The organism is Cohnella sp. 56 (assembly GCF_037963805.1).
GTDB lineage: Bacteria > Bacillota > Bacilli > Paenibacillales > Paenibacillaceae > Cohnella.
The window spans coordinates 173,015-230,685 of record NZ_JAZDQE010000007.1 but is presented as its reverse complement, the minus strand read 5'-3'; the positions used below and the strand labels follow the sequence as shown (position 1 = coordinate 230,685).

At 61.7% G+C, this 57,671-nt stretch carries 43 protein-coding genes, 1 tRNA gene and 1 pseudogene (2 of these 45 running past the window's edge); 36 read left to right on the top strand and 9 right to left on the bottom strand.

Features of this window, described 5'->3' with window-relative positions; translation table 11 throughout:
- Both VQ071_RS14735 and VQ071_RS14730 read right to left on the bottom strand, forming a co-directional pair.
- A protein-coding gene (locus VQ071_RS14735; RefSeq protein ID WP_340514805.1) for a glycosyl hydrolase 53 family protein crosses the window boundary here: on the bottom strand, window positions 1-4,128 show its 5' portion. It extends 714 nt beyond the left edge of the window; only the first 4,128 of its 4,842 coding nucleotides appear in the window; it begins with the start codon at window positions 4,126-4,128; its stop codon lies off the left edge, out of view.
- A 212-nt stretch (window positions 4,129-4,340) separates the two neighbouring features.
- Window positions 4,341-6,413, bottom strand: coding sequence for a beta-galactosidase (locus VQ071_RS14730; RefSeq protein ID WP_340514804.1), 2,073 nt, complete (start codon window positions 6,411-6,413; stop codon window positions 4,341-4,343).
- Window positions 6,414-6,547: 134 nt separating this feature from the next.
- Here VQ071_RS14730 and VQ071_RS14725 point away from each other — a divergent pair, with 134 nt between their 5' ends.
- The 7 genes from VQ071_RS14725 (at window position 6,548) to VQ071_RS14695 (ending at window position 16,095) form a co-directional block, all read left to right on the top strand.
- Entirely contained in the window at window positions 6,548-7,423 is an 876-nt protein-coding gene (locus VQ071_RS14725; protein ID WP_340514803.1) for a helix-turn-helix transcriptional regulator, read from the top strand.
- Window positions 7,424-7,498: 75 nt separating this feature from the next.
- Complete coding sequence (locus VQ071_RS14720; protein ID WP_340514802.1) at window positions 7,499-8,914, top strand: MATE family efflux transporter; 1,416 nt, start codon at window positions 7,499-7,501, stop codon at window positions 8,912-8,914.
- Between the two features lie 167 nt (window positions 8,915-9,081).
- A complete protein-coding gene (locus VQ071_RS14715) occupies window positions 9,082-10,830 on the top strand; it encodes a sensor histidine kinase (protein WP_340514801.1) in 1,749 nt (582 codons plus the stop codon).
- On the top strand, window positions 10,830-12,410 hold the full coding sequence (locus VQ071_RS14710; protein WP_340514800.1) for a response regulator: 1,581 nt from the start codon (window positions 10,830-10,832) through the stop codon (window positions 12,408-12,410). Before VQ071_RS14715 ends, VQ071_RS14710 begins: the two co-directional genes overlap by 1 nt.
- A 162-nt stretch (window positions 12,411-12,572) precedes the next feature.
- Complete coding sequence (locus VQ071_RS14705; protein WP_340514799.1) at window positions 12,573-13,493, top strand: ABC transporter permease; 921 nt, start codon at window positions 12,573-12,575, stop codon at window positions 13,491-13,493.
- A 121-nt stretch (window positions 13,494-13,614) separates the two neighbouring features.
- Window positions 13,615-14,439: a carbohydrate ABC transporter permease gene (locus VQ071_RS14700; RefSeq protein WP_340514903.1), complete on the top strand. Its 825-nt coding sequence runs from the start codon at window positions 13,615-13,617 to the stop codon at window positions 14,437-14,439.
- Window positions 14,440-14,502: 63 nt separating this feature from the next.
- Window positions 14,503-16,095 (top strand): ABC transporter substrate-binding protein, encoded by a 1,593-nt coding sequence (locus VQ071_RS14695; RefSeq protein WP_340514798.1) that lies wholly within the window; start codon window positions 14,503-14,505, stop codon window positions 16,093-16,095.
- 71 nt (window positions 16,096-16,166) lie between these two features.
- Here the strand turns inward: VQ071_RS14695 and VQ071_RS14690 are convergent, their stop codons facing one another.
- Together VQ071_RS14690 and VQ071_RS14685 are read right to left on the bottom strand one after the other, a co-directional pair.
- Window positions 16,167-17,447 carry a sensor histidine kinase gene (locus VQ071_RS14690; protein WP_340514796.1) on the bottom strand — a complete coding sequence of 427 codons (1,281 nt, stop codon included), beginning with the start codon at window positions 17,445-17,447 and terminating at the stop codon, window positions 16,167-16,169.
- The gene (locus VQ071_RS14685) at window positions 17,447-18,127 is read right to left on the bottom strand and encodes a response regulator transcription factor (protein ID WP_340514795.1); all 681 of its coding nucleotides are present in this window, start codon (window positions 18,125-18,127) and stop codon (window positions 17,447-17,449) included. The genes VQ071_RS14690 and VQ071_RS14685 overlap by 1 nt, the downstream gene beginning before the upstream one ends.
- Before the next feature lie 203 nt (window positions 18,128-18,330).
- On the opposite strand from VQ071_RS14685, the pseudogene VQ071_RS14680 reads away from it, so the two are divergent.
- From VQ071_RS14680 to VQ071_RS14665, 4 genes and pseudogenes are all read left to right on the top strand, one after another.
- A pseudogene (locus VQ071_RS14680) lies at window positions 18,331-19,035 on the top strand (polyphosphate polymerase domain-containing protein); the annotation flags it as partial.
- Between the two features lie 236 nt (window positions 19,036-19,271).
- Complete coding sequence (locus tag VQ071_RS14675) at window positions 19,272-19,952, top strand: DUF4956 domain-containing protein (RefSeq protein WP_340514793.1); 681 nt, start codon at window positions 19,272-19,274, stop codon at window positions 19,950-19,952.
- A gap of 309 nt (window positions 19,953-20,261) precedes the next feature.
- Window positions 20,262-22,745, top strand: coding sequence for a carbohydrate-binding domain-containing protein (locus VQ071_RS14670; protein ID WP_340514792.1), 2,484 nt, complete (start codon window positions 20,262-20,264; stop codon window positions 22,743-22,745).
- Window positions 22,746-22,765: 20 nt separating this feature from the next.
- Complete coding sequence (locus tag VQ071_RS14665) at window positions 22,766-23,239, top strand: hypothetical protein (protein ID WP_340514791.1); 474 nt, start codon at window positions 22,766-22,768, stop codon at window positions 23,237-23,239.
- 37 nt (window positions 23,240-23,276) lie between these two features.
- Here the strand turns inward: VQ071_RS14665 and VQ071_RS14660 are convergent, their stop codons facing one another.
- Complete coding sequence (locus tag VQ071_RS14660) at window positions 23,277-24,047, bottom strand: ANT(4')-I family aminoglycoside nucleotidyltransferase (protein WP_340514790.1); 771 nt, start codon at window positions 24,045-24,047, stop codon at window positions 23,277-23,279.
- Window positions 24,048-24,316: 269 nt separating this feature from the next.
- On the opposite strand from VQ071_RS14660, the gene VQ071_RS14655 reads away from it, so the two are divergent.
- The 15 genes from VQ071_RS14655 to VQ071_RS14585 all read left to right on the top strand — a co-directional run bounded on the left by VQ071_RS14655 (window position 24,317) and on the right by VQ071_RS14585 (window position 43,071).
- The gene (locus tag VQ071_RS14655) at window positions 24,317-24,784 is read left to right on the top strand and encodes a phage tail protein (RefSeq protein WP_340514789.1); all 468 of its coding nucleotides are present in this window, start codon (window positions 24,317-24,319) and stop codon (window positions 24,782-24,784) included.
- A gap of 233 nt (window positions 24,785-25,017) precedes the next feature.
- Window positions 25,018-26,481 (top strand): glycoside hydrolase family 5 protein, encoded by a 1,464-nt coding sequence (locus VQ071_RS14650; RefSeq protein WP_340514788.1) that lies wholly within the window; start codon window positions 25,018-25,020, stop codon window positions 26,479-26,481.
- 79 nt (window positions 26,482-26,560) lie between these two features.
- Window positions 26,561-27,013, top strand: a complete 453-nt coding sequence (locus VQ071_RS14645; protein ID WP_340514787.1) for a MaoC family dehydratase — start codon at window positions 26,561-26,563, stop codon at window positions 27,011-27,013.
- A 20-nt stretch (window positions 27,014-27,033) separates the two neighbouring features.
- Entirely contained in the window at window positions 27,034-28,194 is a 1,161-nt protein-coding gene (locus VQ071_RS14640) for a CaiB/BaiF CoA transferase family protein (protein WP_340514786.1), read from the top strand.
- Between the two features lie 21 nt (window positions 28,195-28,215).
- The gene (locus VQ071_RS14635) at window positions 28,216-29,319 is read left to right on the top strand and encodes a CaiB/BaiF CoA transferase family protein (RefSeq protein WP_340514785.1); all 1,104 of its coding nucleotides are present in this window, start codon (window positions 28,216-28,218) and stop codon (window positions 29,317-29,319) included.
- Between the two features lie 91 nt (window positions 29,320-29,410).
- Complete coding sequence (locus tag VQ071_RS14630; RefSeq protein ID WP_340514783.1) at window positions 29,411-30,436, top strand: zinc-dependent alcohol dehydrogenase; 1,026 nt, start codon at window positions 29,411-29,413, stop codon at window positions 30,434-30,436.
- Window positions 30,433-31,287: an amidohydrolase family protein gene (locus VQ071_RS14625; protein ID WP_340514782.1), complete on the top strand. Its 855-nt coding sequence runs from the start codon at window positions 30,433-30,435 to the stop codon at window positions 31,285-31,287. Before VQ071_RS14630 ends, VQ071_RS14625 begins: the two co-directional genes overlap by 4 nt.
- Window positions 31,284-32,393: a Gfo/Idh/MocA family protein gene (locus VQ071_RS14620; RefSeq protein ID WP_340514781.1), complete on the top strand. Its 1,110-nt coding sequence runs from the start codon at window positions 31,284-31,286 to the stop codon at window positions 32,391-32,393. Before VQ071_RS14625 ends, VQ071_RS14620 begins: the two co-directional genes overlap by 4 nt.
- Window positions 32,380-33,540 (top strand): extracellular solute-binding protein, encoded by a 1,161-nt coding sequence (locus VQ071_RS14615; RefSeq protein WP_340514780.1) that lies wholly within the window; start codon window positions 32,380-32,382, stop codon window positions 33,538-33,540. Before VQ071_RS14620 ends, VQ071_RS14615 begins: the two co-directional genes overlap by 14 nt.
- A gap of 209 nt (window positions 33,541-33,749) precedes the next feature.
- Window positions 33,750-34,730, top strand: coding sequence for an ABC transporter permease (locus tag VQ071_RS14610; RefSeq protein ID WP_340514779.1), 981 nt, complete (start codon window positions 33,750-33,752; stop codon window positions 34,728-34,730).
- A gap of 30 nt (window positions 34,731-34,760) precedes the next feature.
- Entirely contained in the window at window positions 34,761-35,639 is an 879-nt protein-coding gene (locus VQ071_RS14605; protein WP_340514778.1) for a carbohydrate ABC transporter permease, read from the top strand.
- Between the two features lie 70 nt (window positions 35,640-35,709).
- Complete coding sequence (locus VQ071_RS14600) at window positions 35,710-37,302, top strand: hypothetical protein (protein WP_340514777.1); 1,593 nt, start codon at window positions 35,710-35,712, stop codon at window positions 37,300-37,302.
- Window positions 37,303-37,440: 138 nt separating this feature from the next.
- Entirely contained in the window at window positions 37,441-39,228 is a 1,788-nt protein-coding gene (locus VQ071_RS14595; protein ID WP_340514776.1) for a sensor histidine kinase, read from the top strand.
- Window positions 39,203-40,789: a response regulator gene (locus VQ071_RS14590; RefSeq protein WP_340514775.1), complete on the top strand. Its 1,587-nt coding sequence runs from the start codon at window positions 39,203-39,205 to the stop codon at window positions 40,787-40,789. The genes VQ071_RS14595 and VQ071_RS14590 overlap by 26 nt, the downstream gene beginning before the upstream one ends.
- A complete protein-coding gene (locus VQ071_RS14585; RefSeq protein ID WP_340514774.1) occupies window positions 40,786-43,071 on the top strand; it encodes a DUF5703 domain-containing protein in 2,286 nt (761 codons plus the stop codon). The genes VQ071_RS14590 and VQ071_RS14585 overlap by 4 nt, the downstream gene beginning before the upstream one ends.
- Before the next feature lie 150 nt (window positions 43,072-43,221).
- Here the strand turns inward: VQ071_RS14585 and VQ071_RS14580 are convergent, their stop codons facing one another.
- The 3 genes from VQ071_RS14580 to VQ071_RS14570 all read right to left on the bottom strand — a co-directional run bounded on the left by VQ071_RS14580 (window position 43,222) and on the right by VQ071_RS14570 (window position 46,526).
- Entirely contained in the window at window positions 43,222-45,255 is a 2,034-nt protein-coding gene (locus VQ071_RS14580; protein ID WP_340514773.1) for a Na+/H+ antiporter, read from the bottom strand.
- A gap of 638 nt (window positions 45,256-45,893) precedes the next feature.
- Window positions 45,894-46,325 carry a hypothetical protein gene (locus tag VQ071_RS14575; protein ID WP_340514772.1) on the bottom strand — a complete coding sequence of 144 codons (432 nt, stop codon included), beginning with the start codon at window positions 46,323-46,325 and terminating at the stop codon, window positions 45,894-45,896.
- 124 nt (window positions 46,326-46,449) lie between these two features.
- Window positions 46,450-46,526 (bottom strand) — tRNA-Met (locus VQ071_RS14570).
- 170 nt (window positions 46,527-46,696) lie between these two features.
- Here VQ071_RS14570 and VQ071_RS14565 point away from each other — a divergent pair.
- The 3 genes from VQ071_RS14565 to VQ071_RS14555 are packed head-to-tail and all read left to right on the top strand — an operon-like array spanning window position 46,697 to window position 48,113.
- A complete protein-coding gene (locus VQ071_RS14565) occupies window positions 46,697-47,203 on the top strand; it encodes a MerR family transcriptional regulator (RefSeq protein WP_340514771.1) in 507 nt (168 codons plus the stop codon).
- A gap of 3 nt (window positions 47,204-47,206) precedes the next feature.
- Complete coding sequence (locus VQ071_RS14560; protein ID WP_340514770.1) at window positions 47,207-47,650, top strand: SRPBCC family protein; 444 nt, start codon at window positions 47,207-47,209, stop codon at window positions 47,648-47,650.
- Between the two features lies 1 nt (window position 47,651).
- Window positions 47,652-48,113, top strand: coding sequence for an SRPBCC family protein (locus VQ071_RS14555; RefSeq protein ID WP_340514769.1), 462 nt, complete (start codon window positions 47,652-47,654; stop codon window positions 48,111-48,113).
- Between the two features lie 181 nt (window positions 48,114-48,294).
- Here the strand turns inward: VQ071_RS14555 and VQ071_RS14550 are convergent, their stop codons facing one another.
- Complete coding sequence (locus VQ071_RS14550; RefSeq protein WP_340514768.1) at window positions 48,295-49,560, bottom strand: MFS transporter; 1,266 nt, start codon at window positions 49,558-49,560, stop codon at window positions 48,295-48,297.
- A 143-nt stretch (window positions 49,561-49,703) separates the two neighbouring features.
- On the opposite strand from VQ071_RS14550, the gene VQ071_RS14545 reads away from it, so the two are divergent.
- The 7 genes from VQ071_RS14545 to VQ071_RS14515 all read left to right on the top strand — a co-directional run.
- Window positions 49,704-50,291, top strand: coding sequence for a TetR/AcrR family transcriptional regulator (locus tag VQ071_RS14545; RefSeq protein ID WP_340514767.1), 588 nt, complete (start codon window positions 49,704-49,706; stop codon window positions 50,289-50,291).
- A 167-nt stretch (window positions 50,292-50,458) separates the two neighbouring features.
- Window positions 50,459-50,965 (top strand): hypothetical protein, encoded by a 507-nt coding sequence (locus tag VQ071_RS14540; RefSeq protein WP_340514766.1) that lies wholly within the window; start codon window positions 50,459-50,461, stop codon window positions 50,963-50,965.
- 1,709 nt (window positions 50,966-52,674) lie between these two features.
- Complete coding sequence (locus tag VQ071_RS14535) at window positions 52,675-54,159, top strand: amidase family protein (RefSeq protein ID WP_340514765.1); 1,485 nt, start codon at window positions 52,675-52,677, stop codon at window positions 54,157-54,159.
- Window positions 54,160-54,228: 69 nt separating this feature from the next.
- A complete protein-coding gene (locus VQ071_RS14530) occupies window positions 54,229-55,353 on the top strand; it encodes an SGNH/GDSL hydrolase family protein (protein WP_340514764.1) in 1,125 nt (374 codons plus the stop codon).
- 34 nt (window positions 55,354-55,387) lie between these two features.
- Window positions 55,388-55,885 (top strand): SRPBCC family protein, encoded by a 498-nt coding sequence (locus VQ071_RS14525; RefSeq protein WP_340514763.1) that lies wholly within the window; start codon window positions 55,388-55,390, stop codon window positions 55,883-55,885.
- A gap of 210 nt (window positions 55,886-56,095) precedes the next feature.
- Window positions 56,096-56,575 (top strand): 23S rRNA (pseudouridine(1915)-N(3))-methyltransferase RlmH, encoded by a 480-nt coding sequence (gene rlmH, locus VQ071_RS14520; RefSeq protein WP_340514902.1) that lies wholly within the window; start codon window positions 56,096-56,098, stop codon window positions 56,573-56,575.
- A 161-nt stretch (window positions 56,576-56,736) separates the two neighbouring features.
- Window positions 56,737-57,671, top strand: partial view of an RNA-binding domain-containing protein gene (locus VQ071_RS14515; protein WP_340514762.1) — the 5' end (the start) only. Its footprint extends 1,360 nt past the window's final position; 935 of the gene's 2,295 nt are visible here — the first part of the coding sequence; its start codon is at window positions 56,737-56,739; its stop codon lies beyond the right edge, outside the window.

Below are 57,671 nucleotides of genomic sequence, written 5' to 3'. Positions count from 1 at the left end.
CGTATAAGGAACGGCAACGTGGACAACGCCGCCCTTGCCGAACTGCTCGACGTGCCGCCCGCCAACTTCAAGTTTGAAGTCGTAGACGGGATGTCCGGCCAGTTGATCGAGAGTCGCCTGCGGCAGCTTCGACGTATCCGCCTTGGCGACCGTCAGCGTGACAGTCTCGCCGGCTTTGGCCTGCGTCGCCAGCCACTGGGCGTCGATCGTCACCGGCGCCAGTCCGTTGTCGATGACGATCGACGACAGCTTGCCTGCGGTCGACGCCGCGAGCAAGGCGTCGCTCGGCAGCGTGACGCGCACACCGGAGGTCGCGGCGTCCGGCTTCACCGCGATGCGCAGCTCGGAGCCTGCCAGCGCCTTGATCGCGCTCTCGATATCCGCAGCGCCGAGCGTGACGCTCGCCAGACCGGAGGTATCCGCGCTCGCTTCGACCGTCAGTCCGCGGCTGTCGACGACCGGCTTGGACGGATCGATGACCGGCGTAGACGTAGAAGGCGGATTAGGAATGTAAGGCGCTGTCGGCGTTCCGTTGACGGTCACGGCTTCGGACTCATGCCCGGCCGCATCTACTGCCGTCAGGGTCACGCTGTAGCTGACGCCGTTCGTCAAGCCGTCCAGCTCGGCCCGGTGCACGCCTGCATCGACCTGGCGTCCGGCGATCGGCTGACCGCCCTCGGACTCGCCTGCGATGCGAATGTAGGCCAGATCCGCATCCGCCGGATCGTCCCAGGTCAAGATCAGCTTGCCGTCCGCAGCCGCGACGCTGACGGCCGACACCTTGCCCGGCGCCTCGTCATCGCCGTTGCCCGGATCAGTGCCCGGATCGGTCGCTTCCTTCACGACGAACCGGTACTCGGCCTTCGCGCCGCCGTCCCGCGCGGTCGCGGTCACGATACCGTCGCCTGCTCGCAGGCCGGTGATCTTGGCGCTCGTCGTGCCCTTCGCCGCGTCGTATACGACATCGCTCACCGATGCAATATTGTCATCCCCCGACGCGAAGACGACGGATTTGATCGTCGCATCTGCCGGGCTCAACGCCGCCGTCAGGCGGAACGATTCGCCGACCGCGATCGACGCTTCTGCTGCGTCGGACGTCAGCGTGATATCCGTGACGGCTGGCACGCCCTCAAGCACCAGGTCGGCAAGACGCGTCTCGGCACCCTTTTCCACTGCGACGTCTGCAATCGATGCGCCCGTATAGCCGGCCTGCGCCGCCCGTACCGTATACATCGCGCCCGTATTCGCGAGCACGCCGGAGATCGCATAGGCGCCGGTCTCGTCCGCGGTCGCCGTGCCGTACACCGCGTCGCCGACGCTGATCGTCACGCTCGCGCCGGGCACGCCCAGCCCGGCATTGTCGACGACGCGTCCGGCTACGGTCCCGGCGGCATAGTCGCCAGTGCGCTCGAGTACGACATGGTCCACATATCCCCAGTACCCCGCCGCTGCGGTGCCGCCGAAGGCGATCCCGAGCGTGCCGTCGGTTACGTTCAACCCGGCGATAGCCGTACCGCGCCATACGCTCCAGCCCTGATTAATTACGGCGGCGGCGCGCGATTCGGACTGCGTCCTGGCGCTCAGCGAGAGCGAGGCGACTGCGGTGTCCGCCGCATACCGGCCGTCTGTGCCGGTGAGCCGGTTCGACTGGCCCGAGCTGTAGGCGGTCAGCTTGTAGACGCCCGGCTGCAGGCCCGTCAGCTTCTTCGACAGCTTGAAGGCATAAGCGTCGGCCGCATAATAGTTGAACGCGCCCGCACCTGCAAAAGGTCCCGCAGCGTTCACATCGAAGGTCGAGCTGCTTAACTCGCCTTTTTCGGCTCCCTCCAACTCCCAGCCGTCCAGCTCACCGATCGTATCGAACTCGCCGTTCGCCAAGGACGAGGACGAGCCGCCCTGCGCATAGTCCGCCTTGAGCTCCAGCGACGCAATGTCGCTGGCCTCGTAGCCGGGCGCGACTGCGATTGCCTTCACCGTCGCATTGCCCGCCAGCGCGATCGGTCCGGCATAATATTGCGTCGTGCTCGAGCCGCTCGCATAGGCGGGCGTATCGCCGTCGGTCGTATAATAGATCCGCGCCCCCGGCGTGGCGCTCGTCAGGACGATCCCCGGCTGGCCGCCGGGCACGGCCGAGCCGCTCGCCAGCGCCTCTCCGCCCGTCCGGCTCGCGAGCACCGGCGCCGTCTTGGCCGACCCGTCCCCCTGGACGGCCGGCAATCCGAAGTACGCATCGTCGAAGTCTCCGTACAGCCCGCTCGCGCCCTGCACGCTGACGCCGATGGTGACTGTGCCCGACGTCACCGGCACCGCGACCGAGTACTGCTTCCACTGTCCCCAGGAGCCCGTCGCGACGGCTGCCTTGACCTGCTTGGCTGCGTCCGCGCTGTCATAGCCTTCGGCGTAGATGGAAATATCCGCGCTGGTCGTGCCGTAGGCTTCCGCCCAAATGCTGAAGGTGTACGTCCCGTTGGCAACGCCTGTCAGCGTCCGGTACGCCTTCTTCGCGGTCTGGCTGGCGCTGAAGTGAAGCGCATAGCTGCCGGCGTGCGCATCGCTCTTGTTGTTCTTGACGGCGAGCGGAGACTCGACCGTCCAGCCCGTCGCCGACGTGCCGCTCTCGAAGCCCGCGTTGGACGGGATCAAGTTCGCCGGCTGCGCCGGACCTACCGTGACGACGGCAGTCGCCTTCACATCGGTGCCGGCGATGGTGCCGTACGCCCTGTAGACGCCTTCCTTCGTCAGATCGACCGCGCTCGTGTCCCACGAGGCGACCGTCGCGGCGCGGTAGTAGCCGTCCGAATAACGTCCCGCCGCCGTCGTGCCCAGGCTCAGCGTGCCGCCAGCGACCGCCTTCGCGTAGATGGTGTCGGCATCGGTCAATACGGCCGCCGGCGGCGCGGCGGAATCGCGGACCCGGCTGAAGACGTCAAGCGAAGGCAGCGCCTTGCCCGTATAGTCGAACAGCGCCTGATTTTCCCAACCGCTGCCCTGCCCCGTGATCCAGCCGGTGTCGACGCCCGGCAGCCAGACGGCTCCCCAATAAAACACGCCGAGCCCTTTGTCGTCCGGCACGCCCGCGACATTGGCGATAATATCGCGCACCTCTGCCGCTTGTCCCTGCACGGTCGGCGTATAGCCGGAATCCGTCGCCTGGGCCTGGCTGAACGTATTGAGCTGCTCGTCACCCTCGTCGAGCGTCCACCCGTAGCTCGTCTCGGCTACGACGACTTGCTTGCCGTACTTGGCCGCGAGCGTCTGGAGAATCGTCTTGTTCTGCGCCATCGTGCCGTGCCAGAACGGGTAGTCGGAGATGCCGATAATATCGAAGTCGACCGCGGTCGTACCGCTCGTCCACGTATCGAAGCTGCCGGTGAAGCCGGAGGCGCTCCCGCCCGAATTGCCGGCCAGGTGGATCATGATCTTGATGCCCGCGTCCACGGCTCTTGTGGCGGCCGAAGCCTTCTGCAGAAAAGGCGCCGCCTTCGTCGCGGAGCCGCCGTCCGGATGCAGCATGCCGCTGTTGATCTCGTTGCCGATCTGCACCATATCGGGCAGCGCGCCCGCCTGCTTCATCGCCTGAAGCGAGTCGTACGTGAAGCTGTACACGTCCTGCTGCAGCGTCTCGCCGGTATGGTTCGTCCACGCCTTCGGCTTGACCTGTGTGCCCGGATCGGCCCAAAAGTCGCTGTAATGGAAGTCCAGCAGCACGCCCATCCCGAGCTGCTTGGCGGCCTTGGCCGTCGCGATCGCGCTTGCCAGATCGGTGTTGCCGCCGCCGACCGGATCGCCGAACGCGTCCGTCGGATCGTTCCACACCCGCAGCCGGATGTAGTTGACGCCATGCTTTTGCAGCACTTGCAGGGCGCTCATCTCGGTGCCGTCCGTGTCGTAAAACTTTTTGCCGGATTGCTCGATCGCGTACAGCTCGGACACGTCCGCCCCCATGATGAAGTCCGGCCGCTTGCCGTCCTGCAGCGCCGCCACGGGTGCGACGTTCACCGGCTGTACGCTCGGCGGCGCTGTATTGTCCGTCGCCGCGCCGACCGGCGCGGGCAGCAGGCCGAGCAGCAGCGCCCCGGTGAGCGCCAGACTCCATAACGGCTGCCGAATGCTTTTCTTGTTAGCCATGTTCATTCCTCCTTGTTATGTATGCGCATACATTTATAAATGCAGCCGCATGTCAAACGTTAGCTCCGCCCTGCCAATCCAGGCCGGCGCCGCGGCGCACCAACTTCGTTGTGCCGAGGGTCGACGACCGGGCCGGCATCGCCGGCCTTGTCATCCATACGATGGGGATCGGCCCTCGCGCGAGCGCCTGACCTGACATGTCCGGCGCTTTGCTACCGCGCCGAACGAACCAGCACCCGCACGCCGTTGCGCTCAAGCGCCAGCTCGTCTCCGGCGACCGCTGCCCCGGTCTCCCCGTCCCGGTATGCCCGGCCGTCCAGCTTGACGGTCCGGGCTTCGCCGCTGTAGTTCTCGACGAACACATAATCGGTCTCGCCGTCCGTGCGGACGTGGGCGGTCACGCCCTGCGGCAGGTCCGTCTCGAGCGCCCGCGGCAGCGACAGGTCGCCGGCCAGCCTGGCATACAGCCGGTCGAGCAAAGCCGTGTCCGCGCGCGTCGCCAGATAATACGCGCGTCCCGCGCCCAGGGCGTTGACCGTCAGCGCCGGACGGCCCGCATAAAAATCGTCGCGGTAGGTCGCCAGCGCCTCGGCGCCCTCCAGATGCACAAGCTCGCACAGGTCGCGCGACGCGTACGTCTCCGTCAGGCCAAGCGCATTGCCTTCGACCGGGACGAGCGCATTGCGCTCCTCGTCGTACAGCCCGTCGATCTCCTCCGACCAGATGCCGAGCGTCCGCCGCAGCGGGCCAGGGAAGCCGCCCAGGTGGCAGCGATCATACTCGTCGACGATACCGCTCCAATACGTGGCGACGAGCGTGCCCCCCGATTCGACGAAGCGCTCCAGACGCTCGCCCGCAGACGCGCGGCACAAGTACATCATCGGCGCGGCGATCAGGTCGTACCGCGACAGGTCCCTGTCCTCCTCGGAGCCGATGATGTCGACCTGGATGCCGAGCGACCAGAGCGCCCGATAGTGCTCCATCACGGTCTCCTCGTAATGAACGCCCGCATTGCGCGGGCCTTGCGAGTCCTTGACCGCCCAGCGGTTGTCCCAGTCGGTCAGAATCGCGGCGCGCGCGTTCACGCCGGTGCCCGCGACAGCGGCCAGCCGCCGCAGCGTCTCGCCGAGTTCAGCCACGTCGCCGAACACCCGCGTATGCTCGTGGCCGACGTGGTCGACGACCGCACCGTGCAGCTTTTCGCTGGAGCCGCGGCTCTTGCGCCATTGAAAGTACTGCACCGAATCGGAGCCGTGGGCGACGGCTTGCAGCGAAGACAGCTTGTGCATGCCCGGCTTCTTCAGCTTGCTGACCGGCTGCCAGTTGGTCAGACTCGGCGTGCTCTCCATGAGCAGAAACGGCTTGTCCTTGAGCGAGCGGAACAGATCGTGATTGAAGGCGAACCAGGCCGCCTCCGCGCTGTCGTCGCGCCGGCCGTGCCACTTGGGATAGGCATCCCACGAGACGACGTCGACGAGATCCGCGAACTTGCGGTAGTCGAGTCCCTCGAACCAGTCCATCAGGTTCGTCGTGACGGGCAGGTCCGGATTATACGGACGCACCGCCGCGATCTCGTGACGGCAGAACTCCGCCGTGCGGTCGGTCACGAACCGCCGCCAATCGAGATTCTGACCGTGCACCATGTTCTCGCCGCGCGGCGAAGGCGACTCGACCTGTGTCCAGCTCGTATACGTGTGCGCCCAGAAGGACGTCCACCAAGCCGCGTTCAGCGCTTCGAGCGAGCCGTACCGCGCCTTGAGCCATTCGCGGAACGCCTGCTGGCAATAATCGCAGTGGCATTCGCCGCCGTATTCGTTCGAGATATGCCAGCCGACGACGGCGGGATGATGCGCGTACCGTTCGGCCAGCTTGCCGTTCATGATCGCGACCTTCTCCCGGTAGACCGGCGAGCTGTAGCAGTGATTGTGACGATGGCCGTGCAGATTGCGGACGCGCTGCTCATTGACCCGCAGCACCTCCGGGTAACGCTCGGACATCCAGGCGGGGCGGGCGCCGCTCGGCGTGGCCAGCCAGGCGTAGATGCCGTTCGCCGCGAAGCGCTCAAGCACGCGGTCGAGCCACTCGAACCGGAACTCGCCTTCCTCGGGCTCGATCGCCGCCCAGGCGAAGATGCCGACCGCCATCACATTGCATCCGGCCAGCTTCATCAGCCGGATATCTTCCTCCAACACACGGGGATCATGCTGCCACTGATCCGGGTTATAATCCGCTCCGTGCATGAATCCCGATATTTTATCGCTTACGGGCGCATAGCGCTGTGCCATGTCATCTCTCCTCGCCGAGCTTTGCATTGCCAACGCTTACTATGTGGCCTATAGTCTGATTGTAGGAGATCCGCCCCGGAAGCGTTAGCACAATGCGCGTTGATTTAAGCACAAAATGAACATGGAGGCCCGCCATGCAACTGCCGTTCCGACTGTCGCCCTTCGGTCAGAGGGACTGTCTGCCTCTCAGCCTGTACTGCGTCGGCGCTCACGCCCAGCATCCCGTGGAGCGGCCCGTCGGCTTCCCCGTCATGCAGATTTTTGTCTGCTTCGGGGGCAAGGGCCGCTTCGAATTCCCGGACGGAAGCTGCGTCTATATGGAGGCCGGCCAGGCGCTCATGCTGTCTCCCGACGAGCCGCACCGCTACGAGCCGATGCCCAGACATCCGTGGCTGCTCGGCTACGTCGGCTTCGAGGGTCTGACCGCGCGGAGCATCGCGGACGCCTGCGGCCTGCCGCTCGGCCAAGCGTTCGACTTGAAGGACACGGCCGAGCCGGCTGCCGGGATCGAAGCGCTCTGGCAGCATGCCGACCGCGCCGACGCGGGGTCCGCGCGGCTGCTGTCTGCAAGACTCTACGACTACGTGCTGCTGCTGTCGTCGCTGCGGACGGGCCCGGCTTCGCCTTCCGCGCCGCTTCCCGCACGCCAGTCGGACGCTGCGCTCGCCCGCGCCGTCCATTTTTTGCACGAGCACTTCGCCGAGCCGCTCGTCATGTCCAACGTCGCGAGCGCCGTAGGCTATTCGGTCCAGCATTTCCAGCGCCTGTTCAGAGAGGCGTACGGCGAGCCGCCGCTTGCCTACTTGCGCCGCTTCCGGCTGCATCAGGCGGCCGTCTGGCTCGAGGAGAATCCGAACGCTTCCGTGTCGGAGACGGCGAGCAGGACGGGCATGGACCCCAATTACTTCATCCGCTCGTTCAAGCGGGCGTACGGCGTCGCCCCCGGCCGGTACCGCAACGGCAAAAAAAAGCAGCCTGCCCATAATGCCATACAGCGGCCGCCCATTTAAGCATAGACGTATCCGATCGCAAGCCCTAAACTGGGAAAATCGCAGCGAAAAAGGCATAATAGGAGCATTCGAAACGTGACAACGATCAATAGCACGAATAGCACGAATAGCACGCCATCTTGGAAAAAACTCAGTCTGTACGCGGTTACTTGGCCCATACTCATCGATTCGGTGCTGCGGATGATGCTCGGCACGGTGGACGTGCTCATGTTGAGCCGCATCTCGGACATGGCGACGGGGGCGGTGGGACTTGCCAACGAGATCGTATTTTTCTGCATTCTCATGTTCGGCTTCGTCGGCATCGGCACGAGCGTCGCCGTCTCTCAATACATCGGCGCGAGGAGGGAGCAGGAAGCGAGCCGCATCTCGGCGCTCGCCATCACGATTAACCTCATCTTCGGCATCCTGGTCAGCATCGCGCTCGTCGGGTTCGGAGAATCGCTCCTGCGGTTGATGAATCTCAGCCCCGCGCAGATCGCGATGGCCAGCCATTATCTGAAAATCATCGGCGGCTTCATCTGGATCGAAGCGCTGTCGTACGCGATATCGTCGATTATCCGCTCCACCGGACAGACGAAAAGCGTCATGTTCGTCACGCTGGGGGTTAACTTGATTCATATCGCGGGCAATTATTTGCTCATCTTCGGACACTTCGGCCTGCCGGCATGGGGCGTCACCGGCGCGGCCGTCTCGACGGTCGCGAGCCGCCTGCTCGGCATCGTCGTGCTGATCTTCCTCCTGTACCGGAGCATCCCTGCGCCGATCCGGATCAAGGATTATGTGGCCTGGAAGGGCGCGTACGTGAAGCAGATCATGAGCGTCGGCCTGCCCGCCGCGGGCGAACATCTCGCCTGGCAGTCGCAGTATCTGATGGTCGTCAGCTTCGTCAATATGATCGGCGTCACGGCGCTGAACACCCATGTGTACGTCATGAACGTGTCGAACTACTTCATGGCGCTGGCGACGGCGGTCGGCGCCGGCACGGAGATCATCGTCGGGCAGATGGTCGGCGCGGGGGAGATGAAGGCGGCTTACCGGAGATTGATGAAAAGCGTGCGGATCAGCTTTTTCCTGACGTTCGTCATCGTGGGGATCGCCTCGCTGTTCCGGCACGAGATTCTGGGCATGTTCACGCAGGATAAGACGATTATCGCGACGGGCGCGGGTATTCTGCTGCTCTCCGTCGTGCTCGAGCCGGGGCGGACCTTCAACATCGTCATCAACAACTCGCTGCGCGCGGCCGGGGATGCACGGTTCCCCGTCCTGATGGGCGTGCTGTCGATGTGGGGCATCTCGGTGCCGCTCGCGTATTATCTGGGCGTTCATTCGGGGTTCGGACTGCTGGGCGTATGGATCGCCTTCGCGATAGACGAATGGCTGCGCGGCATCATCATGCTGCTGCGCTGGCGCAGCCGGGCCTGGGAGAAAAAGGCGCTCGTGAAGCCGCTGACCGTGCCGGAGACGGCCGATGCGGCGCCTGCCGGCGCATAACCGTATACAGACATCCGAAAGAGCGCCTGCAGGCGCTCTTTTCTGTTCCTCTGCCGGGTTCGCCAGCCGTTCCCATGCGCCGACCGCTAGTAACCGCTCTCTTTTCAGTGTAAAATGATGCAAATTCCGCTAATCCGGATGGACATGATCGCAAAGGGGGCGCGCATATGGGGAGAGCCAGGTACGGCAAAACCTATATTCCGTTCACATACAAGACGATGCTGCCGTATCTCGCGCTCGTGCTGCTGACCGATATTCTGGTGGGCTATATCTCGTATACGATGCTCGTGCAGTCCCGCACCGAGATGGCGGAGACGAACATTCGGACCGCGATGCAGCAGACGAGGAACAACATCAAGTACCAGATGGACGAGATCACGCGCATGACCAACTCGCTGTTCCTCAATACGACCTTCCAGAATGCGCTGCAGTTCAGGGGCGATCCCCGGGAGAACATGCTGAAGATGCGGGACGACATCGTGCCGTATATGAAGGCGCCGCTCCAGCTGTACGGCAACAAGCTGCGGCTCGCGCTGTATACCGTCAACGAGACGATGCTCGACATTACCGGCGACGATATGTCTGCGCCGATCGGCCGGAGCGACTACTACGTGCTGCTCGCTGCGAGCGTCGAGGCGACGGATTGGTTCCGGTCGGTCCTCGCCTTGAACAAGGACAAGCTCTGGGTTCAGATGGACACCGACCGGGAGCTGGGGAACATCTCGTACTTCCGCAAGCTGTACGCCGCAGACGGCGCACAGTCGCTCATCGGCTACCTGCGCGTGACGGCGCGGTTCGACGAGCTGCTCGGCAACTTCGATACATTTCCGATCGAACAGGGCATTGCCCTCCGGCTCATGGACAAGGGCGCGGGGACGAAGCTGTACGAGCGCGGCAGCGTGAAGGAAGGCGCGCAGGCATCCTCCTATATGGTCATCACCGAAGACATTCCCGGCTCCGACTACGCGATCGAGGCATGGGTGCCCAACCGTTACTTGAACAAAGACGCGAGCAAGATGCGCAGGGTGATCGTCGCCGTCTGTCTCATCAGCTTCGTCGTGATGGCGTTGATCGGCTACCTCGTCGCCCGCCTGTCCGGCAAAAAGATGAAACGGATCGTCTCGCTCGTGCGCTCGTTCCAGGAGGGCAACTTCTACAAGCGGATCGGCTTCGCCGGCAACGACGAGTTTGTGTACATCGCCGACGCCTTCAACCAGATGGCCCAGAGCATTCAGGAGCTGATCCGGGACGTCTACGAGCAGGGCATTCAGAAAAAGCAGGCGGAGCTGGACGTGCTGCAGGCGCAGATCAGCCCGCATTTCCTGTACAACACGCTCTCGACGATCGGCAGCCTGGCGAATCTGGGCGAGGTCGAGAAGGTCACGCGCATGGTGCAGGGGCTGGCGAGGTTCTACAGGCTGACGTTAAACGAAGGACAGGTGTATATCCCGCTGGCGGAGGAAGTGGAGCAGGTGAAGGCGTACCTGGACATCCAGCGCGTCAAGTATGCGGATGCCTTCCAGGTGTATCTCGATATCGAGCCGGACATTCTGCACGTGCCGATCATCAAGCTCGTCCTGCAGCCGTTCGTCGAAAATATATTCAAGCACGCCTGGTTCGGGGAGTCGATCGCGATCCGGATCACGGGCAGGCGGCTCGGCGGCGATCGGATCGAGCTGAAGGTCATCGACAACGGGATCGGCATGCGGCCCGAGACGTTAAGGCAGATGCGCGCCAGCGCCTCCCCCTCCGACGGCTACGGCCTGAAGAACGTGGAGGAGCGCATCAAGCTCAGGTACGGCAGCGACTTCGGCATTCGCATCGGCAGCCACTACGGCGCGGGCACGGCGGTCGAGCTGATCCTGCCGGTCGACAATGCGGAGATACGGGAAGACAAGAAGGACGGTGAAGCCTGATGGAAAACGAGATCAATGTGCTGCTGGTGGACGACGAGGCGGTCGACCTGGAGTGGCTGAGACGGCGGGTGGCCGGCCACGAGCTGCTGTCGCGCGCGAGCGTGCAGACGGCATCGAGCGGGTTCGCCGCGCTTGATCTGATGCGGCGGCAGCGGATCGACATCATCCTGTCCGACATTCGCATGCCGATCATGTCGGGCACCGAGTTCGCGCGGCAGGCCAAGGAGATCCACCCGCAGGTGTCCATCGTGTTCATCAGCGGACATGAGGACTTCCAGTATGCCAAGCAGGCGATCCAGCTCAATGCGCACGGCTATCTGCTCAAGCCCGTCGAGGACGGCGAGCTGAATGCGACGTTGACGGCGCTCTGCCAGAGCATCGAGCGGGAGAGGCAGCGGCATACGTCGCTGACCGAGACGCTGTCGCTCGTCAACCAGGAGCTGCTGCTGCGCTGGTTCAACGAGGCCGCGCCGGGCGAGGCCGAGGCGCATATCCGCAGCTTCCTCGCGCCGATGCTCCAGGCCGGCACCGCGGTCGCGCTCGTCGAGATCGACGATATCGCATGGAAGACGCATCAGTCGACCGCCGAGGAGCGGCGCCAGTGGCTCGGCCAGGCGGCACAGTTTATCCGCAGCTTCGCCCTGGAACGCCATATGGGCATGGTCATCGATGCGTATGACGCCCGCTTTGTCGTGCTGGCCGCAGCCCCCGAGCCTTCCTTTGCCGCCTTGCTTGAGGAGCTGATATCTGCGTTTTATGCCGAGTTCGCCTTCTCCGTGACGATCGGGACGGGGATGTATACGACCGCATTCGACCGGCTGCACGATTCCTACCGGCAGGCGTTGGCCGCGCTCAGCATCAAGTGGATCGTCGGCAAAAACCGGCTGATCCAGGACGCTTCGCAATGGCGCCCCAAGGAGCGGATCGCCCCGAATCTGGAGGAGATCGTGGACCGGATGCTCGGCGCGATGCTGGAGTACGACCTGACGACGATCGACGACTGCCTGCTGGAGCTGTTCGACGGCGAGCATCCACTCTCCCAGAAAAACGAAATATACGATCTCATCATCCGGATCACGTCCAAGCTGCATGCGGATCTGCGCCAGATGAACGAGCATTTGTACGAGATTCTGGAATGGGATTCGCATCAGCCGTCTATCCTGTTCCAGCTTGAGACGGTGCACGATATCTTGTCGTGGCTCAGACGAAGGTTTTTTGAGCTGTCCGAGCGGCTCTACCTGAAGCGGCAGCGGCAGAAGCGCAAGCTGATCGACGACATCGCTGCGTACGTGAAGGAGCGGCTGGATCAGAAAATTACGTTAAACGAGGTGGCCGCGTTTTTCAACTTTTCCCCGAATTATTTGGGTCAGCTGTTCAAGGCCGAGACGAACAGTCTGTTCAGCGACTTCCTGAACGAGCTGCGCATGAAGCGCGTGTGCGAGCTGCTGCTCGAGCCGACGAGGAAGGTGTACGAGATCGCGGAGCAGGTCGGCTACAAGAACATCATCTACTTCAACCGCCAGTTCAAGCAGTACATGGGCATGACCCCCGGCGAGTACCGGAAAAAAAACAAAGTTTGAGTCGATTGTGCCTGTCGGAAGGCTCCGGTTCCACGTGGAACGGGGGTCTTTCTTTTTTTTACGAGATCGTTGAATTCGTATTAGGTTTAGTTGTTCTGCTGAATGCTGCGTCTTGGCGCGGCCTCCTATAATGGATTTACAGAGGAGAGAGGGGGAGCGGACATGAATCGAAGCGGCTTCTGGCACGATCTGAAAAAATACAAAATCTTTTTATTGATGCTCGCCCCTGCGGTGATCTTCTACCTGCTGTTTGCCTATATCCCGATGGCGGGCATCATTATCGCCTTCAAGCGCTACGATTACGCCGGCGGCATATTCGGCAGCGCCTGGAACGGATGGGACAACTTCCGCTTTTTCTTCGACTCGGGCAACGCCTGGCAGGTCACGCGCAATACGGCGCTGTACAACATCGCGTTTATCGCCGTGAACAACGCGCTGCAAATTTTTGCGGCGATCCTGCTCTTCGAGGTGGGGGGCAAGTGGTTCCGCAAAATCATTCAATCGTCGCTGTTCCTTCCGTACTTCATCTCGTGGGTAGTCGTCGGCGCGATTGCCTACAACCTGCTGAACTACGATATCGGCACCGTGAACGTCATGCTGAGAGGGCTGGGCCTTGAGCCGGTCGACATCTACAACACGCCTGCCTACTGGCCGTTCCTGCTGGTGCTGGTGTCGGCGTGGAAGGGGCTCGGGTACGGCACGGTCATGTATCTCGCCGCCATCACGAGCATCGATACCGAGATGTACGAGGCGGCGGAGATCGACGGGGCGAACATTTTCCAGCGTATCCTGAAGGTGACGATCCCGAATCTGTACCCGACGATCATCATTCTGGTGCTGCTCGCCGTCGGCAACATCTTCCGCGGAGACTTCGGGATGTTCTACAACATGGTCGGCAACAACGGGGTGCTGTTCTCCTCGACGGACGTCATCGACACCTTTGTCTTCCGGTCGCTGATCACGTCCAACGACATCGGCATGTCGGCTGCGGCGGGCGTCTTCCAGTCGGTGCTCGGCTTCGCGACGATCATGGCCGTCAACTATGCGGTTCGGCGGTACGACAAAGACCGCGCGTTATTCTGAGGAGGTGCATGACATGAGCGCAACCGAACTGAATGTGGACAAGTCGTTCGCCAAAGCCTCGGGCGTGAGAAATACGGACCGCAAAATATTCGCGGTCATCGGCTACGGCTCGCTGACGATCATGGCGCTGCTCTGCCTGCTGCCGTTCCTGCTCGTCGTGTCGTCGTCGCTGACGAGCGAGCACAAGATCGTCACGGAAGGGTATCAGTTCATCCCGACGGACTTCTCCGTCGAGGCGTACAGCATTTTGTTCAAATACCCCAAGGAAATGGTTCAAGCTTACCTGGTGACGATCGGGGTGACGATCGGCGGCACGCTGCTCGGCCTGTTCCTGACCTCGATGACGTCTTATGCGTTATCCCGGCGGGACTTCAAGTGGCGCAACGGCTTTTCCTTCTTCTTTTTCTTCACGACCTTGTTCAGCGGCGGGCTCGTCCCGTGGTACCTGCTGATCGTGAACTACCTGCACATGAAGGATACGGTGCTGGCGCTGATCGTGCCGCTTGTCCTCAACGTCTTCTACATCATCGTCATGAAGTCGTTCCTCGGCGGCATACCGGAGGCGATCGTCGAGTCGGCCAAGATCGACGGCGCTGGCGACTTCCGTATCTACGCGCAATTGATTCTGCCGCTGTCCAAGCCGGCGCTTGCGACGATCGGGCTGTTCCTGGCGCTGGCCTATTGGAACGACTGGTACAACGCCCTGCTGTTCGTCTCTCACGAGAAGCTCATGCCGCTCCAATACTATTTGTACAAGATGTTGGGCAATATGGACGGCATGCGCAAGGCGATGATGGGCGCGGGCGCGGTCGTCACGACGGCCCTCCCGACCGAGAGCCTGAAGATGGCGATGACGGTCGTCGCCACCGGACCGATCCTGCTGGCATATCCGTTCGTGCAGCGATACTTCGTCCAGGGTCTCACGATCGGCGCGGTGAAGGGATGAATACGGGGCGACCCGTTTTATCGATAGAGGGTTATCATACAACCATTTAGGGGGAAGATGGGCATGTTGAGAAAAAGCAGATGGACGATGTTCACGCTCTTGTTCGCTTTTGTAATGGTCATGAGTGCATGCGGCAACAACAAAAATTCGGGTTCGTCCGCAAGTCCGAGCACGGAAGCATCGCCGAGCGCATCGGCTACGACGCCGGCCGCGAGCAGCAGCGCAGCCGCGCCGTCCGAAGGAGCCGTCGACACGTCCAAGGAAGTGAAGCTGAAGATGATCTTCGTCGGGCCGAAGCCCGTCGATTATGACATCGTGTTCGCCGAGATCAACAAGAAGCTCAAGGAAAAAATCAACGCGACGCTCGAAGGCGAATTCCTCGACTGGTCCGACTGGGCGCAGAAGTATCCGCTGAAGCTGGCGGCGGACGAGAACTTCGACCTGATCTATTCGGCCAACTGGGCGGGCTACAACGACCAGGCGCTCAAGGGCGGATTCCTCGAGCTGACGGACGATATGCTCGCCAAGTATATGCCGCAGACATGGGCGGCCATGCCGAAGGTGAGCTGGGAGCAATCGAAGGTCAACGGCAAGCTGTACATGGTGCCGCAGAACCGGGGCGAGTCCGTCGAGAAGCTGATCCTGTACCGCGAAGACCTGCGCAAAAAGTATAGCCTGCCGGAGATCAACAGCCCGGAAGCATACGCCACGTATCTGAAGACGATCGCCGAGAAGGAAAAGGGCGTCGTGCCGTTCACGCCGGAGACGGGCGACTGGAAATTCCACAACCTGGACCGCGTGCTGCTGAAGCAGCAAAACGAATGGAACATGTTCGACCTGGATATGCCGTTCGCCTTCAAGCTGACGGACGAGAAGGGCCAAGTGTTCAACGTCTACGATACGCCGGAGTTCAAAGACCTGCTCGTCTATTACAAGGATCTGGCGGATCACAACGCCTGGTCGAAAAACGTGCTGAACAGCAAAAACGACCATCAGGCGGACTTCAAGGCGGGCAAGACGGCATCGATCACGCATAACAACGGGACGCTGGGATCGCTGATGGCCCTCATGCGCCAGGAAAACTCCCCGTACGAGGTCGCGTTGGCCGATATTAACCAAGGCAAGAAAAAATCCGTCGCGATCGCTACGCAAAACGGCACCTCCATCCATGCGACCTCCAAAAACCCGGAGCGCGCGCTGATGCTCGTCGATCTGATGCAAAACGATAAAGAGCTGCACGACCTGATGATGTACGGCATTAGCGGCGTCCACTATGAGCCTGTAGGCGACGACAAGTACAAGGCGCTCGACAAAAACCCGAACTTCACGGGCTTCTCGAACTGGGACTTCAACTCGCCGCTCAACCGTGACAATGAAGCGTTCCCGCAGGAAGCTTCCAACCTGGTCAAGAGCTGGGAGGCGGGCGTGTACCACTACCCGCTCGAGACGTTTGTCTTCGACAACAGCAAGGTGAAAACGGAAATCGCCAACGTCGGCAACGTCATGCTGCGCTACGGCATACCGCTCGAATACGGTCTGGTTAAGGACATCGACAAAGGGCTGGCGGACCTGAACAAGCAGTTGAAGGCGGCCGGCATCGACAAGATTCAAGCCGAGCTGCAAGCGCAGATCGACGCGTTCCTGGCGAAGCAATAAGCCGACGCGGATAACAAAAAAACGGGATGAAGCAGAGCGGTTGTCTGCCTCATCCCGTTTTTTGTTGTGCTTCAGGCGAGGGGCAGCAGCGCGGTGAACGTCGTGCGTTCGCCCGGCACGCTCTTGGCGGATATCCGCCCCTTGTGCTGCTCGACGATCGACTTGGCGATGGCGAGGCCGAGGCCGTAGCCGCCCTGCTTGCGCGAGCGGGAGGCGTCGGCGCGGTAGAAGCGGTCGAAGATGCGCTCCACATGCTCGGCGGGAATGCCCGGACCCGTGTTGGACACGGTAAGCTGCGCCTGATGGTGCTGTCGCTTGAGGGTCAGCGAGATCGCGCCCTTGGGGACGTTGTACTTGACCGCATTGTCGAGCAGGATCATGACGACCTGCTTGATCTGCTCGGCGCTGCCGACGGTCGCAAGGCCCGGCTCGATGTCATATTCGAGCGCGAGATCCTGCTCGAAGATGACGGCCTCCATCGTGAGCAGGACGCCCTCGACGGCGTCGCTGACGTCGAACGGCACGTACACCGTCCGCGCGCGGGCGTCCTCCATCTCCGTGAGGTAGAGGAGATCGTTGGTCAGCGTCTTCATGCGCTCGGTCTCGGACTTGATATGATGCAGCCACTTGGCCTGCGATGCGATCGTGTCTCCCTCGTTGGCGAGCAGGACGTCGGCGTTGGTGTTGATGACGGCGAGCGGCGTCTTCAGTTCATGGGAGGCGTCGGCGATGAAACGCTTCTGCTTGTCGAAGGCGTCGCGCACCGGCGCGATCGAGCGCCCGGCGAAGTAGCGGCTGGCCGCGAAGATGATCGCCAGCATGACGAGTCCGACGACGGCGAACGTATAGATGAGATTGGTCAGAATCTTCTGCTGGGCGGTCACGTCCATGTAGGACACCGTGTAGCCCGACGAGGCGAGCTGCACGCTGTACGCCCACCGGGTATCGTCCAGGGTGAAGCGGCCGCTGTCCGCGGGGTGGGCGCGGGCCCGCTGCAGCGCGGACGCGTAGAACTCGTCATCCATATCGTAGCGGGAGTCCGTGGAGACGAGCTGCCACGCATTGTCCGTCCGCAAGGCGAAGGACACGGAGCGCTCCGCGAACGGGCCGAGGCTGCCGTCGTCCATCTGCTGCGGGGGCGGTCCGCCGTTCTGGCCTTGGCGGGGCTTGCCGCCGCCGGACATGCCGTCGCCCTTGTGGTAGAAGTCCGCCACGCGGTGCAGCTCCATATCGATATCGCGCTTCGTGTTCTGGTACGTGATCGTGTAGATCGATGCGAAGGCGACGAGCATGATAATCGTGATGATGACCATATTCATAAGCAGGAACCGATTGCGCAGCCGGTTGAACATCACTCCGCCGCCTCCAGTACGTATCCGACGCCCCGTATCGTGCTGATCCGCGCTGCCGCGCCCAGGAAGGTCAGTTTTTTTCGAAGAAATGAAATGTATACCTCCACGTTGTTGTGCTCCGCGTCCGAATCGAAGCCCCACAGCTTCTCGATGATCTGCTCCTTGCTCGTGACGGCCTGCCGCCGCGCGATGAGCAGCTCGAGCAGCTCGCTCTCCTTCAGAATGAGCTTGAGCTCCTTGCCCCGGCACGACAGCTTGAGCGTCGAGGTGTTCAGCTCGAGGTCGGCGAACCGCAGCCCGTCGTCGGGTATGACGGCCTCGCCCTTGCGCCGCAGCGCCGCCCGAATCCGCGCCAGCAGCTCGCCCGTGACGAACGGCTTCGCAATATAGTCGTCCGCGCCTCCGTCGAGCCCGGCGATCTTGTCGTCGGTGTCGCCCTTGGCGGTGAGCATGATGACGGGCGTCTGCACGCCCTGCGCGCGCAGCTCGCGCAGCACCTCGATCCCGTCCATCTCCGGCAGCATCACGTCGAGCAGCAGCAGATCGTATATGCCGGTCAGCGCGTTGTCCAGCCCCGCCTGCCCGTCGTGAACGGCGTCCACGGAGTAATGATGCTTGCGCAGAATCTGCGTCAGCGCCTCTGCCAGATGCGTCTCGTCCTCTACGATGAGTATTCTCACGTTTGCCGCATCCCCCTTCGTCTATCGTCTTGCCCTTTATTGTAGGGAGAGAACCTTTAATTAACCTTAATCGTACCACTGGCGCGACGTCTGCCAAAACTTTTTACATCGCGTTAACAATTTAAGATTCGTTAAAGGTTGCCGCTCTAAGCTTGAGGCATGGCAGGGCGAGGCATTCGCCGACAAGGAAAGGAGCGCTCGACATGGCGATCGAAGTCTTCAACCGCTACGAGAACAAGTATCTGATGGACACGAAGGCCTTCTACGGCATCTACAACCGGCTGACGGAATATATGGAGCTCGACGCGTACAACCGCGGCGACAAGTTCTACTCGATCAGCAATCTCTACTACGATACGCCGCAGCACACGCTGATCCGCACGAGTCTGTCGAAGCCCAAGTACCGGGAAAAGCTGCGCATTCGGGCGTACGGCGTGCCGGCGGGCGATGCGAAGGTGTATCTGGAGCTGAAAAAGAAGGTGCTGGGCCTCGTGAACAAGCGGCGGACGTCGCTGCGGCTGGACGAAGCGTATGCGTTCGTGCGGACGGGCCGGCCGCCGGCGTACCGGGACGGGATGAACAGGCAGGTGATCGCGGAGATCGAGTATTTCCTGTCGCGGTACGAGCTGGTGCCGATGACGTATCTGGCGTACGACCGGATCGCGATGTTCGCGAAGGACGGGCGGGATCTGCGGATCACGTTCGACACGAACATCCGGTCGCGGCGGTACGATCTGGCGCTGGAGCGCGGCGACTACGGTGAGCAGCTGCTGGACAAGGGCCAGTGGCTGATGGAAGTGAAGGCGGAGAAGACGGTGCCGGTGTGGCTGTCGCGGCTGCTGTCGGAGCTGTCGATGTACCGGACGGGCTTCAGCAAGTACGGCAACGAGTACAAGAAGTCGATCCGCCATGCGGGGCGGGTGCCGGAGCTGTATGCGGCTGCGTTCGCCGGCGGGGATGCCGCGGACAGGGATGCCACGGCCAGGGATGCCACGGCCGGGCGGCATGCGGCTTGGGCGGCGGGACCGGTCGCGGTGGCGGTGGCGATGGCGGCTGGTGCGGCGGCGGCCGGTCCGGCGGCCCGTATGGATGCCGCTTCAGGCGAACGTATCGCCATATCAGATGAGAGGGAGAGAATCGCACCATGATCGACTCGATATTCACGACCGTCGCCGCCGATGCGGAGCTGACCCTGACCCACGCGCTGCTCACCTTCGGGATCGCGATCTTGCTGGGCGGCATCATCAGTTTCACCTATATGAAGACGCAGACCGCCTACTCGCCGAGCTTCACGCTCACGATGATGGTGCTGCCGACGATCGTCGCCATCATCATCCTGCTCATCGGCAGCAATATCGCCAGGGCGTTCAGCCTGGCGGGCGCCTTCTCGATCATCCGGTTCCGCAGCGCGCCGGGCGACTCGAAGGACATCTCGTACGTGCTGTTCTCGATGGCGGCGGGTCTGGCCTGCGGCGTCGGCGCCTACGGCTACGCGGTGCTGTTCACGGTGTGCCTGTGCATCCTGATGTTCGTGCTCAAGGCGGTGGGCTTCGGCGCGGGCAAGGCTGCGACGAAGACGCTGAAGGTGACGATCCCCGAGAACCTGGGCTATGAGGAGGCGTTCGGCGAAGTGTTCGATCGGTTCGGCGTCGGCTACGAGCTGAAGAAGGTGCGGACAACGGAGCTCGGCAGCCTGTACGAGCTGGTGTACGCGGTCGACATCGGGCCGCAGACGAACCAGAAGGAGCTGCTCGACGCGGTGCGCACGCGCAACGGCAACCTCGATATCACGCTGACGATGAATCCGGTCGTGCAGGAGTATTGAGCGGGATCGGACGGGAGTAGGCTGGAGCACGGCCAGGAGGTGCGCTGCACGGAGAATAACTGCAGATATACAGTTATTTCGGCACCAATTCGCGATTATGACGGGATAGCTGCAAATTTACATCTAATCGTCCTGTGCGCGTCCGTTTCCGGTACGGCAGTCATGAATTAACTGTATTTTTGCAGGTAATGGCTCGAACTTGGACTGAGATGGGGCAAATAACTGCATGTATGCAGTTAATCGCGGCCGCCATCGTTAGCAGAATTCGAGAGAGCGGTTATCCAATTCAAATTGAAAAGAGGGAATTGTATGAAACATTCGCATAAAGCCAAAGTGATCGCCATCGCACTTCTCGCCGCCATGCTGGCGGCGGGCTGCAGCGACAAGTCGGGGAACGCGGCAGGCGGCGCGTCGGCAAATGCGGTGCAATCGGCCGCTGCGTCCGCGACTGCCGGGGCCGTCAAGCTCGCAAGCGTCAATCTCGACGACAAGATCAAGTTTGATGCGGACGATCTGGCGGCAACCTGGAGCGACGACAGCGCGACGACGATCGCGTTGGACGGCGGCACGGCGGCTGTGAGCGGATCGGGGGCGAAGGCGTCCGGCGCGGCGGTCACGATCACGGCGGCAGGCACCTACGTGCTGAGCGGCACGGCGACCGACGGCCAGATCATCGTCGAGGCGGGCGACGACGATGTCGTGCATCTGGTGCTGAACGGGCTGACGCTGACGAACAAGAACGGTGCGGCCGTGTATGTGAAGTCCGCCGACAAGACGGTCGTCACGCTCGCCGAGGGCACGGCAAATACGGTGACGGACGGCGTGGCGTATGCGGATACGTCCGAAGACGCGCCGACTGCCGCGATCTACAGCAAGGACGATCTGACGATCAATGGCGCGGGCAAGCTGATCGTAACGGGCAACTTCAACGACGGCATTAAATCGGGCGACGATCTGAAAATCGTGAGCGGCACACTTGCGGTGAAGTCGGCGGATGACGGGCTGATCGGCAAGGATGCCGTCGCGGTCAAGGACGGCGACATCACGATCGATGCCGGCGGCGACGGCATCAAGTCGACCAACGACAAGGATGCGGAAAAGGGCTTCGTGGCGATCGCGGGCGGCAAGTTCAAGATCACGTCCGCGAACGACGGCATTCAGGCGGAGACGGCGCTGCTGGTGGCGGACGGCACGTTCGACATCGTGACGGGCGGCGGCGCCGCGGCCTCGACCAAGACGCATGCGGACAACGGGCCGGGCGGCATGGGCGGCTTCGGCGGCGGTATGGACGGCGGCAGGGGCGACTGGCAGGGCGCGGACGGACAGATGCCGCAGCCGCCTGCGGATGGGCAGATGCCTGCGGATGGGCAGATGCCTGAGGGTGGGCAGCCGCCGGCGGGTATGGATGGGCAGATGCCGGAGCCGCCGACAGGCGGGCAGGGATCTGCCGCCGACGGGCAGGCGGCTCCGGCGCAGAGCCAGCAGCAAGGTGGCGACGGCGCGACAGCTTCGGGCGGGAAGGCCCAGGCAGATAAGAGCGGCAACGATGCGGATGAGACCGCGCAGACGGAGGACACGGAGTCGACGAGCGCCAAAGCGCTGAAGGCAGGCGGCGATATCGCGATCGTGGGCGGCACGTTCACGGTCGACGCCGCGGACGACGCGATCCACAGCAACGCGAACATTGGCATCGCGGGCGGCACGTTCAATCTGTCGACGGGCGACGACGGCATCCACGGCGATACGTCGCTGACCATCGCAGACGGCACGATCGATATCGTCAAGAGCTATGAAGGCATCGAGAGCGCGAGCATCTCGATCGCGGGCGGTGAGACGCATATCGTATCCAGCGACGACGGCGTCAACGGCTCCGCCGGCAGCGGCGAAGCGCTGGTCACTATCACAGGCGGCTATCTGTACGTGGATGCGAACGGAGACGGGCTCGACTCCAACGGTTCGTTTTTGATGAGCGGCGGCATGGTGATCGTCAACGGTCCGACGAACGGCGGCAACGGCGCGCTCGATTACGACGGCACGTTCGAGCAATCCGGCGGCACCCTGATCGCGGCCGGCAGCTCGGGCATGGCGCAGGCGCCGTCCGAGGATTCCAAGCAGCGCGCGCTGCTGATGACGTTCCCGAGCACGCTCGAGGCGGGCACGCTTGTTACGCTGACCGACAGCGCGGGCCAGGCGGTCGCGACGTTCGCGCCGGCGAAGACGTTCCAGACATTCGTCTATTCTTCGCCTGACCTGAAGGCAGGAGAGAGCTACACAATCTCCACCGGCGGCACGTCCGGCGGCACGCCGAAGGACGGTCTCTACACCGACGGCGGCGCGGCCGGTACGACCAAAGTCGTGACATTCGCGCTCGGCGACAAGACGACCTATGTGAACGAGTCCGGCATCACGACCGGCGGAGGCGGCATGGGTGGTCCGGGCGGCATGGGCGGCGGCGGTCGCGGCGGCTTCGGCGGCGATGGCGGCCGGGGCATGGGACGCCCCGGCGCAAACGGTGCGAGCGGGACCGGTTCCGGTACGGGCGCGGGCACAGGCACGGGTGCAGCTACAGGTACGGGTGTGTCATCCGGCACAGGAGTATCCACCGGGACGGGCGCGGCAACAGGCACGGGTGCATCCAAAGGTATGGGCGCGACAACAGGGACGGGTGCATCCATCGGGATGGGTGCGACAACAGGCACGGGTGCATCCACCGGGATGGGTGCGACAACAGGCACGGGTGCATCCACCGGTATGGGCATGGCGACCGGCGCCGGCACTACGGCCGACAGCTAAAGGTCGGAGCTTCACCGTGGATGACGGAACACAATTGCATGGCAAGGCAGCTCGATGCTCTGAGGAGAGCGGAGAGCTGTCTTTTGACATCCGCAGCCCGAAATAACGATGTGCGACATCCTTATCCGCTCGAAAACCGGTCCCGCGCCCGAAATAACGATGTGCGACATCCTTATCTGCTCGAGGACCGGTCCCGCGCCCGAAATAAAGATGTGCGACATCCTTATCTGCTCAAAAACCGGTCCCGCGCCCGAAATAACGATGTGCGGCATCCTTATCTGCTCGAAAACCGGTCCCGCGCCCGAAATAACGATGTGCGGCATCCTTATCTGCTCGAAAACCGGTCCCGCGCCCGAAATAACGATGCGCGACATCCTTATCTGCGCGCCATATTGGGAATGCTGGTAACGATGGATGGGAGTGGCGGCGTTCCGGGAGCGGCGGGGGCGCGGGACCGCGCTGCCGGGGAGAAGGTCCGGGTGCAGCGCAGCTAAAAGACCCCTCGCGGGAGGGGTCTTCGGCTTGCCGGCTTCAGAACGGGATTCTGCGTGTGTGGATGGCGTAGTCGTGTTCGGCCGACCATCGCACGAGGCCGTCCCAGAGGTGTTCGCAGGCGGACATGATCGTTGAAGCATCTGCCAGCTCTCCGGCCATGACCATGCGGGCTACAGCGTCGAATCCGTCGGGCCGATGCGGCAGCGTCAATGCTTCCGGTACAACCATGGCGCCGGTGGAGTAGCGGTGCCGGTGGTGCAGCCCGATCAGCATCGCTCCGTATTGAGCGAACGCCATGGCGAGATAGGGCAAGTAGGTATGGGGGCCGCCATGCCGGATGTTCCGCAGCTTTCCGATAAATTCGTACATTTCCCCAACGAGCACTTCATGAATCGCACGCTTGAAGTCTTCCGCTGTCGGCGATTCGGCGGCTTCCTTTAACCGGGGGAAGAAAGCTTGCGGATCGTACAAACTAAGCTGCGAAAAGTAGGGTCCATGCGTCAGCGGCCAGCTTCCCTCGACGGTAGCGGCTTCGCCCAGCATGATGTCCGCACGACGGACGTTGACCTCTGCCTTCCAAGGCCCTGCCGACCATTCATAGCTACAATCAGCGGCTTCGCCTGATTCGCGCAGTACGCAAAACATCTCGATGTCCGAGAAGGGGCCGTCCGTCCCCCGGGAGACGGAACCGTACACGCCGATGGCAAGAACGCGTTCGCCGTACACCTCGCGCAATCTCGAAGCGATGTCGCGACAGATACGGAGTCTCTCGTCCCGAGTCATATTTTCAGGTCCATTCATGTGCATGCGTGAGCATCTCCCTTGTGATGAATTGGGGTCATATTGCTGCTCGCACATGCCTGGAGGGGCTCGGGCTTAACGGGGAACTTTTTTGGGATGCATAGTGACCTCCGACATAGTGTATGTGGAAATTGTACCCAAGCGGGCGGACCGAAGCAAGGTGCGCATCCTTTTAAAGGATGTTGACACGTTAAAGAATGTTGACACGACACCAAAAAGTGTCCTATAATAAGAGACACCAAACAGTGTCCGATTAGAAGCGAGGAGAGATGACAATGTCCACTATCGTTGATTTTAAAAATGTATCTACGGCCGGTCTGGAATCGTCGCCGGTAGCGGAGGCGCTTGCCGGATTGCGTGCGAATGAAGCCCGTTACTTTATGAACAAATACAAGCATGAATTTACGGTGGTGCCTGCTGACGAGAGTCAGGAGAGCCTGGACTACGTGAACCGCATCTTGAACGAAGAACGCGGCATATCGTTCGCTGCCAAGCCGCTGGAGACGTCGCGGTTCCAGGTGGAGAACATTCAATTCACCTACGTCTTCTACGAGGACGGTCTCTCGATCAACGTGATGTATACGGTGGACGATGCGAAGAAGCGGGCTGTCGGGTTCAAGCTGTCCGAGGGGATGGAGGTGCCCAAGGAGCTGGAAGGAAAGTTTAAGTTCGCGAGGCAGAAGTCCAAGCTGGCCGGCACGATCCGGGGCTCGTTTTTTGTCATCAAAGGACAGTACGAATAGCGCAGTCATGCCGGCGCAGCACCCGGACCATGGCGGTCGGCAGCCAAGCCCATTCCAGACGACGGAATCGGCTTGGCTTTTTTGTTATGGACAGGGAGCGTCCGGAGCCGCTTCCGCAACCTTAAGATTCGACCCTCGTTCCTCATGAATGAACCGTAGTTAGCGTTTACATCCCCTTCCTATAATGAAAAAGAAGTCGCAAGCGCATTCAACGAATGAGGAGGCGATTGGTTATGAGGAGAAAAGGTTGGATCGCTTGTCTGGCAGCGGCATTGCTGCTGGCCGTCACGCTGGGAAGCATCCCGATTCAGCGCGTCGATGCGGCGGCTCCGGCAGGCACGGCCGTGGCATTGAACGGGCAGTTGAGCGTATCCGGCGCGCACTTGCAGAACCAGTACGGGCAGAACGTGCAGTTGAAAGGCATGAGCTCCCATGGGCTGCAATGGTTCGGAGGCTTCGTCAATTATGACAGCATGAAGTGGCTGCGGGATCAGTGGGGATTGTCGGTCTTCCGGCTGGCGATGTATACGGAGGAAAGCGGCTATCTGTCCAATCCGAGCGGCATGAAGGCGAAGGTGAACGAAGCGGTTCAGGCGGCCATCGACCTGGGCGTGTACGTGATTATCGACTGGCATATTCTGTCCGACAACGATCCAAATACGCACAAGGCGGAGGCCAAGGCGTTTTTCCAGGAGATGGCGGCCCGCTGGGGCAGCTATCCGAACGTGGTGTACGAGATCTGCAACGAGCCGAACGGCGCCAATGTCACCTGGAGCGGCTCGATCAAGCCCTATGCCAATGAGGTCATCCCGGTCATTCGGGCGGCGGACCCGGATGCGATCGTTATCGTGGGGACGCCGACCTGGAGCCAGGATGTGAACCTGGCGGCGGACGATCCGCTGGCCTTCGGCAATATCATGTACACGGCACACTTCTACGCGGGCTCTCACGGACAATGGCTGCGGGACCGGATCGATTATGCCATGGGCAAAGGAATCGCCGTGTTCGTGACGGAGTGGGGAACGAGCGACGCTTCGGGCAGCGGCGGACCGTACTTGACGGAAGCCAAGGCATGGACGGACTACATGGCCAGCCGTCAGATCAGCTGGGCGAATTGGTCGCTGTGCGACAAGAACGAGGCGTCCGCTGCTCTCGTCGCGGGGGCCGGCACGTCGGGCGGCTGGAGCCAAGCGCAGCTGACCGCGTCCGGGCAGTTCGTGAGGAGCGAGATGCTGGGTCCCGTGCAGACGCTGTTCGACTTCGAGGGCGGCTCCGTACAGGGCTGGACCGGCCTTAACGTGTCGGGCGGGCCGTGGTCGTTGACGGAATGGTCGGCTGCGGGCGCGTATTCGTTGAAGGCGGATGTGGCGCTCGGCGGCACACAGTCCTACCTTATGAACAACACGGTGCAGAACTTCTCCGGGAGGACGAAGCTGACGGCGCAGGTGAAGCATGCGCCATGGGGCAATATGGGCATGGGGATGTCGGCGAAGCTCTATATCAAGGTCGGTTCGTCGTACGCCTGGTACGACGGGGGCGCAGTCGCGATCAATGCCGGCGGGGCGACGACACTCACGTTGAATCTGGCGGGCATCCCGAATCTTGGCGACGTCAGAGAGATCGGGGTGCAGTTCCTGCCGCCTGCGAACAGCAGCGGGGGCTCGGCGGTCTATGTAGATGGCGTGACGATTCAATAGGCGGATCGTCGGGTTCGAGACTTCATTCGGCAGCGCCGGTCCGTCGCGATCGGCGCTTCTCTACTTGAGGAGGGAACAGATGGCGGCTTCTATTTATTATGAAAACTACGAGATCGGCGAAGTTCGGGAGTCGGCGGGCCGGACCATCACGGAGACGGATATCGTCCTTCATGCCGGACATACCGGCGACTTCTACCCGCATCATATGGATGCGCAGTGGTGCAGCCAGCAGCCGTTCAAGCAGCGTATCGCGCACGGCACACTCGTATTCAGCGTCGGCATCGGCATGACGGCGGGGCAGTTGAATCCCGAAGCCATGTCGTACGGCTACGACCGGCTCCGCTTCATCAAGCCGGTCTTCATCGGCGATACGATCAGAGCGCGGGTGACGGTGAAGGAGAAGCGGGACTACCCGAAGCGTGCGAGCCAGGGCATCGTGGTCGAGCTCGTCGAGGTGATCAATCAGCATCAGCAGACCGTGCTCGTGTGCGAGCATTTGCTGCTGACCAACAAAGGATATGAGACGGAATAGCGTATGAAAGGGGGAGGACCATGAAGCCGTTGGAAGGACTGCTCGTCCTCGACTTCAGCCAGTTCCTGGCGGGGCCGTGGGCGGCGATGCGATTGGCCGATCTGGGCGCCCGGGTGGTCAAGGTGGAACGGGCGGGCGTCGGCGATCTGAGCCGGCAGCTGCTGCTCTCCAATCTCCGGGTGGACGGCGACAGCACGGTATTCCACTCGATGAACCGGAACAAGCTGAGCTACGCGGCGAATCTGAAGGACGAGCGCGATGTCGACAAGGTCAAGCAGCTGATCGCACAGGCGGATGTGCTGATCGAGAACTTCAGGCCGGGGACGATGACGCGGCTCGGACTCGACTATGAGCAAGCAAAGGCGATCAATCCGCGGCTCGTCTATGCCAGCGTCACCGGCTACGGCACGGAAGGGCCGTGGAAGGATCGTCCGGGGCAGGATCTGCTCATTCAGGCGCTGTCGGGGATGGCCTGGCTGAACGGAGACGCTGACGATCCGCCGACGCCGTTCGGGCTGGCCGCGGCCGACATGTTCGCCAGCGCGCATCTGGCGCAGGGCATACTGGCCGCGCTCGTGCGCAGAGGCGTCACGGGCGCAGGCGGACAGGTCGAGGTGAGCCTGCTCGAGTCGGCGCTGGATTTTCAGTTCGAGGTGCTCACGACGCATCTGAACGACGGCGGGCGGCTGCCGCAGCGGAGCGCCGTTCACAACGCGCATGCCTATCTGGCCGCGCCGTACGGCATCTATCCGACGCGCGACGGCTATCTGGCGCTGGCGATGGGGGCCGTCCCGACGCTGGCCTGGCTGATCGAATGCCCCGAGCTGGCGGCATACGACAATCCGGCGGACTGGTTCGACCGCAGGGACGAGATCAAGACCAAGCTCGCGGCGCATCTGAAGACGAGGCCGACGGCGGCGTGGCTCGCGCTGCTGGAGCCGGCCGATTACTGGTGCGCCGACGTCTTCACGATCGAGCGGCTGCTCGCGCACGAGGGCTTTCAGGCGCTCGACATGATTCAGGAGGTCGTCCGTCCGGGCGGGACGCCTCTGCGCACGACCCGGTGTCCGATCCGCATCGACGGCTCGCCCCTCGTATCCGACAAGTGGGCGCCGCGGCTCGGCGAGGACAACGAGCGCCTGGACCGGGAATACGCCCTGCGCGCGCAAGCCCCGACATGATCGACGAGGCGGAGATGCGAGATGGTTAGACCGTTGGCAGGATTGACTGTCCTGGATTGCAGCCAGTTCCTATCCGGGCCGTCCGCGGGTCTGCGGATGGCGGATCTGGGCGCGCGCGTCATCAAGATCGAGCGGCCGGACGGCGGCGACATCTGCCGCACGCTCTACATCTCCAATCTGGAGCTGGACGGAGAGAGCACGCTGTTCCATTCGATCAACCGCAACAAGCTGAGCTATGCCGTCGACCTGAAGAACGCTGAGCAACGGGAAGCCCTGATCGCGCTGATCCGCCGCGCCGATGTCTTCGTGCAGAACTACCGTCCAGGGGTGATCGAACGGCTGGGGCTGTCGTATGAGACCGTGAGGACGTGGAATCCTCGAATCGTCTACGGCTCGATCAGCGGGTATGGCGCGGCGGGGCCGTGGCGGGACAAGCCGGGACAGGACCTGCTCGTGCAGTCGATGTCGGGCCTCGCATGGCTCACGGGAGCAGACGGACAGGCGCCGATCCCGCTGGGACTGTCGATGGTCGATATGCTGGCGGGCGCCTATATGCTGCAAGGCATACTGGCCTGTCTGGTCCGACGGGGCATCCGCGGGACGGGCGGTCATGTAGAGGTGAGCATGATGGACTGCGCGGTCGACATGCAGGCCGCCGTCTGGACGGAGCGGATGAACGGAGGAGCGGGCACGACGGCCGCCGCGGACTCCGCCGCGGCCGAGCTCCGCGCCTGCCGGGGCATCTTCCGGACGCGGGACGGGTATGTCGCCGTCGCGCCCGACGACCGTGCGACGCTGGCCGCCTTGAAGGCCAGTCTCGCTGCCGGAGGAGAGCCCGAGCTGCCGATGCAGGCGCGCCTGCTGGAGCAGACGACGGCGCAGTGGCTGGAGGAATGGTCGTCGCGCGGCATCGCCTGCGGCGAAGTCTGCGACTGGAACGGGCTGAAGGCCCAGGAGGGCTTCAGCCGTCTGCACATGATTCAGCAAGTCGAAGGTGCGCGCGGCTCGTCATGGGCGACGCTGCGCTGCCCGATCCGGATCGACGGGGAGCGCTTCGTGTCCGGACGCGGATCGCCGGCGATCGGCGAGCACAACGACCTGATCCTGAAGGAATTCGGGCTGTAGGAAGCGCCTTCAGGATCGTGCGCCTCCAGGATCGTGCGTCTCCAAGATCATACGTCTCCAAGATCCAAGATCATACGGGAGGTTCGAAGGAATGACGATTGTAATGTACGAAGGGAACAAGCGCCTTCGGGTCGACGAAGGCGGGCGCCGAGAACCGCAGGCGGGCGAAGTGCGGATTCGGGTCGCATATGCCGGCATCTGCGGGACCGATCTGCATATTTATCACGGCCATATGGATGCGCGGGTCGAGCTGCCGCACATCATGGGTCACGAGATGTCGGGCATCGTCAGCGCGGTCGGCGAGGGCGTGACCGGCTGCGCGCCCGGCGACCGCGTCACGGTGCGTCCGCTGGACGCCTGCGGCGAATGCCCGGCCTGCCTGGACGGCTATGCGCATGTGTGCCATCGGCTGCGCTTCCTCGGCATCGAGACGGAGGGCGCCTTCCAGAGCGAGTGGATCGTGCCCGCCCAGACGCTGCACAGGCTGCCCGACGCGCTGTCGCTGAAGCACGCGGCGATGATCGAACCGCTGGCCGTCGCCTGCCACGACGTGCGTCTGGGAGAGGTGCAGCCCGGAGAGTATGTCGTCGTGCTGGGCGGCGGCCCGATCGGGATGCTGATCGCACTCGTCGCCCGGCAAGCCGGCGCGAGAGTGCTCGTGTCGGAGATCAATCCGTTCCGGCTGCGGATGGCGTCCGAGCTGGGCCTCGACGTCGTGAATCCGCAGGAGCAGGACGCGGAGGCGCTGGTGCTGCGGGAGACGGGGGGCAGAGGGGCCGACGCGGTGTTCGAGGTGACATCCTCCGCCGCAGGGGCGGAGCTGATGACGCGGCTGCCGCGCACCCGGGGGCGGATCGTCGTCGTCGGCATCTTCAACCATAAGCCGCAGATCGATCTTCACCGGTTTTTCTGGCGGGAGCTGAAGCTGTGCGGCGCCAGGGTGTACGAGCGCGAGGACTTCGAGGCGGCGATCCGCCTCGCGGCCGAGGGCGCGCTGCCGCTGGAGCGGCTGATCACGCATACGTATCCGCTGGCGCAGGCGGAGCTTGGCTTCAAGCAGATGGAGAGCGGCGGAGACGCGATGAAGGTCATGCTGGCATGCGGAGGGGAACAATGATGAAGATTGATGCGCATCAGCATTTCTATGACTTCGGCCGGGTACCGTATTCCTGGCCGACGCCGAACGAGCCGGCGCTGTACCGGTACCTCGGTCCCGAGGAGCTGGAGCCGCTGCTCGCGGACGCGGGCATCGAGAAGACGGTCGTCGTCCAGGCGGATCATTCATTGCTTGAGACCGACTACCTGCTGGAGGCCGCCGCCGAACGGCCCTGGATCGCCGGCATCGTCGGATGGGTGCCGCTGGATCGGCCGGACGAAGCGGCGAAGCAGCTCGAGCGCCTCGTCGGGAATCCGTACTTCAAGGGGGTCCGGCACTTGATCCACGACGAGTCGGACCCGGATTGGGTCGTCCGCGACACAGTCGTCGAAGGGCTCAAGGCGCTGGCAGCCTACGGCGTGCCGTTCGACGTCGTCGCGGTGCTGCCCCGGCATCTCGAGCATGTGGTCACGATCGCGGAGAGAGTGCCCGAGCTGCGCATGGTCATCGATCATCTCGGGAAGCCGCCGATCAAGAGCGGCGGGCGTGAGCCGTGGGCCGGTCTGCTCGCCCGCGCCGCCGAATGCCCGCAGGTATACGGGAAGGTATCGGGGCTTAATACGGCGGCGGACCCGGACGGCTGGAGCTGGCGGGACTTGAAGCCCTACATCGACCATGCCGTCGCGCACTTCGGCGCGGACCGGCTCATGTTCGGCAGCGATTGGCCCGTCGCCAACCTGGCGGGCGACTACCGGTCGGTCTGGCAGGCGACGAACCTCGCGCTTGCGGACTATTCCGAGGCTGACCGTCAGGCGATCCTCGGCGGCACGGCTATGCGGTTCTATGGACTGAAGGAAGAGGGAGCCGAATGAACGAAGAGATGCAGCTGGATTATCAACCGCGGCTTCCTCGCGACCGGTCGCGGGGAATCGCCATCATCGGGGCCGGGGAGATCGTGCGGGAAGCGCATATGCCGGCCTACCGGATGGCGGGCTTCAACGTCGTCGGCATCCTGAACCGTACGCGGCCCAGGGCAGAGGAGATCGCGCGGCAGTTCGGCATTCCCAAAGTATACGATTCGCTTAAGCAGCTGCTGGACGATCCCGAGGTCGAGATCGTGGACATCGCGCTCTCGGCCGAGCTGCAGCCCGAAGTCGTCAGGGAGGCGACGCGCGCAGGCAAGCATGTGCTGTGCCAGAAGCCGCTCGGGGATACGTACGAATCGGCGCGCAGCATCGTGGAGATGTGCGACGCCGCCGGCGTGAAGGGGGCGATCAACCAGCAGATGCGTTGGGCGCCCGGCATCCGGGCGAGTCATTCGATCATCAAGAGAGGCTGGCTGGGCGAGCCGATCCAGGCTGCGATCCAGGTCAACGTGAACACGGACTTCGCGAGCTGGCCGTTCCTCCGGACGATCGATACGCTCGAGATCATGTACCACAGCATTCATTACATGGACTCGATCCGCTTCTTGTTCGGCACGCCGACCGCCGTCTTCGCGGACGGCGCGCGCTACCCCGGACAGAGCTGCCGGGGAGAGACGCGCACGACGATCCACCTGATCTTCCCCGGCGAAGCCAGGGGACTGATTCACGACAACCATAATCACTGGGGACCGAAGGACGATTGGTATGCGACCTTCCGCTTCGAGGGGACGCGGGGAATCATCAAGGGGACGAACGGCGCGCTCTATAACTATCCGCACGGCCAGGTAGACACGCTCAGTTATCTCTCCAAAGAAATCGCAAGCGAGGAATGGATCACGCCGACGCTGGAGGGCAAGTGGTTCCCGCATGCCTTCATGGGCACGATGGGGGAGCTGATGCTGGCGATCGAGGAGGATCGCGAGCCCGAGAACAGCGTGAGGGACAATCTGTTGACGCTGCAGACGGTGTTCGCCGCCTACCGCTCCATGGCGGAGCGGCGTGTCGTGCAGCTGGACGAGATCGGGAGGGTGGCGTCGTATGATCCGGCTTAAAGGCATGACCTGGAACCATGAGCGCGGCCTCGCGCCGCTGCAGGCGGCTGCGCGCGAATTCGGCAGGCTGCGCCCGGATGTGGCGATCGAATGGGAGACACGCTCGCTGCAGGACTTCGAGTTGTATCCGCTGGAGCTGCTCGCGCAGCAGTACGATCTGATCATGATCGATCATCCGCATGTCGGAGAGGCAGTGCGTGCTGGGGCGCTCTTGCCCATGGACGGGCTGCTTCCCGACGACTTCATGGACGACCAGCGGGCGGGCAGCGTCGGCCGCAGCTATGAGAGCTATCATTGGAAAGGGCGCCAGTGGGCGCTCGCGGTCGACGCGGCGGCCCAGGTCAGCGCCTCCCGCGCCGATCTGCTGGACCGGCTGGACCTTGCGCCACCCGTCACCTGGGAGGAGGCGGAGGCGCTCGCTGCGCGCCTGCCTCCGGATCGGTTCGTCGCCTGGCCGCTTGTCCCCGTTCATGCGTACTCCAGCTTCTTCACCCTGTGCGCCCAGATCGGCGGCGGCACGTTCTGGAGCGACGGATCGGCGCTCGGGGAGGCGACGGGCGCGGAGGCGCTCGGCATACTGCGCCGCATGCTGCCGCATCTGCATCCGGCTTCGCTGGACGCCGACCCGATCGTGCTGTCGGAGCGGATGACGCATACGGACGAGATCGTCTATGCGCCGCTCCTGTACGGCTATTCCAACTACGCGCGGCCCGGCTTCGCCCCGCATGCGCTCCGCTTCGCAGACATGCCCGCCTGCAACGGCAGAATAAGCGGGAGCATGATCGGCGGCGTCGGCCTTGCGATCTCTTCCCGCTGCACGGCGCCGGACGCCGCGGCGGCTTTTGCGCAGCTGACGGCGAGCCCGGCCTTTCAAGCGACGACGTTCTTCCGCAGCGGCGGTCAGCCGGGGCATCGCGCCGCCTGGCTCGACGCCGACGTGAACGCGCGCTGCGGCGGCTTCTTCCTGAACACGCTGCGCACGCTGGACGAGGGCGTCGTGCGGCCCCGCTTCGGCGGGTACATCCCGTTCCAGGAGCAGGCGGGGACGCTGATCCGGGATTGGCTCAAGCACGGCGGGTCGTCCGACCGGGAGCTCGTCCGACGGCTGAACGAGCTGTTCCTGCGCATATGCCGCCCCGACGCCTGAGAAGCGGCAGCCGAAGGCTGCCGACCACGCCAAGTCTGCCAACTACGCCAAGCATGTGCCGACCGTTGCGGATCGGCGCATGCTTTTTTTAATGCCGGCATGCGCGCCGCCTCCACCTTAAATATGGACCCTCTCCCCTCAGGAATGAACCGTAGATAGCGCTTACAGACCCCTTCTATAATGAGAACCAAGGAAGGAGGGATAACACAATGACAGACGGAACGATCTCGCCATCCCGCCAACCCGAAGCGCGCCGCCTGCCGTTCGCGAGACGGTTCGGCAAGCAGCTGTATTTCCAGGCGTTCGTGCTGCTGGGGCTGGCGTTCCTGCTTGTCTTCTCGTACGTGCCGATGTTCGGCATCATCATCGCATTCAAGGATTACAGCATTACCGACGGCATCGCAGGGATGTTCACGAGCGGCTGGGTCGGCCTGGCGAACTTCTCGGAGTTCATCCACAGCTACAACTTCGGCTTGCTCATCCGGAATACGCTTGCCATCAGCCTGCTGAAGCTGGTGTTCTCGTTCCCGATTCCCATCCTGTTCGCCGTGATGCTGAACGAGACGCGGCACATGATGTTCAAGAAGTTCGTGCAGACGGTCAGCTACTTCCCCCACTTCATCTCGTGGGTCGTCATCTCGGGGATGGCGTATGCGTTCTTCTCGACCAACACCGGCATGATCAATCACCTGCTGATGTCGATGCACATCATCGACAAGCCATGGGAGGTGCTGACCGACCCGGACGCCTTCTGGGGCTTGGCCGTCGTCAGCGCCATCTGGAAGGAGTCGGGCTGGTGGACGATCATCTTCCTGGCCGCGATCGCGGGCATCGATCCTTCCCTGTACGAGGCGGCCGAGATGGACGGCGCGAGCCGGCTGCAGCGCATCGCCCATGTGACGCTCCCCGGCATCAAGGGGGCCGTCATCGTGGTGCTGATCCTGTCGCTCGGCAATATTCTGGGCGGCGGTCTGGTCGGTTCGAACTTCGAGCAGGCGTTCCTGCTGGGCAATCCACTCAACAGCGACAAGTCGCAAATCATTCAGACCTATTCGTTCACGGTCGGATTGGCCCAAGGAAGATTCGCGTTCGCGACGGCGATCGATCTCATGCAATCGATCATCTCCTTGACGCTGATTCTGACGAGCAATGCCATCGCCAAGCGAACGTCAGGCTCCAGTCTGTTCTAGCGCGGGCGCAGGAAGGGGGGAGCCGGCAAGGTGAAGAAGCGTACGAGAGAAGATTGGGTGCTGGACAGCATCAACTATGCCTTGTTAATCATCATCGCGCTGGTCGCTTTGTATCCGTTTTACTACATTCTGGTGCTGTCGTTCAACGAAGGCACGGATACGACCCGCAGCGGCGTATACTTCTGGCCCAGAAGGTTTACGCTCGACAACTATCATTACTTTTTCAAGGACCCGAAGTGGACGCGAGCGTTCGTCGTGACGCTGCTCCGCACCGTCATCGGCACCGGGCTCGGCGTCATATTCACAAGCCTGGTCGCTTACGGGCTGACGTACAAGGATCTGATGTTCCGCCGCACGTACTTTGTCATCGTGCTCGTCGCGATGAACTTCTCCGGCGGCATCATCACCTACTACGTGACGCTGAAGGGGCTCGGCCTGCTGAATACTTTCTCCGTCTACGTCGTTCCGACGATGCTGAACTTGTTTTTCCTGATGATCGCACTGTCCTTCTTCCGCGAGATTCCACCCGAGCTGGGCGAGTCGGCGCGCATGGAGGGAGCCAGCGAATGGCGGATCTTCAGCCGGATCATCATGCCGGTGTCGATGCCGCTGCTGGCGACGATGTCGCTGTTCGTCGGATCGGGGCAATGGAATTCATGGCTGGACGCCGCGTACTTCGTTCAGGACGACGGACTGCGCACGCTCGCCTACCGGATGATCGAGGTCATCAACCAGGCGATGCTGCCGACGGATACGCAATCCGCGCAGATCGCGTCGATGAGCAGCGTGACCGGCATGTCGGTGCAGGTGACGGCGATGATTATCTCGATCGCACCGATCATCTGCGTGTACCCGTTCCTCCAGAAGTATTTCGTGAAGGGCATGATGCTCGGATCGGTCAAAGGCTAGCTTCGTTATTAAAGCGCATGCTTTAATATAGCAACACCTACTCCATAATGAGAAGCAGGGGGAAATCGGAATGATCAGTTGGTCTTCTAGGAAAGTATGGGGTTCCGGCATGGCGACGGTGCTGGCGGGCTCGATGCTGCTGGCGGGATGCGGGAATTCGAATTCGAACAATGCGTCGTCGTCGAGCGTCTCTCCGACAGCCGCTTCGACGGCTTCGTCCAAGGCATCGTCGGCCGCGGCTGTCGATCCGGTCGAGCTGTCGATCTTCGTCGACATGCCCTGGTGGCCGTTCAAGGATTGGACCGGCCCGGTGCCGGAAGAGATCACGAAGCGCACCGGCGTCAAGCTGAAGGTAACCGTCGCCACCGACGACAAGCAGCTGCCGCTCATGATCGCGTCGGGCAATCTGCCCGATCTGGTGTTCACGTCGAATCAGGCTACGCGCATGTCCGATCCGAAGCTGAGCCTCCCGTGGAACGATCTGATCAAGCAGTACGCGCCGGACTTCCAGATCGATCAGCAGAAGATCGCGTTGAATACGGCGGACGACGGCAGCTTCTACACGATCAAGGGAGCGTTCTCTACGCAGGAGATGTGGGACAAATACCCGCTGGCCGCAGGCATCGGTCCGGGTCTGATCGTCCGCAAGGATATGCTGGAGCAGCTGGGCAATCCGTCGATCAAGTCGCTGGCCGATCTCGAGAAGGTGCTCGGCATGGCGAAGGACAAATTCCCGAACATGATCCCGCTCGTGATGAATCCGGCAGGCTGGCTGAACACGTACTTCGCTTCGCAACTGGGCGCGGCGACGGACGGGCTGGTCGAGCAGGACGGCAAGCTGGTCTCCTACCTGCGCCAGCCGCAGCTTCTGAATACGTACCAGTATATCAACGAGCTGTACCGCAAGGGCTATGTGACCGCCGAGAACTTCGCCTACAAGGACGAGCAGCAGGCCAAGGAGCTGGCGCTCAGCGGCAAAGCGTTCGCGTATGAATGGACGACGAGCGGCGCCGATACGTTCAACGCGCAGCTGAAGGGTCAAGGCCAGAACTTCGAATACGTTCAGATCACCGACAATATCGAGCCGACTGCCGTCCGCTACCAGAACACGGCGGGCTGGGCGAGCACGTTCATCTCCAAGGAGACGAAGCACCCGGCGGAGGCAATCAAGCTCATGCAGTATCTCATGTCCGAGGAAGGCGACCAGCTGGCCAAGTGGGGCTTGAAGGATCAGGACTGGTCCTGGAACGACAAAGGCTATGTCGACTTCAAGTACGACAAGGACAACCCGGACGTCCAGAAGCAGATGGGTATCTACTACTGGGCCGACCTGGTGGGCGAAGCGGTCTATGAAGGCTTGTTCTACTATGTGCCGGATTCGCAGACGTCCAACGCGCAGGCGGCAATTAACGAAGTCACCAAACGCAATCCGGTGCTCGACCTGGTGAAGCCGGCGCCGGACTCGCAGGAGCAGGTCATCCTGACGAACGTGAGCAACATGATCAAGAATGAGGAGACCCGCATCTACCTGGCCAAATCCGCCGAAGAAGCCCAGAGCGCCTACAACAATATGATTGCGCAAGCGGATAAGATCGGACTGTCGAAGTACGAGGCATGGGCCAACAAAAAGTACGGCGAAGTACAAACCCGATTCCAGAAGTAAGCGGCAGAAAACGCAGCACCGTTACGGATGCTCGCCCCTTCGCGGGGCGGCATCCGTCATCGTTTATGTAATCGGATACAGGGCTGTCCCTTCGTCTGTTATAGTAGAGGGATTATGGATGAAGGATCTGATTCCGCTATGAGAAGCATGCGATTGCCGGGCTTGCTCAGGCGCTTGTTCGACCTGGGCATCGTGAAAAAAATGATTGTCGGGTACGTCTGCATCATCATGATCCCGACCGTCACGTTCGGGGCGATGTATTATCGTTCGCTGACGTCGAACGTCCTGTACAACTACGCCACCAGCAAGCAGAGCAACATGGAGCAGGCGTCCAGCACGCTGAAGACGAACCTGACGCAGCTGCAGACGCTGAGTCAGCTGTTCGAGGTCAACACGAATCTCATCGACTATCTGAACGGCAACTATACGACGGATGCCGACCGGGTCTACAACTTCGTCAAGTATATCCGGCCGCTGTTCTCCTATCTCTACTCGGGCAACCCGCTCATCGAGACGATACGGCTCTACAAGCTGCCGCCGGAGGTTCCCGCCATCGGTCCCGAACTGCTGGACGTCAGCGAGCTGGGCGATATCTACGGTCAGATTCAGATACAGCCGATAACCGAAGGCTTGTGGATCAATCGGGAGCAGGCGGGCCGGCTGCCCCGGCCCGCCTATTACGTGAAGCTGTATAACGGCGATTATTCCAAGGAAGTCGGCATTCTGGAGATCGATGTCAACGATCGCCTCCTCGCGACCTTCCTGCAGTCGCTGCAGTCGCCGCAGAAAGGCAATCTGTACGTGCTGGCAGACGGAGACCGCATCGTCTACAAGGAGGAGTCGTCCCCGATCGACGCGGAGCTGCGGCAGCAGCTGCTCGCAGACGCGGACGGCGGCGAGTCCGCATACAAGGTCGGCCATTCCCGGATCGTCAGCTCGATTCGGCTGGATAAGCTCCAGATGCGCGTCGTCCTGGTCAGCAAGACAGGCGACATCGCGACGGGGCTGCAGCAGAAGCGGCTGATGTATCTCGCCGCCATCGCCCTGCTGTTTGTGCTGCTGTCGCTGCTGTATTACTTGCTCGCCATGTCGGTGACGAGGCGCGTGGCGAAGCTGGCCCGCCACATGCGGGCGGTCAGCCGGAACAAGCTGATCGAGTACAAAGGGGTCGGCAGCCAGGACGAGATCGGATACCTGATCACATCGTACAACGACATGATCCGGCATATCGACGAGCTCATCAACTCGGTGCACCGTTCGGAGCTGCTGCGGAGAGAGTCGGCCTACCTGGCGCTTCAGGCGCAGATCAAGCCGCATTTTCTGTACAATACGCTCGAATCGATCCGCATGCTGGCGGAGACGAACCAGGATCACGACGTCGCGGAGATGACGTTCACGCTGGGGAGCTTCCTGCGGTACAGCATGTCGGATACGAAAAATGAGACGACGCTGCAGGAAGAGATCGAGAATGTGCGCCGGTATCTCATCATCCACAAGATCCGCATGGGCAACCGGCTGACGTACACATTCGATATTCATGCCGACGTCTCCCGCTTTGTGTGCCCGCGCTTCATCCTTCAGCCGCTGGCCGAGAATAGCATCATTCACGGCATCGCTCCTCTGAAGCGGCCGTGCGAGCTCGTCATCAGCGCAGAGGAGACGGAAGCGTGCATGGTCATCCGCATTGCGGACAACGGCAAGGGGATACCGGCGGACAAACTGCAGGCGCTGTGGCAAATGCTGCAATATCCGGACCCGGACGGCAATAGCGGCGGGCACGGTCTCTACAACGTCAGCGAGCGGATCAAGCTCTTCTACGGCAAGGGCTCGGGCCTGGAGGTCGACAGTCCGGAGACGGGCGGCACCACGTTCACGATACGACTGGTAAAGGGGAGGACGCATGCTGACCATCTTGATCGTCGATGACGAGCCGCTGATCTTGAACGGATTAATGAGCATGATACGCCATCGGCCGGGAACGGCCGCCGTCGTGATCGGCGCGAGCGATGCGGCCGAGGCGCTGGAGGCGGCGGAGCGCTCGCGTCCGGATCTGGTGATCACCGATATTCATATGCCCGAGATGAACGGCCTGGAGCTGATCGAGGCGATGCAGGAGATGAGCTTGTGCGAGCGCTTCGTCATCTTGACCGGCTACGAGGACTTCGGGTATGCGCGGCAGGCGCTCCGCTACGGCGCGCTCGACTATCTGCTCAAGCCGATTGACAAGCAGGTGCTGTACGAGCTGCTGGACAAGGTGGGCGAGCAGAAGGAGCGGGAGCTGAAGCGCATCGCGGAGCGGCAGCAAGCGGCACTGGGCGATATGCTGTTCTTCAACGCGGCGCCGGAAGACCTGGAGCTGGAGGATGAAGCGATGGCGCAGGCCATCCCTGCAGGGGAGGCGGGCCTGCTGCTGCTGCAGTACCCGCCGCATCAGGAGGAGGCTGCCTATGAGACGCTGTGCCGGCTGCAGACTCGGCTGGCTCCCCTCGCGGAGCGGATTCGTCTGATTCGCAAGCGGCTCCCGGGCCAGGCGCTGATGCTGATCGAGAGCAAGCGCCTGCCGGCGGTGTGGGAGACGATCGCCGCGGAGCCGTGGCGCTTCGCGGAGCCGGGGGAGGCGCGGCCGAGCCGCCTGCTGGTCGGAGCGAGCGAAGCCGCGGACCTGACCGGCCGCTCCGGTCTGCATGGGCTGTATATACGGGCACGGGCAGCACTCGATATCCACAAGCTGTACGGGAGGCCGGCTCTGCCTCCGATTCCCCCGCCGGCGGCGTCCGCCCGCATGCTGACGCTGCTGTGCGGCGAGGGCGGGACGGAGCAGGAGACGGAGCTCCGGGAGATCGCCGAACAACTGGCACAAGCCGGGCACCCGCAGTCTGCGGGCGGGGCCGATGACATCGCCTTCATGCTGGGGCTGATGGAGCTGTATTTGCAGCAGCGCGGTCTGTCGCAGGATCACGATGGGGGCCGCCTGACGGAACGCGAGGAAGCCGAGTCCGGCGCCGTCGATCCGGACCAGGTCGCGCAGCGGCTCGTACAGCTTGTGCGGCTCACGCTGCCGCGGCCCGAACGCCAGGCCGCCAGGCATTCCTATTCGCCGACGATGAACCGGATTCTGCATTATGTCGAGGAGCATTTCCAGGAGGATGTCTCGCTCGATCAGCTGTCGGAGGCGCTCAAGCTGCACGCCAATTATATTAGCGCCTTGTTCAAGCAGGAGACGGGCGAGACATTTCTTCACTATCTCCATGCCTACCGGATCGATCGTGCGAAGGCGTGGATCGTCCGATTCCCGGATATGCCGCTTCACCAGATCGCGCTCAAAGCGGGATACGAGAATACGCGGCATTTCTTCAAGATGTTCAAGAAAATAACCCAATTAACGCCCGGTCAGTTCAGGGTGCAGGCCGATCAGGGCCGTCCGCTCGCCGAGGCGGAGTCTGCATCCTGTCCGCAGACCGATGGAGAGGAGACGTTGCCGCGATGAACAATGCATCACACGAACCTGCAAGCAGCTGCAGCGTGGTCTGGCTTACGCCGAGCGAGGACGCTTCCGAATCGATGCCGCTGGGCGGCGGCGATATCGGACTTAACGTATGGTGCGAGGACGGCGACGTCCTTTTCTACCTGGCCCGCAGCGGCGCGTACGACGAGAACAATCAGCTGCTCAAGCTGGGACGCGTGCGGCTGCGCCTCGCCCCCAGCCCGTTCGAAGCCAGCCCGGCATTCCGCCAAGCGCTTCACCCGGATCGCGGGCTCGTGGAGATTCATGGGGCACACGCAGATGCAGGGAAGGCAGTCCTGCGCATATGGGTCGAGGTCGACCGCCCGGTCGTCCATGTGGAATTAACCGCCGAGCGTCCGGTCAGCGTGGAGGCCGTCTATGAAAATTGGAGGCATCGCAGGCGGGTCGTGAAGGACCGGAATCCATGCGCCTCGCTGATCGACTATCCCGGCGAGGTGTATACGTTCGAGGATGAGGTCGAGTATGCCGGGGGCGGCGTGCGGTTCCGGCACCGCAACCGGGAGGAGGCGTCGATCTTCCCGAAGGAGCTCGCGCTTCAAGGGCTGTCGGCGTACCGGGAGCGAATCCGCAATCCGCTCGACCGCCTGATCTTCGGAGGCTGCATGCAGGCCGCAGGGCTGGAGCCGGGCCCTGCCGGCGAGGATGTCTATCAAGGCATCGACTACCGGTTCTGGACGCTCCAGGGCAGCCAACGCGAGACGCATCTGACGATTGCTCTCCATATGGCGGCCGCCGAGCCGCCGCAGTGGGAGGCGGAGCTCGCTTCGCTGGCCGCGGCGGCGACCGGGGAGGAGCTGGACCGACGCCGGGACCGCCATCAGGCGTGGTGGCGGGCATTCGGCGAGCGGAGCTGGATTCGCATCCGGCCGGACGGCGCCGATCCGTCCGATCCGGTCTGGCAGGTCGGGCGCAACTATCAGCTGTTCCGGTTCATGCTCGCCTGCAATGCCATGGGAAGCGATCCGACCAAGTTCAACGGCGGACTCTTCACATTCGATCCGCATCTGGTGAACGAGCGTCACCGGGGCGAGACGCCGGACTACCGGATGTGGGGCGGCGGCACGTTCACCGCCCAGAATCAGCGGCTCGTCTACTGGCCGATGCTGAAGACCGGCGACTTCGCGATGATGCTGCCCCAGTTCGACTTCTACCGGCGCGCGCTGCCGGCGGCCGAGCTGCGCTCCGAGGTGTACTGGGGACACGGCGGCTGCAGCTTCACGGAGCAGTTGAACAACACCGGGCTGCCGTCCAGCCGGGAGTACGGTTGGCAGCGCGGGCCGGGCCTGGACCCGGGGGTCGAAGATTCGCCGTGGGTCAGCTACGAGTACGTGCATCAGCTCGATTTTGCATTCATGATGCTGGAGTATGCCCGCTACGCGGGGGAAGACATCGGCGCCTATATGCCGTTCATTCGCAGCGCGGTGCGCTTTTTCGACGAGCACTACCGCTTCCGCAATCGCGAGCGGACGGGGGCGGAGTTCGATGAGCGGGGCCGCTACGTGATCTATCCGTCCACGGCGTTGGAGACGTTCAAGGACGCCATGAATCCGGCGGATGTCGTAGCGGGCCTGCAGGCGGTGCTGCGGAGGCTGACGGAGCTGCCGGACGCGCTTGCGGACGATGCGGAGCGAGCCGCCTGGCTCGACATGCTCGTACGGCTGCCGGAGCTGCCGATGGAGGAGAAGAACGGTGTCCGCACCATCGCCCCCGCCGAGTCGTGGTCGCGCGTGCAAAATCAGGAGATTCCCCAGCTGTATGCGGTATTCCCTTTTGACCTGTACGGCCTGGGCAAGCCCGATCTCGCCGCGGCGATCGATACGTGGAATCATAGCATCTACCACGAGAACCAGAAGAGCCATGTCAGCTGGCATCAGGGCGGCATCTTCTGCGCGCGGCTCGGCTTGACGGAGGAAGCGGCCGACTATGCGATCCGCAAGCTGGGCGACGGTCCGCACCGGTTTCCCGCCTTCTGGGGGCCGGGGCACGACTGGACACCCGACCACAACTGGGGCGGCTCCGGCATGATCGGCCTGCAGGAGATGCTCATGCAGACGAGCGGGGAGGACATCTGGCTGATGCCCGCCTGGCCGCCGGCGTGGGACGTTGATTTTAAATTGCACGCCCCGCAGCAGACCGTCGTCGAAGGCAAGGTGCGCGGCGGGCGGCTGGAGCGGCTGGACGTGACGCCTGCGTCGAGACGGAAGGATGTGCGCATCGGTGCCGACGGACGCAGGATGACTTGAGGGAAGCGAGCGCCGCCATGTGAGACAACGGGACACAACCGAGCGATGCCCGGCTGTGTCCCGTTGTTCGTTGAAGGCGGGGTGCACCCACGGCTTCGTATGCAATAAGCGCGACGAGCCCGCTGCAGAAGGGCTTCTTTTCGACCGTCTCTAGTCCAGCACTTCGCTCAATATCGTCGCCTCGCGCGTCCGGATCGTCCGGCGCAGCTTGTCTGCGACATCGCGGGTGATCTCGTTGCGCTCGAACAGCGATTGCACCTCGTCCCGCTCGGCTTGGATGGCGATCCACTGCAGGTCGCGCCGCACCTCTTCGTCGCCTTCAAGGGACTTGCCGAACGAATAGGGAGACTTCAATCTCGACAGCATGTGCTCATAGTGGCCGATGACGGCCGCCCGGGCATCGCATTTGCGTTCCGTACGGAGCGAGGAGAGCGCCGCTTCGCAGGTCTGCACCTTCAGATTGCGGATCGCGTCCCGATCCGAGCTGGACAAGTCCCGCATCGCCTTGATGCGCGACTCCTGCTTCGTCAGCACCGCTCTCAGCTCTTGCAGCCAGAACTTGATCAGCAGCTTGAACAGGTTCGTGCGCGCGGACAGCACCATCGACATCTGCTCCAGATTGCTCTGGAACATAGCGGCCTGCATCTCGGTGATGCGCTCCTCCCGCAGCAGCTTGTTCGCCGTGCGGCGCTCCTCTTCGATCGCTTTGAGCCGCAGCTCCCGCTCTTCCAGATCATCCTTGCCGCGCAGCTGCATGCGGCGCATGTCCTCCTCCGGATTGCTGCGCCAGCGCTCATAATCGGAGATGACGGACGCCGACTCGGCCTCGTTGTCCTCGGTCGTCGCGGCGTGGACGGCGCGGATGGCCGCGCCCATAATGAGCCGTTCGCCCTTGCGCTCGGCGGCCGCCCGCTCCGCCGCCGTATCCTCGGCGGGCTGCTGGGCGAACAGCGGCAGGAATACGCTCGCGGCGACGAGCGAGAGCAGGATGACGACTGCCGACAGGAAGATGACGAGGCTGCGTTCGGGGAACGGCGCCCCGTTGTCGAGCAGCAGCGGGATCGAGAAGGCGCCGGCGAGCGTCACCGCTCCGCGAACGCCGGACAGCGCGGTCATCGCGAGCATGCCGAACTTGATCTTGACGTTGGACGCCGTCTTCTTGCCGATCCATCGGCCGCCTCGGGAGAACGAATACGCCCACAAAAAGCGCAGCACGAGCAGCATGAGGAAGATGACGACCGCGTAGGCGATCACCGCTCCGTTGTTCAGCGAAGGCTCGTCGAACACCTGCTTGAACACGCTCGGCAGCTGCAGGCCGAGAATGACGAAGACGAGTCCGTTGAGGATGAAGACGATCACGGACCACGTATTGTCCGACAGCTCATGAGACAACGGCTTGATGCTCGACATCCGGTCGCGCTCGATCGCATGCACGACGCCGCCGGCGACCGCGGCCAGGATGCCGGATACGCCGAGCTGCTCGGCGATGAGGTACAGCGCGAACGGCGTCAACAGATGAACGAGCATATGCATCGTCTCGTCCTCGAGACCCGAACGGCGGAGCCATACCCGGACCCCGGAGATGAGCAGCGCCGTGACCGCGCCCACCCCGATGCCCCCGATCGCGATGAGGAGGAAGCTGACGCTGGCGTGCGCCAGCGAGAAGCTGCCGGTGAGCGCGGCGGCGATCGCGAACTTGAAGGCGACGAGGCCCGAGGCGTCGTTCATGAGCGCTTCGCCTTCGAGCAGATGCATCAGGCTGCTCGGCAGCCGGATTCGGCCCGCCAGGCTGCCGACCGCGACGGCGTCCGTCGGCGACAGGATGGCCGCCAGGCCGAAGGCGACCGGCAGCGGGATGGACGGGATCATCCAATGGATGGCATAGCCGATCAGGAACACGGTCGCGAACACCAAGCCGACGGCGAGCAGGATAATCGGGACGCGCAGCTTCCACAGCTCGGTCCGCGACACATGCTTGCCGTCGTTGTACAGCAGCGGAGCGATGAACAGCACGAAGAACAGCTCCGGCTCGAGATGCATATGCAGGCCCGCCGGGGCGGCGGCGACGATCATGCCGAGCGCGATCTGCATGAGCGGCACGGGCACGAACGGGAATTGGCCGCTCAGCACGTTGGACAAGCCCACCATCGCGAGCAGGATCAGAATTGTAAAAAATAATTCCATGGAAGGTCTCCTTTCAAATGCGGGCAATCGGTGCACCGGAATAATCTGCGAATTATTTGGGAGAAATATGCTAAAATGCCGGACAAAGCTGACTTCCTAAATAAAACAGTAAATTGTGAATTGTATATGAACAATCCTGGGGGGAGGGGGGGCTGCGGCCAATGTTGTCAGGTTAAGGATCCTGTCGCTCCCCGGCGCGTGGTCTTCATGAATGTAGTGGCCTTGGTCTGTTTGTTGCGTTTGAACGAGCGAGCCTGGACGACAGGGATGCGGCTACGTTGAAGTTCTTCCCCAAACCGTTCGTGCAACACAGCCTTGAAAGGGGAGATAACTGCCAAACCGCAGTTATTTTCTCCTGCGACAGGACATCTGGCGGCGATAACTGCATTTATACAGTTATTTTCGAGTCTGAGCCGGATGACGGTCGATTTTCGCGAGATTAACTGTATATTCGCAGCTATCGCTCCGAAAAATGCCGCCACCACGGAGATTAACTGTATATTTGCAGTTAACCTGACAACATTGGGGAAGCGGCCTGAGCCCATGCCGGCGACAACAGCGTCAGAGACGACAAGAAGGCGGCTGAGGTTAAAAGTAGTCTTGCAGGTTTCACGTGACAGCCTTTTTATTTGCGGCTTTTAAGGGTGCGCCCTTGTCTGTGCGTACATCCCGACGATTTTTTTGGCGCGCGACACAGCCTGTCGTTCACTGAATGGCGCGTCCGCGAGCCATTGTTGGTAGTGCACGAGCTCATGGGCGATGGATTGCAGGTATCCGGCTAACGCATTGTCTTTTCCGACCTCCAGCAGAGACGCCTCGTAATCTCCGGTTGCGATTCGGATATAGGGCTCTTCGCTTTTGTTAAACGGGGCAAAAAAAGAGGCGGACACTTGTTGGCGGGCACGGGTGCGGATAAAGCGATCCTTTTTTAAATAGACGACGACTCGTATGGGAAAGTCTATCGAGGTGCGCAGCCAGCCTGCGAACGCCAGGCAAGCCCTTCGCACCTCGGGATGAACGCCGGGCAAGCTTCTGATGCGCAGCCCCGTTCTTCCGGAGATGTCCGCCATCGATATCCCCCCATTCCGTATCAAGAAGCTCCGTGTATAAGTAATGTAAACAAAAAATGCCGCTAATCCTACACTCGGTAGTTTAGAGGCATCTTCATATATGTGTCGTATCGGGAATGTGAGTTGGTTGCGGGGGCAGGATTTGAACCTGCGGCCTTCGGGTTATGAGCCCGACGAGCTACCGGGCTGCTCCACCCCGCGATAGTATAACTGAGCATATTAATGTTTAATGTGTTGCCAGGCCTTTTATACTACAGCAGTTCGAACCCATATGCAAGCTTAGAAATAAAAAGGCTTGCACCTGACGTAACGTAAGGTTTTATACTGGGGTTACCGGGAATCGCACAAGGGCGCCAATGAGGAGGGGGTAGATGAAACGCGATTGGAAGGTGGGGGAGCTCGCCCGCATGACGGGCGTGACCGTCCGAACGCTGCGGTTCTACGATCAGATCGGGCTGCTCGTGCCGTCGGGGCAGACAGAATCGGGCCACAGGCTGTACGGCGAGCAGGACCTGGCGCGGCTGCACCAGATCGTGTCGCTGAAGGAGCTCGGGCTGTCGCTGGAGGAGATCAAGTCGGCATTCGCCGGCGGGCAGATTCGACCGCTGGAGATCGTCCGCCTGCAGGCGGACCGGATCAAGGCGCAGATGCGGGTGCAGCAGCAGCTGTTGGACAAGCTCGCGTACGTGTCCAAGCGGATGCGGGAGCAGGAGCCGCTCGCGGCGGAGGACTTTGCAGACCTGCTGCTGGCGATGAACGCGGAGTTCGAGAAGCCGTCGCTGGACCGCCAGCGGCAATGGGAAGGGCACTTGGACCGGTTGGGCGCGCTGATCGCGGACCATGCGGCCAAGCGGGATGCACATACAAAGGAGGAATAATGAATGACTGAACGATTTGTTAAGCATGCGACCTTCGTCGTCGAGCGGACCTATGCCGCCACGCCGGAGCGGGTATATGAAGCGTGGGCCGACGCCGGGGTGAAGGCGAAGTGGTACTCCAAGCCGGAGACGTTCGAATTCCGGGTAGGCGGGCGCGAGTACAGCAGCGGCGGACCGCCGGAGGGGCCGGTGTTCACGTTCGACGCGGTCTACCAGGAGATCGTGCCGCAGCAGCGCATCGTATACACGTATACGCTCGATATGGGCGACACGCGCATATCCGTCTCGACGACGACGGTCGAGCTGCAGGAGGTAGCGGAGGGGACGAAGCTTACGTTTACGGAGCAGGGCGCGTTCCTGGACGGGCACGATACGCCGGAGATCCGGGAGCACGGGACCGGCATCATGCTGAACATGCTGGGCGATGTCGTAGAAGGAAGAGCTTAGCATGACGGCAGGATCGAACGAACTGGTGTCGGTCCGAGCGTTCGATGTGCCGCGGGAGCTGGTGTACCGGGCGTGGACGACACCCGAGCTGCTGGCCCGCTGGTGGGGGCCGGAGGGGTTCACGAATACGTTCGACGTATGCGATATCCGGCCGGGCGGCGAGTGGCGGTTCGTCATGCACGGCCCGGACGGCAAGGACTATCCGAATTACAGCGTATTCGTCGAGACGGTGCCGCACGAGCGCGTCGCGCTGGATCATATGAGCGGGCACAGGTTCCGGCTGACGGGCCAGTTCGACGATCTGGGCGAGGGGCGCACGCGGGTGACGTTCCGCCAGGCGTTCAAGGAGGCGGACGAATTCGAGCGCGTGAAGGCCCTGTGCGCGCAGGCCAACGAGCAGAACCTGGACCGGCTCGGCCAGGTGCTGGCGGAGGCAGGCCGCCGGGTCGGCGGCGAGCAATAGTATGCGGGATGCACGCTGAAGGTGCGCCCCGATCGGCAGACCGATCGCGGATACCGATCATAGCTGAAGTTCGAATCGCGGCCTGCGGTTCGCGTGTGCCGGTCCCGGACGCGCGAGCCGCAGGCCGCTTGGCGTGCTTCGCTTAGTCTCGCCCGGTCCGGCCGTCCGGCGGCAGGCAGGCTCAGCCTGCCGCGGTCTGCTCCCGGGGACGCCCGATGCTGCGCGTACGTCCCGTCGCGTACAGATACGCATAGCCCAGCGCCGCGATCACGCAGATGAAGACATCGGCGCCGATCAGCAGCTGATAGTCGCCGTAGCGGTCGAAGAGTATGCCGGCGACGAGCGCGCCCAGAATGCCGCCGCCCTGATGGAACATCAGCAGGAAGCCGGTCTGCTTGCCCTGCCCCTGCGCCCGCTCTCTGGCGATCAGCAGTCCGCCGGGCACCGCGCTCAGATACGTTATGCCGAAGGCGGCGGCGAACACGAGCGGGGACCATCCGTCGTGCATGAACAGGACGCCGAAGCCGAGCACGCGGATGCCGTACAGCAGCGTCATGAGCATGAGCTTGTCGACGCGGTCGAGAAAGTAGCCGAAGGCGAGCGAGCCCGCAATCTCCATCATGCCGAGCAGACTCATGGCGAGGGCGATCGTGTGAGGCGGCACCTTCGCGAGCTGGTGGATGGCGACGAGGTTCATCTCGACGGTCCCCATGTTGAAGCCGCAGGTGAACAGCGCGAACGCGATCAGGACGAACAGCGGCGCGTAGACGGCGCTGCGCGGCATGACCGGCGCCCGCGGCGCGCCGCCGTCGGCAGCGGCAGGCTCGGGCGGCGGGCCCGGCTGTGCTGGCTGGGGCTGGCGCGCCGGCTGCGCGTGACGAATGCCGAGCCAGATGACGGGCAGCGTCACCGCCGCGCCCAGCGCGAACGATGCCGCGAAGGCATCGCGCCACGTCAGCCAGCTCCAGGAGACGAAGACGGGCGTGACGACGGCCAGCCCGACGGAGGAGGCGCTCGCGAGCAGTGCGGTCGCCTTGGCGCGATGATGCTTGAACCATTCGAACATGAACATGTACGACGTGCTCGACCCGAGACCGACGAAGCCGGAGATGACGCCATATCCGACGAAGAACACGATCGGCTCATGACCGCCCAGCACGACCGTCCCCGTACCCGCCACCCCGAGTATCGCGCTTATGAGCATCACTTTTTTCGGACCGTAACGGTCTGCCAGCCACCCGCCCGCCGGCGCGCAGAGCGCCGCGATGAGCAGGTTCGTCGACCACGCTGCCGAGATGAAGCTCCTGCCGATGCCGAGATCGTCCGAGATCTGCGTCTGAAAAAAAGCCATGATGAACCGCGTCAGCGCGCCGATGAACCCGATGACCCACAGCGAACCGAGTCCGATCCATGCGTGGCGCGACTCCTTGAACCAGGTTCTGTTCAATGACGATTCCCCCTCTGAATTTGCGAATGATACCGATCGGTATCATTACCATAACATAGAAATATCGGTGAGCGATAGCCTGAATTTGTTTGTTATAATGGGGAAAATCGGACCGCAACCGCGTCTGTCGAAGGGGAATGGTCATGTCGAAGGGCGAGAATACCCGCAAGCGCATCATCGCGAAGGCGGCGGAGCTGTTCAACCAGAAGGGATATGCGGCGGGCTCGATGTCCGACATCATCGAGATGACGGGCATCAAGAAGGGCGGCATCTACCGCCACTTCGAGAGCAAGGACGAGATCGCGCTGGCGGCGTACGCCTATGCGGGCAGCTTGGTCGGCGGCGTCATCCGGGAGGCGATGGCGCAGGAGGCGACGGCCAGGGGCAAGCTGCTGGTCTACCTGAAGGTGTACGCCAACGTGGTGGAGGACCCGCCGTTCGTGGGCGGCTGTCCGCTGCTCAACCTCGCCACCGAGGCGGACGACAGTCATCCTGCGCTGCGCGAACGGGGCCGGGACGGCATGGAGCGGACGCTAAGCCAGATGCGGGAGATCATCGCGGAGGGCGTGCGGAGCGGGGAGTTCAGAGCGGATGTCGACATCGATGCGCTGGCGACCTTCGTGCTGTCTGTCATGGAGGGCGGCATCATGATGAGCAAGCTGGAGGGAGACAACCGGCATGTGCGGATGAATATTGAGACGCTGTCGGCGTATTTGGAGGGGCTGCGGTGAGCGGCGCGTCAGAATGCAGCATGTGACTGCGATGCGGCCGGGCGGATGGTGCGCTGCGACATCGGTTCGATGCGAAGTTATCGATTGTGTAATCTGGATTACAGAATCGCTCGCGCTTATCGGTTATTGTTAGTTCATAAGCTCGACAGTCCGGGAGGGATACGGCGATGGAGAAGAAGAAGGTATTGACGATGGTGGGCACGTTCGTGATCGGTGTAGTGGGGGGCGTGCTGCTGATGATGAGCGACGATGCCTACAAGGCGGTCAGCGGTGCGGTGGGCAACTCGACGGGCAACGCGCTCGCACTCGCACAGCAGCAGAACCTGGCGGCGCAGAATGCGCTGACCCAGGCGTCCAAGCAGCGTGACGAGCAATTGGGGCAGATTGTCCAGAACGCGGACGTGCTGAAAAAGCAAGCGGATCTCCTCTCGCAGCAGCAGTCGAGCACGATCGGATCGATCGGCGGCAGCATATCGAACAATGCCTCGAAGGAACAGGAAAAATCCAAGCAGGATGCGGCGCAAAAAGCGGAAGAGGCCGTGCAACAGCAGCAACAACAGCAGCAGCAGCAGCTTCAGCAGCAGATGATGGAAATGATCCAGCAAATCCAGCAATTCCTGCAGCAGATGAAGGAATCCGAAGCGCAAGCTATGAAAGCCCTGACCAAGGTTTGAGCCAGAGGTTTTGAGGGGGGCCTGGGCGGCAAGATCGGGGCAAGAACCGAGCAAGACTGGAACAGTAATCGAGCCAGAATTGAGCAAGAACCGAGCAATTCTTGAGCGAGTCCTGGGCAAGAACCGAGCAAGAACCGAGCAAGAACCGAGCAAGAACCGAGCAAGAACCGAGCAAGAACCGAGCAAGAACCGAGCAAGAACCGAGCAAGAACCGAGCAAGAACCGAGCAAGAACCGAGCAAGACCTGAGCAAGAACCGAGCAAGAACCGAGCAAGAACCGAGCAAGACCTGAGCAAGACCTGAGCAAGACCTGAGCAACTCTTGGTGGCTCCGAGCAAGGTGACGAGCAATTCTTCAGCAAGTCCTGGGCAAGTCTTGAGCAGGTGCCGAGCGGGCTCCGGCCGAATCATCTGCGATTGACAATTGCGGCCTGGCAGGCGGCGAGGCTGCCAGCAGATGATGCAGGCTCCCGCATGATGCATGTGGCGCGCGCGCCGTACCGTCCCTTGGACGAAGCGGCGCTTTTTTGTGCGGCTGCCTTGCTGACTCGGCGGTCGGCTCGCAGCCCTCCTCCGTTTGTACACCGGCCGAAGCGGCACGCTTCCCTCCCCACCTCTCCGTTACTCCGTCCCTTCCTCACCCTTTCCGTTATTTCTGCCCGCGCCCGTTTGCCAGCCTTCCATCGCTCTCTCCGATATGTCGCTATATGTCGCGCCTCATACTCATTCTCCATCTCTACTGCCATCCGTCACATGACCCTCAACTCCCCGCCGTGATGCCGCCCCAAGCCATGCGTCGCACCCCTTCAGCACCTTATCGCTAGGTCGCCCTATGCCATGTGTCATCCCGCCCGTCGTCTCACCCTCCCCTCGCAATGCCGCCATGGCATCGGCCGCATCGCCTGTCATCATCCCGTCATCGCCACTCGCTCATTCATCCTTACTCCCGGAACCCTATCCCCCGGCTCGCAATACCACATCTTCCCTCGCCATTCGGCCCGGATCTCATCTTCATTTTCTCTTTTTTTGCGATCATCCCCGCCTCTCCCCCTCTCGAACCCTGTAGTTGTTAAATATTAAATCATATTATTGTTCCAAAAAATTTGCCGGATCCCGTATGGCTGAAATTGTTGCAATCACTCGTTTATGGAATAATTTAGTTTACATTTGTTGTATATAAGCGTAAGTATTACTCTTGCTTATCTGCGCGTGACGAATGTTATGCGGAAAGATACAGGATGGTGTCGGATTCATAGATGTTAAGAAGAAAGAGGGAAATATATTTCCAGGCGCTGCACTACTTTTCGGATTGTTGTAAATCAATCGCTTAGCTGCTTCAGGTTCGCATTTTGTTATGTTTTTACTATGATTTTGGCCGCTATTCTGCTGTGTTTGGAGTCTGTCTGGAAGACGACGCTTCCATATTGGTAGCCATCCGCTTGCGGGAACCATACTAAAAGAGCTTCTGGTTGCCGACCATTCCTCTCTAAAGAAATCATAGAATATTACAAAACTAAAAGTGGGCGCTCGGTTGTTCGATTTTGTCGATTTATGAACGGTGCCAGACGTCCTCAATTCGAGGTGCGGTTGCAGATGACAGCGATAGGAAGTTATGTCGATTGCAGTCCGGGGACAGGAAAAGCTTGTATAATACTCATTAGAGAAATAGCGGCAAGCAATCGTGTTAACAGGATAAAGGGGATTCTCTTCATGGATAAAAGCATAAACACGAGCTTAATAGAAATGGATATCGCATCGCTGCAGTCGGCGATGGAAGCGGGCACGTTAACGTCGGAGGCTTGCGTGCGTTGGTACTTGGAGCGGATCGAACGGATCAATCCGAAGCTGAAGGCGGTGCTGGAGGTCAACCCGGATGCGATCGCAATCGCGGCGGCGCTGGACAAGGAGCGGCAGGAACAGGGACCGCGCGGACCGCTCCACGGCATCCCGATCCTGCTCAAGGACAATATCGATACGGGCGACCGCATGCATACGAGTGCCGGATCGGTCGCGCTTGCAGCGCATCGGGCGCCGCAGGATTCGGCCGTGGCCGCACAATTAAGGACTGCGGGAGCGGTGCTGCTCGGCAAAGCCAACATGACGGAATGGGCCAACTTCATGTCGGGTACGATGTGGGCGGGCTATAGCTCCAGAGGCGGCTTGACGCTTAATCCGTACGATCCCGGCGAGCTGTTCGTCGGCGGCTCAAGCTCGGGCTCGGCAGTTGCGACGGCCGCCAACCTGTGCGCGGCGGCGATCGGCACGGAGACATCGGGCTCGATCATCAGTCCGGCCTCGCAGAACTGTCTCGTCGGCCTCAAGCCGACAATCGGGCTCGTCAGCCGCACGGGCATTATCCCGATCACGCACAGCCAGGACTCGGCCGGCCCGATGACGCGAACGGTCAGAGATGCGGCGATCCTGCTCGGCGCCATGACGGCGGCGGACCCGCTGGATGCGGCGATGCAGGAGGAGGGGCGAATCGCATATGCGGATTACTTGCCTTTTCTGGACACGGATGGACTGCAGGGCGCGAGGATCGGCATCCCGCGGCATTATTATGAAGGATTGGATGAGGCGCGGGCTGCGATCATCGAGCGGGCGATCGACTTGTGCCGGGAACGCGGAGCGATCGTCGTCGACCCGGTCGCCCTGCCTTGCGAATCTGCGAAGTGGGACTGGGATATCATGCAGTACGAATTCAAAAAGGGGCTGAACGATTATCTCGCCAAAGCCGGCTCCGGCGCTGATGTCCGGACGCTGGACGAGCTGATCGCCTACAATGAAGCGAATCGCGAGGTGGCACTTCGCTACGGGCAGGATACGCTGATCTGGTCGAACGAGACGAGCGGCACGCTGTCCGAGCCCGCATATGCGGAGAGCCTGCGCCTGAACCGCGAGCTGGCCCGGGACCAAGGCATCGACCACGCGATCCGCGAGCATCGGCTGGATGCGCTGCTGTTTCTGGGCAACGAGGAAGGGCTCGATCTGTCCGCGCGGGCAGGCTACCCGGCCATCACCGTACCGGGCGGATACGCGGAGACGGGGATCATCGCCGAAGGCGGCTATACGACCAGAGGACCGCAAGGCATTACATTCGTTGGCACCGCCTACAGCGAGCCTGTGCTGCTCCGCCTCGCTTACGCCTACGAACAAGCAAGCCGTTACCGTTTTGAACCGACAGATCCGGTCTAATCGCATTGGAAGCAAGGATGCCGGCCGGGATACATTCAGAGGCAACGAGACGAAGTGGAGGACTGCCTGATGACACCGAACGATCAACTGCGGACGTACGCCTTGTCCGAGATTGCGCATATGAAGGTGCACGGCCGGACGACGGGGCGGCTGGACCCGCTGACCCTGTTCTGGACGGGGAGCGGCGTCGAATGGAACGCGAAGGGAAGCGAGCTGTGGGCCGAGGTCGAGGCGGACTATGACCACTACGAGCCTTGGATCAGCGTCATCGTGAACGGCGCGGCGGTGAGCAGGCGGATGGTCACGGCGGGCCGGCACTGGATATGCTTGTTCAGAGGCATGAGCGCAGACACGGTCAAAAATGTGCGAATCGTCAAGGACTCGCAGGCGATGAGCGGCGATCGGGGCTGTCGTCTGCAGCTGGTGGCGGTCCGGTTCGACGGCACGTTCGAGGCGGTGACGGACAAGCCGTACAGGCTCGAGTTCGTCGGCGACAGCATCACGTCGGGAGAGGGCGCGATCGGCGCCGTGACAGAGCAGGACTGGGTGCCGATGTGGTGCAGCGCGGTCGACAACTATGCCGCGTTGACGGCCGGGGCGCTGGACGCCGAGTATCGGGTGCTGTCGCAGAGCGGCTGGGGCGTACTGACGAGCTGGGACAACAATCCACATGCGAACCTGCCGGCATACTACGAGCAAGTATGCGGACTGCTCAAGGGCGAGCGGAATGAAGAGCTGGGCGCGTGGGAGGCGAACGACTTCGCGGCTTGGCAGCCGGATGTCGTGGTGGTCAACCTGGGGACGAACGACGGCGGCGCGTTTAACACGCCGGCCTGGCAGGACCCGGAGACGGGCGCAACGCACAAGCAGCGGTTGAATGCGGACGGCACGATGAACGCGGATGATGTGGCCGCCTTCGAGCAGGCGGCATGTGCATTTCTGGGTGTGATCAGGCGCTGCAATCCTGGCGCGCATATCGTATGGGCCTACGGCATGCTCGGCACGGCGATGCTGCCCGCGATCGAGCGGGCGGTCAGCGCGTACCGGGAGCAGACGGGGGATGTGCGGGTATCGGTCGTACGGCTGCCGGAGATGACGGCCGAGACCGTCGGCGCGCGGAATCATCCGGGCAGACGGGCCCATGAACAGGCCGCGGCGGCGCTGAGCGAGGCGATCCGGCCGTTGCTGGGTTAGACGGGCGTTTCTGATATCAAGGGAGGAGAAGACGATGGCGTTAGCAGATATCCGAGCAGTCGATAACGGCGAGTGGGAGGCGCGCTTCGAACGCTCGTTGGGCCACGCGGTCGCGTCCGTCTGGTCGATGCTGACCGACAACGGGCAACTCGCGAGGTGGTTCCCTGAGCTTAGCGTGGAGGACCTTCGCGTGGGCGGCGCCTTCAAGTTCGACATGGGCGGCGGCAACGAGGAGAAGATGGAGATCCTCGAGCTCAAGCCGCTCGCGCTGCTCGCCTATACGTGGGCGGAGGACCAAGTTCGCTTCGAGCTCGGCGAGACGTCCGAAGGCTGCAGGCTGGGGTTGGTCGAGCGCTTCACGCGGATCACGGACCATACGCTGCGCGATCTCGCCGGCTGGCATGTATGCCTCGACGTCATCGCCGCACTGCTGGACGGCAGGGAGATCGAATCCCGGAAGGCCGCATGGGAAGAGCAGTATGAGCAATACAAGCAACTGATCGAGCGTGTACGCACGGGCGCGAACGACTAAGCTGAGCATGCGTTCGGCAAGGGGCGAAGACATATCCGGTAAGTAGTGCCGCACCATTCGTCGCCGCACCCAGCTACAGAACGAGACCATGAACAAGAAGTCCGAACTTCCGTGATTGGACGGGGGTTCGGTTTCTTTTTGCATCGCCGTCGTCTGATGGGATAAGCTGTAGGGTAGCAGAACCATGTTCGGAAGGACGGATGAGTTATGATGCAAATTCAGATCGTATGTGTAGGCAAGCTGAAGGAGAAGTACTGGTCGGAGGGCGTCACCGAATACTCCAAGAGGCTAGGCGCCTACGCCCGGCTCGACATCCGCGAGCTGCCGGACGAGAAGACCCCGGACGCCATGAGCCCGGCCGAGGAAGAGCAGGTCCGTGCCCGCGAAGGCGAACGCATCCTCGCCGTGCTGAAGCCCGATGCCCACGTCGTCGCGCTCGCCATCGACGGCGACGCCTGGTCCAGCGAGCAGCTCGCCGCGCACCTGGACCGCCAAGCGGTGTACGGCGGCGGCGCCGTCAGCTTCGTCATCGGCGGCTCGCTCGGCCTCTCGCCAGCGGTACTCGCACGCGCCGACAAGAAGCTCTCCTTTGGCCGCATGACCTACCCGCACCAGCTCATGCGCGTGCTGCTGCTGGAGCAGGTGTATCGGGCGTTTAAGATTAATCGGGGGGAACCGTATCATAAGTGACGGCGAAAAATTTGGGTAAACCAAGAAGGATAAGAGTGAGACCAATAAACTTTTGTTTATTATTATGGAAGGAATTTGTGGGTATTTAGAGAAAAACTATACAGTTTCAACATTTATAGCGAAGCGTAGAGCAATCGATAGAGGCCAAGGGGGAAGAAAACTTGGAAACAATATTGCAAGCTATTAGAAATGGAAGACTAGATGACTCTTTGGCGGAGGAACTCGTCACAAAACAGTTTGAAAGTCAGTTATGGGACTTTAAAAAAGAACTCAACTTGGATTCAGTGGGAAAGGCAGAACTGGCAAGGGATTGTGCTGCTCTTCACAATACCGACGGTGGATATATTATTGTAGGGGTGGAAGATAAGACTTGGGAAGTGCTCGGTGTGGAGGAATCAATTCTCAGATCCATAGATCAGACACACATAAATAATGCTATACAGTCATATGTTGGCGAAAGATTATCTGTGACCTATCGGATATGCAGGGTTAGGGGCTGTTCAAAACCTCTAGGCTTAATTTATATTCCTCCTAGGCAAAATAGACCTGTTCTGATGCTATCTAATGGACCACAAAAAGGACGGGATTTATTATTTAGACAAGGCGAAATATACGTTAGAGTTGGGGATTCAACAAAACGAATTATTAACGATACGCAGTTCGAGCAGTTATGGAACAGGGAAACATCCCCCATTGCTCAAAATGTCGAATCAACTGGCTGGGGGGTTATAGAATACGGATTTAGACTACCGCCGAAACCAGATAATCTAGTTGGACGTGGAGAATATAAAGAAAAAGTTCTGCAGAGCTTGGACTCTAAAAACAGATGGTGGATAACTTCTATTGAAGGATTAGGTGGTGTTGGAAAAACAGCACTCGGGTCCGAAATAGTATGGGACTTATATCAAAGCAATACATATGAATCAATTGTATCAGTAACTGCAAAAAATAGAGAACTAACACAAAACAGAATTATTCCATTAAAACCAGAGTTAGTGGGAATTGATTCTGTTGTAGATGCTATACTGGAAACAAACGGTTTTAAGCAAGAGTTACAGTTACCATTGATTGAACGCATAGAAACTGCTAAACAATT

Bases quoted from the DNA above. Each gene is read 5' to 3' on its own strand.
- VQ071_RS14730 (WP_340514804.1), bottom strand. From the start codon at position 6,413: ATGGCACAGCGCTATGCGCCCGTAAGCGATAAAATATCGGGATTCATG.
- VQ071_RS14725 (WP_340514803.1), top strand. From the start codon at position 6,548: ATGCAACTGCCGTTCCGACTGTCGCCCTTCGGTCAGAGGGACTGTCTG.
- VQ071_RS14715 (WP_340514801.1), top strand. From the start codon at position 9,082: ATGGGGAGAGCCAGGTACGGCAAAACCTATATTCCGTTCACATACAAG.
- VQ071_RS14710 (WP_340514800.1), top strand. From the start codon at position 10,830: ATGGAAAACGAGATCAATGTGCTGCTGGTGGACGACGAGGCGGTCGAC.
- VQ071_RS14705 (WP_340514799.1), top strand. From the start codon at position 12,573: ATGAATCGAAGCGGCTTCTGGCACGATCTGAAAAAATACAAAATCTTT.
- VQ071_RS14700 (WP_340514903.1), top strand. From the start codon at position 13,615: ATGGCGCTGCTCTGCCTGCTGCCGTTCCTGCTCGTCGTGTCGTCGTCG.
- VQ071_RS14695 (WP_340514798.1), top strand. From the start codon at position 14,503: ATGTTGAGAAAAAGCAGATGGACGATGTTCACGCTCTTGTTCGCTTTT.
- VQ071_RS14690 (WP_340514796.1), bottom strand. From the start codon at position 17,447: ATGTTCAACCGGCTGCGCAATCGGTTCCTGCTTATGAATATGGTCATC.
- VQ071_RS14675 (WP_340514793.1), top strand. From the start codon at position 19,272: ATGATCGACTCGATATTCACGACCGTCGCCGCCGATGCGGAGCTGACC.
- VQ071_RS14670 (WP_340514792.1), top strand. From the start codon at position 20,262: ATGAAACATTCGCATAAAGCCAAAGTGATCGCCATCGCACTTCTCGCC.
- VQ071_RS14665 (WP_340514791.1), top strand. From the start codon at position 22,766: ATGACGGAACACAATTGCATGGCAAGGCAGCTCGATGCTCTGAGGAGA.
- VQ071_RS14660 (WP_340514790.1), bottom strand. From the start codon at position 24,047: ATGCACATGAATGGACCTGAAAATATGACTCGGGACGAGAGACTCCGT.
- VQ071_RS14655 (WP_340514789.1), top strand. From the start codon at position 24,317: ATGTCCACTATCGTTGATTTTAAAAATGTATCTACGGCCGGTCTGGAA.
- VQ071_RS14650 (WP_340514788.1), top strand. From the start codon at position 25,018: ATGAGGAGAAAAGGTTGGATCGCTTGTCTGGCAGCGGCATTGCTGCTG.
- VQ071_RS14645 (WP_340514787.1), top strand. From the start codon at position 26,561: ATGGCGGCTTCTATTTATTATGAAAACTACGAGATCGGCGAAGTTCGG.
- VQ071_RS14640 (WP_340514786.1), top strand. From the start codon at position 27,034: ATGAAGCCGTTGGAAGGACTGCTCGTCCTCGACTTCAGCCAGTTCCTG.
- VQ071_RS14635 (WP_340514785.1), top strand. From the start codon at position 28,216: ATGGTTAGACCGTTGGCAGGATTGACTGTCCTGGATTGCAGCCAGTTC.
- VQ071_RS14630 (WP_340514783.1), top strand. From the start codon at position 29,411: ATGACGATTGTAATGTACGAAGGGAACAAGCGCCTTCGGGTCGACGAA.
- VQ071_RS14625 (WP_340514782.1), top strand. From the start codon at position 30,433: ATGATGAAGATTGATGCGCATCAGCATTTCTATGACTTCGGCCGGGTA.
- VQ071_RS14620 (WP_340514781.1), top strand. From the start codon at position 31,284: ATGAACGAAGAGATGCAGCTGGATTATCAACCGCGGCTTCCTCGCGAC.
- VQ071_RS14615 (WP_340514780.1), top strand. From the start codon at position 32,380: ATGATCCGGCTTAAAGGCATGACCTGGAACCATGAGCGCGGCCTCGCG.
- VQ071_RS14610 (WP_340514779.1), top strand. From the start codon at position 33,750: ATGACAGACGGAACGATCTCGCCATCCCGCCAACCCGAAGCGCGCCGC.
- VQ071_RS14600 (WP_340514777.1), top strand. From the start codon at position 35,710: ATGATCAGTTGGTCTTCTAGGAAAGTATGGGGTTCCGGCATGGCGACG.
- VQ071_RS14595 (WP_340514776.1), top strand. From the start codon at position 37,441: ATGAGAAGCATGCGATTGCCGGGCTTGCTCAGGCGCTTGTTCGACCTG.
- VQ071_RS14590 (WP_340514775.1), top strand. From the start codon at position 39,203: ATGCTGACCATCTTGATCGTCGATGACGAGCCGCTGATCTTGAACGGA.
- VQ071_RS14585 (WP_340514774.1), top strand. From the start codon at position 40,786: ATGAACAATGCATCACACGAACCTGCAAGCAGCTGCAGCGTGGTCTGG.
- VQ071_RS14580 (WP_340514773.1), bottom strand. From the start codon at position 45,255: ATGGAATTATTTTTTACAATTCTGATCCTGCTCGCGATGGTGGGCTTG.
- VQ071_RS14575 (WP_340514772.1), bottom strand. From the start codon at position 46,325: ATGGCGGACATCTCCGGAAGAACGGGGCTGCGCATCAGAAGCTTGCCC.
- VQ071_RS14565 (WP_340514771.1), top strand. From the start codon at position 46,697: ATGAAACGCGATTGGAAGGTGGGGGAGCTCGCCCGCATGACGGGCGTG.
- VQ071_RS14560 (WP_340514770.1), top strand. From the start codon at position 47,207: ATGACTGAACGATTTGTTAAGCATGCGACCTTCGTCGTCGAGCGGACC.
- VQ071_RS14555 (WP_340514769.1), top strand. From the start codon at position 47,652: ATGACGGCAGGATCGAACGAACTGGTGTCGGTCCGAGCGTTCGATGTG.
- VQ071_RS14545 (WP_340514767.1), top strand. From the start codon at position 49,704: ATGTCGAAGGGCGAGAATACCCGCAAGCGCATCATCGCGAAGGCGGCG.
- VQ071_RS14540 (WP_340514766.1), top strand. From the start codon at position 50,459: ATGGAGAAGAAGAAGGTATTGACGATGGTGGGCACGTTCGTGATCGGT.
- VQ071_RS14535 (WP_340514765.1), top strand. From the start codon at position 52,675: ATGGATAAAAGCATAAACACGAGCTTAATAGAAATGGATATCGCATCG.
- VQ071_RS14530 (WP_340514764.1), top strand. From the start codon at position 54,229: ATGACACCGAACGATCAACTGCGGACGTACGCCTTGTCCGAGATTGCG.
- VQ071_RS14525 (WP_340514763.1), top strand. From the start codon at position 55,388: ATGGCGTTAGCAGATATCCGAGCAGTCGATAACGGCGAGTGGGAGGCG.
- rlmH (WP_340514902.1), top strand. From the start codon at position 56,096: ATGCAAATTCAGATCGTATGTGTAGGCAAGCTGAAGGAGAAGTACTGG.